The 57,379-nt window shown below is 49.3% G+C and carries 53 protein-coding genes and 1 pseudogene (2 of these 54 cut by a window edge); 40 read left to right on the top strand and 14 right to left on the bottom strand.

All coding sequences use genetic code 11. The features are described from left to right. The 7 genes from TDIS_RS03230 to TDIS_RS03200 all read left to right on the top strand — a co-directional run. Positions 1-459, top strand: the 3' portion of a protein-coding gene (locus TDIS_RS03230) for a cytochrome b/b6 domain-containing protein (RefSeq protein ID WP_068669241.1). It extends 216 nt beyond the left edge of the window; 459 of the gene's 675 nt are visible here — the last part of the coding sequence; its start codon lies beyond the left edge, outside the window; its stop codon occupies positions 457-459. 23 nt (positions 460-482) lie between these two features. Continuing rightward, a complete protein-coding gene (locus TDIS_RS03225; protein ID WP_068669239.1) occupies positions 483-2,054 on the top strand; it encodes a porin family protein in 1,572 nt (523 codons plus the stop codon). Positions 2,055-2,159: 105 nt separating this feature from the next. Next, a complete protein-coding gene (locus TDIS_RS03220; protein ID WP_068669237.1) occupies positions 2,160-2,531 on the top strand; it encodes a PilZ domain-containing protein in 372 nt (123 codons plus the stop codon). Next, positions 2,531-3,841: a DNA repair protein RadA gene (gene radA, locus TDIS_RS03215; RefSeq protein ID WP_068669235.1), complete on the top strand. Its 1,311-nt coding sequence runs from the start codon at positions 2,531-2,533 to the stop codon at positions 3,839-3,841. The genes TDIS_RS03220 and radA overlap by 1 nt, the downstream gene beginning before the upstream one ends. A 68-nt stretch (positions 3,842-3,909) precedes the next feature. Then, the gene (gene trxA / locus TDIS_RS03210; protein ID WP_068669370.1) at positions 3,910-4,236 is read left to right on the top strand and encodes a thioredoxin; all 327 of its coding nucleotides are present in this window, start codon (positions 3,910-3,912) and stop codon (positions 4,234-4,236) included. Next, on the top strand, positions 4,236-5,168 hold the full coding sequence (trxB, locus tag TDIS_RS03205) for a thioredoxin-disulfide reductase (RefSeq protein WP_068669233.1): 933 nt from the start codon (positions 4,236-4,238) through the stop codon (positions 5,166-5,168). Before trxA ends, trxB begins: the two co-directional genes overlap by 1 nt. Further along, positions 5,165-5,914, top strand: a complete 750-nt coding sequence (locus TDIS_RS03200; RefSeq protein ID WP_068669231.1) for an outer membrane protein assembly factor BamD — start codon at positions 5,165-5,167, stop codon at positions 5,912-5,914. The genes trxB and TDIS_RS03200 overlap by 4 nt, the downstream gene beginning before the upstream one ends. On the opposite strand, the gene TDIS_RS03195 is transcribed toward TDIS_RS03200, so the two are convergent. Then, positions 5,905-6,360 (bottom strand): zinc ribbon domain-containing protein, encoded by a 456-nt coding sequence (locus TDIS_RS03195; RefSeq protein WP_068669229.1) that lies wholly within the window; start codon positions 6,358-6,360, stop codon positions 5,905-5,907. The two genes, TDIS_RS03200 and TDIS_RS03195, sit on opposite strands and share 10 nt — an antisense overlap. Positions 6,361-6,505: 145 nt before the next feature. Between TDIS_RS03195 and TDIS_RS03190 the strand changes: the two genes are divergently transcribed. Genes TDIS_RS03190 through TDIS_RS03180 form a run of 3 tightly spaced genes read left to right on the top strand, consistent with a single transcriptional unit; the run spans position 6,506 to position 7,873 of the window. Continuing rightward, complete coding sequence (locus TDIS_RS03190; protein WP_068669227.1) at positions 6,506-6,751, top strand: hypothetical protein; 246 nt, start codon at positions 6,506-6,508, stop codon at positions 6,749-6,751. A 50-nt stretch (positions 6,752-6,801) separates the two neighbouring features. Then, on the top strand, positions 6,802-7,416 hold the full coding sequence (locus tag TDIS_RS03185; RefSeq protein ID WP_425263978.1) for a protein-L-isoaspartate(D-aspartate) O-methyltransferase: 615 nt from the start codon (positions 6,802-6,804) through the stop codon (positions 7,414-7,416). Further along, positions 7,400-7,873 carry a TIGR00725 family protein gene (locus TDIS_RS03180; protein WP_068669223.1) on the top strand — a complete coding sequence of 158 codons (474 nt, stop codon included), beginning with the start codon at positions 7,400-7,402 and terminating at the stop codon, positions 7,871-7,873. The genes TDIS_RS03185 and TDIS_RS03180 overlap by 17 nt, the downstream gene beginning before the upstream one ends. Here TDIS_RS03180 and TDIS_RS03175 read toward each other — a convergent pair. The 5 genes from TDIS_RS03175 to TDIS_RS03155 are packed head-to-tail and all read right to left on the bottom strand — an operon-like array spanning position 7,870 to position 14,228. Beyond that, positions 7,870-8,655 (bottom strand): biotin--[acetyl-CoA-carboxylase] ligase, encoded by a 786-nt coding sequence (locus TDIS_RS03175; protein WP_068669221.1) that lies wholly within the window; start codon positions 8,653-8,655, stop codon positions 7,870-7,872. The genes TDIS_RS03180 and TDIS_RS03175 overlap by 4 nt on opposite strands. After that, positions 8,640-9,299, bottom strand: a complete 660-nt coding sequence (locus tag TDIS_RS03170) for a biotin/lipoyl attachment domain-containing protein (RefSeq protein WP_068669219.1) — start codon at positions 9,297-9,299, stop codon at positions 8,640-8,642. Before TDIS_RS03170 ends, TDIS_RS03175 begins: the two co-directional genes overlap by 16 nt. A 5-nt stretch (positions 9,300-9,304) precedes the next feature. Continuing rightward, a complete protein-coding gene (locus TDIS_RS03165) occupies positions 9,305-11,539 on the bottom strand; it encodes an acetyl-CoA carboxylase carboxyl transferase subunit alpha/beta (RefSeq protein WP_068669217.1) in 2,235 nt (744 codons plus the stop codon). Next, positions 11,536-12,927 (bottom strand): biotin carboxylase N-terminal domain-containing protein, encoded by a 1,392-nt coding sequence (locus TDIS_RS03160; protein WP_068669215.1) that lies wholly within the window; start codon positions 12,925-12,927, stop codon positions 11,536-11,538. The genes TDIS_RS03165 and TDIS_RS03160 overlap by 4 nt, the downstream gene beginning before the upstream one ends. Before the next feature lie 5 nt (positions 12,928-12,932). Next, positions 12,933-14,228, bottom strand: a complete 1,296-nt coding sequence (locus TDIS_RS03155; protein WP_068669213.1) for an adenylosuccinate synthase — start codon at positions 14,226-14,228, stop codon at positions 12,933-12,935. Between the two features lie 113 nt (positions 14,229-14,341). Between TDIS_RS03155 and TDIS_RS03150 the strand changes: the two genes are divergently transcribed. The 12 genes from TDIS_RS03150 (at position 14,342) to selB (ending at position 30,305) form a co-directional block, all read left to right on the top strand. After that, positions 14,342-16,108, top strand: coding sequence for a hypothetical protein (locus tag TDIS_RS03150; protein WP_068669211.1), 1,767 nt, complete (start codon positions 14,342-14,344; stop codon positions 16,106-16,108). Further along, positions 16,105-17,220 carry a cysteine desulfurase family protein gene (locus TDIS_RS03145; protein WP_068669209.1) on the top strand — a complete coding sequence of 372 codons (1,116 nt, stop codon included), beginning with the start codon at positions 16,105-16,107 and terminating at the stop codon, positions 17,218-17,220. The genes TDIS_RS03150 and TDIS_RS03145 overlap by 4 nt, the downstream gene beginning before the upstream one ends. A gap of 2 nt (positions 17,221-17,222) precedes the next feature. After that, positions 17,223-18,077, top strand: coding sequence for a molybdate ABC transporter substrate-binding protein (locus TDIS_RS03140; protein ID WP_068669207.1), 855 nt, complete (start codon positions 17,223-17,225; stop codon positions 18,075-18,077). After that, complete coding sequence (locus tag TDIS_RS03135; RefSeq protein WP_068669205.1) at positions 18,074-19,051, top strand: glycoside hydrolase family 3 N-terminal domain-containing protein; 978 nt, start codon at positions 18,074-18,076, stop codon at positions 19,049-19,051. The genes TDIS_RS03140 and TDIS_RS03135 overlap by 4 nt, the downstream gene beginning before the upstream one ends. A gap of 29 nt (positions 19,052-19,080) precedes the next feature. Then, entirely contained in the window at positions 19,081-20,952 is a 1,872-nt protein-coding gene (locus TDIS_RS03130) for a SurA N-terminal domain-containing protein (protein WP_068669203.1), read from the top strand. Positions 20,953-20,955: 3 nt separating this feature from the next. After that, positions 20,956-24,222 carry a carbamoyl-phosphate synthase large subunit gene (gene carB, locus TDIS_RS03125; RefSeq protein WP_068669202.1) on the top strand — a complete coding sequence of 1,089 codons (3,267 nt, stop codon included), beginning with the start codon at positions 20,956-20,958 and terminating at the stop codon, positions 24,220-24,222. 9 nt (positions 24,223-24,231) lie between these two features. Then, complete coding sequence (cbiB, locus tag TDIS_RS03120; RefSeq protein ID WP_084270938.1) at positions 24,232-25,194, top strand: adenosylcobinamide-phosphate synthase CbiB; 963 nt, start codon at positions 24,232-24,234, stop codon at positions 25,192-25,194. After that, positions 25,134-26,180: a nicotinate-nucleotide--dimethylbenzimidazole phosphoribosyltransferase gene (cobT, locus tag TDIS_RS03115; RefSeq protein WP_068669198.1), complete on the top strand. Its 1,047-nt coding sequence runs from the start codon at positions 25,134-25,136 to the stop codon at positions 26,178-26,180. The genes cbiB and cobT overlap by 61 nt, the downstream gene beginning before the upstream one ends. A gap of 109 nt (positions 26,181-26,289) precedes the next feature. Further along, positions 26,290-27,009: an adenosylcobinamide-GDP ribazoletransferase gene (locus TDIS_RS03110; RefSeq protein WP_068669196.1), complete on the top strand. Its 720-nt coding sequence runs from the start codon at positions 26,290-26,292 to the stop codon at positions 27,007-27,009. A gap of 31 nt (positions 27,010-27,040) precedes the next feature. Continuing rightward, the gene (locus TDIS_RS03105) at positions 27,041-27,595 is read left to right on the top strand and encodes a hypothetical protein (protein ID WP_068669194.1); all 555 of its coding nucleotides are present in this window, start codon (positions 27,041-27,043) and stop codon (positions 27,593-27,595) included. Then, complete coding sequence (gene murI / locus TDIS_RS03100; protein ID WP_068669192.1) at positions 27,592-28,389, top strand: glutamate racemase; 798 nt, start codon at positions 27,592-27,594, stop codon at positions 28,387-28,389. Before TDIS_RS03105 ends, murI begins: the two co-directional genes overlap by 4 nt. Next, entirely contained in the window at positions 28,386-30,305 is a 1,920-nt protein-coding gene (selB, locus tag TDIS_RS03095) for a selenocysteine-specific translation elongation factor (RefSeq protein WP_068669190.1), read from the top strand. Before murI ends, selB begins: the two co-directional genes overlap by 4 nt. On the opposite strand, the gene TDIS_RS03090 is transcribed toward selB, so the two are convergent. Beyond that, positions 30,302-30,880 (bottom strand): DUF4398 domain-containing protein, encoded by a 579-nt coding sequence (locus TDIS_RS03090; RefSeq protein WP_068669188.1) that lies wholly within the window; start codon positions 30,878-30,880, stop codon positions 30,302-30,304. The genes selB and TDIS_RS03090 overlap by 4 nt on opposite strands. A gap of 52 nt (positions 30,881-30,932) precedes the next feature. Between TDIS_RS03090 and TDIS_RS03085 the strand changes: the two genes are divergently transcribed. Then, positions 30,933-32,279: a M23 family metallopeptidase gene (locus TDIS_RS03085; RefSeq protein ID WP_068669186.1), complete on the top strand. Its 1,347-nt coding sequence runs from the start codon at positions 30,933-30,935 to the stop codon at positions 32,277-32,279. On the opposite strand, the gene TDIS_RS03080 is transcribed toward TDIS_RS03085, so the two are convergent. Genes TDIS_RS03080 through TDIS_RS03070 form a run of 3 tightly spaced genes read right to left on the bottom strand, consistent with a single transcriptional unit; the run spans position 32,280 to position 35,009 of the window. After that, positions 32,280-33,503 (bottom strand): phenylacetate--CoA ligase family protein, encoded by a 1,224-nt coding sequence (locus tag TDIS_RS03080; protein ID WP_068669184.1) that lies wholly within the window; start codon positions 33,501-33,503, stop codon positions 32,280-32,282. Between the two features lie 11 nt (positions 33,504-33,514). Then, a complete protein-coding gene (locus tag TDIS_RS03075) occupies positions 33,515-34,249 on the bottom strand; it encodes an ABC transporter ATP-binding protein (protein WP_068669182.1) in 735 nt (244 codons plus the stop codon). Beyond that, positions 34,242-35,009: an ABC transporter ATP-binding protein gene (locus TDIS_RS03070; RefSeq protein ID WP_068669181.1), complete on the bottom strand. Its 768-nt coding sequence runs from the start codon at positions 35,007-35,009 to the stop codon at positions 34,242-34,244. Before TDIS_RS03070 ends, TDIS_RS03075 begins: the two co-directional genes overlap by 8 nt. 251 nt (positions 35,010-35,260) lie before the next feature. Here TDIS_RS03070 and TDIS_RS03065 point away from each other — a divergent pair, with 251 nt between their 5' ends. The 17 genes and pseudogenes from TDIS_RS03065 to TDIS_RS02990 all read left to right on the top strand — a co-directional run bounded on the left by TDIS_RS03065 (position 35,261) and on the right by TDIS_RS02990 (position 53,219). Then, on the top strand, positions 35,261-35,818 hold the full coding sequence (locus tag TDIS_RS03065; RefSeq protein ID WP_084270927.1) for a TorD/DmsD family molecular chaperone: 558 nt from the start codon (positions 35,261-35,263) through the stop codon (positions 35,816-35,818). After that, a complete protein-coding gene (locus TDIS_RS03060) occupies positions 35,796-38,102 on the top strand; it encodes a molybdopterin-containing oxidoreductase family protein (protein WP_068669177.1) in 2,307 nt (768 codons plus the stop codon). Before TDIS_RS03065 ends, TDIS_RS03060 begins: the two co-directional genes overlap by 23 nt. A gap of 12 nt (positions 38,103-38,114) precedes the next feature. Continuing rightward, positions 38,115-38,939 (top strand): 4Fe-4S dicluster domain-containing protein, encoded by an 825-nt coding sequence (locus tag TDIS_RS03055; protein ID WP_068669175.1) that lies wholly within the window; start codon positions 38,115-38,117, stop codon positions 38,937-38,939. A 185-nt stretch (positions 38,940-39,124) separates the two neighbouring features. Beyond that, positions 39,125-41,260 carry a ribonucleoside triphosphate reductase gene (locus TDIS_RS03050; RefSeq protein ID WP_084270926.1) on the top strand — a complete coding sequence of 712 codons (2,136 nt, stop codon included), beginning with the start codon at positions 39,125-39,127 and terminating at the stop codon, positions 41,258-41,260. A gap of 28 nt (positions 41,261-41,288) precedes the next feature. Beyond that, positions 41,289-41,429: pseudogene (gene nrdD / locus TDIS_RS10990) on the top strand (anaerobic ribonucleoside-triphosphate reductase); the annotation flags it as partial. Continuing rightward, positions 41,430-42,125, top strand: coding sequence for an anaerobic ribonucleoside-triphosphate reductase activating protein (locus TDIS_RS03045; protein WP_068669173.1), 696 nt, complete (start codon positions 41,430-41,432; stop codon positions 42,123-42,125). Positions 42,126-42,228: 103 nt separating this feature from the next. After that, positions 42,229-42,810: a hypothetical protein gene (locus TDIS_RS03040; RefSeq protein ID WP_068669171.1), complete on the top strand. Its 582-nt coding sequence runs from the start codon at positions 42,229-42,231 to the stop codon at positions 42,808-42,810. Next, on the top strand, positions 42,803-43,570 hold the full coding sequence (locus TDIS_RS03035) for a 4Fe-4S dicluster domain-containing protein (protein ID WP_068669169.1): 768 nt from the start codon (positions 42,803-42,805) through the stop codon (positions 43,568-43,570). Before TDIS_RS03040 ends, TDIS_RS03035 begins: the two co-directional genes overlap by 8 nt. Continuing rightward, positions 43,570-44,745 carry an NrfD/PsrC family molybdoenzyme membrane anchor subunit gene (gene nrfD / locus TDIS_RS03030; RefSeq protein ID WP_068669167.1) on the top strand — a complete coding sequence of 392 codons (1,176 nt, stop codon included), beginning with the start codon at positions 43,570-43,572 and terminating at the stop codon, positions 44,743-44,745. Before TDIS_RS03035 ends, nrfD begins: the two co-directional genes overlap by 1 nt. A gap of 15 nt (positions 44,746-44,760) precedes the next feature. Beyond that, positions 44,761-46,395, top strand: coding sequence for a multiheme c-type cytochrome (locus TDIS_RS03025; RefSeq protein ID WP_068669165.1), 1,635 nt, complete (start codon positions 44,761-44,763; stop codon positions 46,393-46,395). A gap of 52 nt (positions 46,396-46,447) precedes the next feature. Then, positions 46,448-47,020: a hypothetical protein gene (locus TDIS_RS03020; RefSeq protein ID WP_153303739.1), complete on the top strand. Its 573-nt coding sequence runs from the start codon at positions 46,448-46,450 to the stop codon at positions 47,018-47,020. A 31-nt stretch (positions 47,021-47,051) separates the two neighbouring features. Then, positions 47,052-48,536: an alginate export family protein gene (locus tag TDIS_RS03015; protein ID WP_084270925.1), complete on the top strand. Its 1,485-nt coding sequence runs from the start codon at positions 47,052-47,054 to the stop codon at positions 48,534-48,536. 63 nt (positions 48,537-48,599) lie between these two features. After that, positions 48,600-48,974 (top strand): cytochrome c3 family protein, encoded by a 375-nt coding sequence (locus TDIS_RS03010; RefSeq protein ID WP_068669159.1) that lies wholly within the window; start codon positions 48,600-48,602, stop codon positions 48,972-48,974. Positions 48,975-48,995: 21 nt separating this feature from the next. Then, the gene (locus TDIS_RS03005) at positions 48,996-51,398 is read left to right on the top strand and encodes a molybdopterin-dependent oxidoreductase (protein ID WP_068669156.1); all 2,403 of its coding nucleotides are present in this window, start codon (positions 48,996-48,998) and stop codon (positions 51,396-51,398) included. A gap of 82 nt (positions 51,399-51,480) precedes the next feature. Further along, positions 51,481-51,768 (top strand): chaperone NapD, encoded by a 288-nt coding sequence (locus TDIS_RS03000; RefSeq protein ID WP_153303738.1) that lies wholly within the window; start codon positions 51,481-51,483, stop codon positions 51,766-51,768. After that, a complete protein-coding gene (locus tag TDIS_RS02995) occupies positions 51,769-52,332 on the top strand; it encodes a 4Fe-4S dicluster domain-containing protein (RefSeq protein WP_068669151.1) in 564 nt (187 codons plus the stop codon). Further along, the gene (locus TDIS_RS02990; RefSeq protein WP_068669149.1) at positions 52,332-53,219 is read left to right on the top strand and encodes a 4Fe-4S binding protein; all 888 of its coding nucleotides are present in this window, start codon (positions 52,332-52,334) and stop codon (positions 53,217-53,219) included. Before TDIS_RS02995 ends, TDIS_RS02990 begins: the two co-directional genes overlap by 1 nt. Here TDIS_RS02990 and TDIS_RS02985 read toward each other — a convergent pair. From TDIS_RS02985 to cooS, 4 genes are all read right to left on the bottom strand, one after another. Further along, a complete protein-coding gene (locus TDIS_RS02985) occupies positions 53,182-53,868 on the bottom strand; it encodes a response regulator transcription factor (RefSeq protein WP_068669148.1) in 687 nt (228 codons plus the stop codon). The genes TDIS_RS02990 and TDIS_RS02985 overlap by 38 nt on opposite strands. Continuing rightward, on the bottom strand, positions 53,861-55,255 hold the full coding sequence (locus tag TDIS_RS02980; RefSeq protein ID WP_244147468.1) for an ATP-binding protein: 1,395 nt from the start codon (positions 55,253-55,255) through the stop codon (positions 53,861-53,863). The genes TDIS_RS02985 and TDIS_RS02980 overlap by 8 nt, the downstream gene beginning before the upstream one ends. A 227-nt stretch (positions 55,256-55,482) precedes the next feature. Next, the gene (locus TDIS_RS02975; protein WP_161939464.1) at positions 55,483-56,166 is read right to left on the bottom strand and encodes a LytR/AlgR family response regulator transcription factor; all 684 of its coding nucleotides are present in this window, start codon (positions 56,164-56,166) and stop codon (positions 55,483-55,485) included. Between the two features lie 93 nt (positions 56,167-56,259). Next, positions 56,260-57,379, bottom strand: the 3' portion of a protein-coding gene (cooS, locus tag TDIS_RS02965) for an anaerobic carbon-monoxide dehydrogenase catalytic subunit (RefSeq protein WP_068669139.1). Its footprint extends 788 nt past the window's final position; the window shows 1,120 of its 1,908 coding nt (coding positions 789-1,908); its start codon lies beyond the right edge, outside the window — the gene reads right to left on this strand; it ends in the stop codon at positions 56,260-56,262.

Raw genomic sequence — 57,379 nt, 5'->3', positions numbered from 1 at the left:
GCCGGTTTAGGTCTTATAGTTTATGCCATTCCTTTTGCTTTGCGAGAGATAAAGAATATGGCTAGTTGGCAGATATGGCCAGAAGGAGGAATGGCAGAGGGGATACGAGAGCTTTTGAAACACTACATAGGTTTCAAACCTGCTAACTTCGGAAAATATAATATAGGACAAAAATTTTTAGCCTGGACCACCATTGTGACTACGGCTATTATGATTGTTACGGGTTGTATTCTTATGTTTAAAGATGCTTTTGAGCCTAATACCTGGCGGTGGGCTAGATTTTTCCATGATGTAGGGTTCTTTATCTTCTTAGTAATCCTTCCTATTCATATTTACATGGCCCTTCATCCTCTAAATCGTAAAGGCTATCGGGCCATGTTTGAGACCGGAACCTTCCCGGAAGAATATGTAAAAACTCACCATCCTAAATGGTGGGGAAAACTTCAAAGAAAACTTTAAACTATTTGTGGGAGGTGCGGGACATGAAATTATTTAAATGGCTAGTGGGTTTTTTGGTAGGGTTGTTGTTTTGGACCTGGCAACCAGTCTCTCTTAAGGCCATGACCGAACAGGAGGAGATCGAGGCTTTGAAGGCCCAGGTGCAGATGCTTCTCAAGCGGATAGAGGAGCTAGAGAGGAGGCAGGCCCGGGAGGAAAAAGCGGCGGAGAGCAAGGCCCCGGCGAACTGGAAGGCCTACTGGAAGAATGGTTTTCGGATTGAGTACAAGGATCCGGAGAAGGACCGGGAGTATAAGTTTCGTTTTCGGACGGGGATACAGCTTCGCTACACTTACATGAGCCGTGACGAGGACTTTTCTGGTGGTGATGAGAACTACAGCAGCTTTAACATGAGGCGTCTTAGGTTTTTCGTGGACGGCACGGCCCCGAACCGCGACTGGAAATATTATGTTCATGTCCAGCTTGAACCTAAAAGCAGTGTGAATGTACACGATGCTTTTGTGATCTGGCAGAGATATGCGCCCTTTTTCAAGGTTCAGTTTGGGCGGATGAAGATCCCGGCGATGAGCATGGAGTATTGGCAGAGCGGATTTATGCAGAACGGCACGGACCGGACGATATTTACGGACGACAGTGAGGGCTACTGGCCTTATGCTGGGACGCCGAAGCTCAAGGTGGGGGGTCACTTACTAAGCAACGGTTTTCCCATCGGGGGGATGCTCCTCTACCGCTCGCAGGGGATCAACGTGAACGGGGCGCTCGATCTCTTCGGCAAAAAGCAGTTTTTGGCCTATTGGTTTGGGTGGTACAACGGGCGGGACACCCAGGGTAACAGGAATACCGCCAGCGACGATCATCTTTATTCCTGGCGCGTGGCCTTCAATATCCTTCCCGGATCCGACCCGCGTGGCCCTCTCGGCCCGGGCACCTTCAACAACTACTTCATGCAGGGGGATTACGGCTACAACACCAAGCCGGCCCTGGCCCTGGTTCTTTCGGGATTCTGGACTAAGAATAGGGTTGGGACATACTACACCAATACAGATACGGATGCGGAGTTGGAAAGCATATCTAGAAACCACGACGTAGAGAATTATGGTTTTGATGCGGCTTTGCTTTTTCGCTACAAAGGGTTTTCGGCGGATGTGGAGTGGGCCTGGGAGGAATTCATCCAGGATCCGGACAAGGGCAATGTTGGTGGGCATGATGAGGAGACTTGGGATCGGATGGGTTTTCGGGTAAACCTGGGGTATTTTTGGGTGCCGCGCAAATGGGAGATGACCTTCAAGTATGCGTATCTTGAACGTTTGACGGACGACAAACTTGAGGACGCCATCAAGAGTGGAGTTGGTCTTTTAAAGACCAAGGATGGTAAGTATGCGATTGAGGACTACATGCAACAGTTCATGGTAGGGGTGAACTACTATTTTCACGGTTTCAACCAGTACATAACCTTTGACGTTTCCTATCTCATGATCGAGACTGCTAAGCCTTCGGTTGCGGAGGTTGCGAAGATGGGCCTTAACGGTCTCTCTTGGGATGACGAGACCGAGGAAGACTGGCGCTTTCGGGTAATGTATCAGTACTTGTTCTAAAAGTATTGCTTATCTCTAACTACTATTATATATAGATTACTATTGGGCGGGGCACAGGACCCCGCTTTTTATTTTTATTCAAAAGGTTTATGAGTATAGAGGAATATGGAGCGTCGAAGATTTTCTCGGGTAGTTTTTCCTACTGAGGCCGTGGTTGAAACCGAAGAAGGAAGATTTACAGCCCGCTTGAAAGACCTGGCTTACGGAGGGGCCTATCTCTTCTCGGAAAAGAAGCCTCCTCTGGGGAAGGATATTTTTATCCGTTTTTTTCTTTCCGGTCTTGAGCCCCGAATCGAAATTCAGTTCGAGGCCGAAGTGGTGAGACAAGGTAAGGACGGTTTCGCGGTAAAACTCAAAAGTATAGATTTTTCTAGTCTTAGCCATCTCCGAAAAATCCTCTATTACAATCTTCCAGATCCAGACCTGGCCGAAAGGGAATTGAAGGCCCTTCTGGGAGAAAGCCTATTGGAGCTTTGATGGCCTTTTACTGTCAGAAGTGCGGATATCGATCTCCCAAATGGCTCGGGAAATGCCCCTCCTGCGGGAGTTGGGACGCTTTGGTGGAAGAGCCCGAAAAGAAGCGTCTTTCCAAAACTAAGGAAAAGGTCCAGGTATTCAAGCTGTCCGAGATTCCCAAAGAAAGGGTCTTCAGATTCGTTTCTGGGATTTCGGAGTTTGATCGGGTGCTTGGGGGCGGGCTGGTTCCGGCTTCACTTATCCTCATCGGAGGCGATCCCGGAATTGGAAAGTCCACCCTCCTACTTCAGGCGGCTCAGGCCTATCTGCGTCAGGGGCTCACCGTGGTTTATCTTTCTGGGGAGGAATCTCCGGCACAGATCCGTTTGCGGGCCGAAAGATTGGGTCTAACCGAAGATCTTTACCTTGTGGCCGAGACCGATCTTTCGGCGGCCCTTTCGGCAGTTCGGGCCTTCCGTCCCCAAATCCTCATCGTGGACTCTATTCAGACGGTCTATCTCCCGGAAATATCTTCAGCGCCCGGATCGGTCTCGCAGGTGCGAGAGGCGGCTTCGGCTCTTTTACGTTACGCCAAGGAAGAGGGAGTGGCAGTCTTTATTGTGGGACACGTGACAAAGGAGGGAGTCCTTGCTGGCCCCCGTGTGCTGGAACATCTGGTAGATGCTGTTCTTTACTTTGAGGGCGAACGCACCGGGCCTTACCGGATTTTACGGGCGATAAAGAATCGTTTTGGGGCACTGGATGAAATCGGAGTCTTCGAGATGACCGAACAGGGGCTTAAACCGGTGGAAAATCCATCGTCTTTCTTTTTATCCGAGGGTACGGGAGCGATCTTTCCTTCCATGGAAGGCACTCGCCCCCTATTAGTGGAGATCCAGGCCTTGGTGGTAAAGAGCCATCTTGCGGCCCCTAGGCGTACGGCCGTGGGATTTGATCCCTATAGGCTTTCTATGTTGCTGGCCATTTTGGAGAAGACTACCGGGATTTCATTTTTCGATCGAGATGTCTTTCTGAACGTGGCTGGAGGCTTAAAGATAAAAGAACCGGCTGGAGACCTTGCGGTCTGTGCGGCCCTTCTTGCAAGCCGTCTCGATAAAAGATTGCCTAATAAGAGCGTTTTCATCGGGGAGGTAGGCCTTTCAGGAGAGGTTAGGCCGGTGATGTTCCTTGAGAGCCGGTTCAAGGAGGCTCAACGGCTTGGATTTAAACGAGCCTTCTGCCCACCTTTAGAAAGCCGTTCTTTTGAGACCTCTGGAATGCAAATCGTTTCGGTGTCTTTTGTAACGGAATTTCTTGGGTGCTTGTCTTGAAGTCGGGCTTTGATTATCTTTTAAGGAAATCTTTTGAAGAAAATTTAGAAACCAAAAAGGAGGTTGGGATGGCGGTCTGTCAAGTAACGGATCAAAACTTTGAAAGCGAAGTACTCCAAAGTGAGATTCCGGTGTTGGTAGATTTTTGGGCGGCCTGGTGTGGTCCCTGTCGGGCGATTGCCCCCGTGATCGAGGAATTGGCTGAAGAGTATCAGGGCAAACTCAAGGTCTGCAAACTCAATGTGGACGAAAATCCGGTAACCCCTGGTAAATACGGCATAAGGGCCATTCCTACGCTTATCTTTTTCAAGAATGGTCAGCCGGTGGAAAGTATCACCGGGGCCGTGGCCAAAAGCACTATTGAGGCTGTAATTGCCAAGGTCCTTGAGGCGTAATGTCTAGAGATCTTGATCTTATTATTGTTGGAGGGGGGCCGGCCGGTCTTACGGCTTATATCTATGCTGCTCGGGCTCGGTTAAAGACCCTCCTTATCGAAAAGTTTTCTCCGGGAGGTCAGGTTCTGGTTACGGATTTCGTGGAAAATTATCCGGGCTTCCCGGAAGGCATTTCCGGGGCCGAGCTCATGGAGCGTTTTACTGCCCATGCCAGGGCCTTAGGCCTTGAGCCTCTCAATGAAGAGGTTGTAAGTCTTACGGTGGAAGATGAGCTGCGCTTGATTCATCTGGCCGATGGTAAGGTGCTTGCGGCCCCGGCGGTGATAATTGCCACCGGGGCCACCCATAGAAAACTGGGTGTGCCTGGGGAAGAGGAGCTTACCGGGAAAGGAGTCTCTTATTGTGCTACCTGTGATGGTCCCTTTTTCCGAGACGAGGTTATCGCAGTGGTAGGCGGAGGGAATACCGCTGTGCAGGAGGCCCTTTTTCTTACCCGTTTTGTCAAAAAGATCTATCTTATCCATAGACGGGATCAGTTGCGGGCCACGCAAATTCTTCAAGAACGGGCCTTTGCCAATTCTAAGATTGAATTCGTTTGGGACTCGGTGGTGGAAGAGATCCTGGGGAAGGAAAAGGTAGAGGGAGTGCGGATCAAAAATTGTAAGACCGGAGAGAAAAGTATCTTAGAAGTAGGTGGAGTTTTTATTTTTATCGGGATCAAGCCCCAGACCGAGTGGCTAACGGGGGTGGTGGCCTTAGACGAAAGGGGATTTATCATTACGGATTCAGAGATGCGAACCTCTGTGCCTGGTGTATTTGCGGCTGGGGACGTACGGGCGAAGGCTTGCCGTCAAATTGTAACTGCCGCCGGCGACGGAGCCACCGCAGCCTACAGTGCTGAGACTTATCTTTCCGAGAGGAATCGATCGTGAAAAGGTATGTTTCTTTAGGGCTGGTTTTATTTTTGCTCTTGGCAATTTCTGCCTGTGGTGGGCGAGAGGGAAAGCGGGGTGGGCTTCTTTCTTGGTTTACGAAAGAAGCCAAACCTCCAGAGGCCCAACTCTGGGAACTGGTGAAGCGGGCCCGTCAGCATTTTGAAAAGGGATACTATGAACTTGCAGAAAAGGATTTCGAGGAGATTCGGGATCGGTATCCGGATTCTCCTTATGCCCTGTGGGCCGAACTTAAACTTGCGGATTGCAAGTTTTTTGCCGGTAAGTATCTTGAAGCCGCGGTGCTCTACGAGGAATTTGAAAAGTTGCATCCTACCAATGAGGCCATCCCCTACGTGATCTTTCAGATCGGAACTAGTTACTACCACATGATGCTTTCTCCAGATCGCGATCAAACTAACACCAAAAAGGCTATTGAGGCCTATGAAAGATTGATCCAAAACTATCCCGATTCTCCCTACGTATATGAGGCCCGAAAAAGGATCGCCAAGGCTCGCGAGAGATTGGCGGCCCACGAACTTTATGTAGCTCGTTTCTATTTTCGCACCGGGAGATACCGCGGAGCCTACTATCGGCTACTCTATCTTCTTGAAAATTATCCAGAAACCAAGGCGGCTACTGAGGGACGGCTGCTTACCTCCCAATATTATAAGAAGGCTCTTGAAGAGACCAAAGCTCTTGCCGAAGGCAAACTTAAAGACTATTGGGGAAAGCCCTATCCCTGAGAGTCTTCTTCCAGCACTTCCTCCAATTCTTTGAGAAGATCTTCTTTTTCTTTTTTCTTAGGGGTTTCTAGTACAAGCTCGAGTTTAGGCTCTTCTAGTGGTTGGGTAGGAGAGATTTCCTCTTCCGTGGTGGCAGAAGGCGTAGAAAGACTTTCTAGCTCAAGAGGTATTTGTTCAGAGGAAGGTTCTATCCCGGGTAATTCGAGTTCGAGCGAAGGGGGGCCGGCAGCCGATTCCATATCCGAAGCCTCGGTAGGGGGTTCTAGAGACATAGGTTCCGATATGAAAGGTGGGGCTGTAATGAGGGTATCCTTTAAAATAACTTCCTTTTCGTTGGCCTTATAAAAAGGGCCAAAGGATTCTGCTAAAGAGCTAAGGTCTTCCCCACACCGGGGACAAACTTTGTTGGTTTCCGAGGTAATAAATCTACACTTTGGGCAACGCATGAAGCCTCCTCGTCAAAAAGATTATTTGAATTTATAATAAAGAAAAAACGGGGAGTAAAGTTTTATGCGCTGGTTATGGCTAATTTTGTTTTTTTTGTCTGCCTGTACCTCGAAACCAGGAGTTAATCTGGCCTCTAAGGCTTGTATGGTGCACAAGGGGTTTTCCACCAAAGCCGAAGTTAAAGAATATCTTGGTGTTCCCCAAAAGATCGAAAGGCTTCCTGACGGTCGAGAAGTCTGGATCTATTATGATTTAAGAAAAGACGCTTTGGCCTCAATTCCTGGACTAGGGGAAAAGCTGGGTAAGAAGGAAATCGAGATTCTTAGGGTTACTTTTTATGGAGATAAGGTGGTTGACTGTATTTATTATGTAACCAAACCGCAACCATGAGAGGTGAGCTTGTGAGAGAACCAGATATTTATCGTCGAGCCCGGGAGCGCATGGTTCAAACGCAGATTGCGGCCCGGGGGATTAGGGACGAACGCGTACTTTCCGCTATGCGAAAGGTGCCCCGCCATTTTTTTGTGGAAGAAGCCCTTAGGGATCAGGCTTATGCCGACCACCCTCTCCCTATTGGAGAGGGACAGACCATTTCCCAGCCCTATATCGTGGCTTTCATGACCGAGGCCCTGGAACTTAAAGGACACGAAAAAGTTCTGGAAGTAGGTACGGGATCAGGATATCAGACCGCTATTTTGGCCGAGCTAGCTCGTTGGGTCTATTCCATTGAAAGGTATCCACGTCTTCTTGAGAGAGCCCGGAAGATATTGGAGGAACTGGGGTATACCAATGTAATCCTGAGACTCGGAGACGGTACTCGGGGTTGGCCCGAGGCCGCCCCCTTTGAGGCTATTATCGTGACTGCGGCTGGTCCTAAGATTCCAGAACCCCTCCTGGATCAGCTTGCCGAAGGAGGGCGGTTGGTAATGCCGGTAGGGGATGAATGGTCTCAATATCTGGTGAAGGTGGTCAAGAAAGGCGGACAGATTTATCGACAAACCCTTGAACCTGTAAGATTTGTGAAACTAGTAGGGGACTATGGATTTAAGGACTAGACGGAAGATCGGAGTCATTGGCACCGGCATCGCAGACCAAAAGGTCTATGCTCGGGCCTATGAGGTGGGAAGACTTCTTGCGGAGCGCGGAGCAGTGGTCTTTTGCGGAGGCCTAGGAGGGGTAATGGAGGCCGCGGCTAAGGGAGCCGTAGAGGCCGGAGCGGTCACGGTGGGTATCCTTCCGGGAAATAAGGCTGAGGAGGCCAATCCCTACATCCAAATCCCTATTGTTACGGATATGGGACACGCTCGTAATGTCATCCTCGTACGATCGGTGGAAGGGGTGATCGCGGTCTCTGGAGGCTATGGCACCCTCTCGGAGATTGCCCTGGCCTTGAAGATGTGGAAACCCGTGGTGGGCCTTGAGACCTGGCCCGATATAGAAGGTGTGGTCTATACGGAGACTCCGGAAGAAGCTGTGGATAGTCTTTTTCAGCTTCTCGAAGGAAATGATTAAATGTAAATGATTTCTCCGAAATTAACCGGGAAAGAACCTTCTTCGGTTTCAAGCAGAAGAGATCCGTTCGGAAGAATGTCTCTGGTATGTGCTATTAATGGTTCCTCCCGATCCAGATTCCCAGCCCAGGCCACACATCGGCCGAGGGTATCTGAATATTTCCTGAAATCCTTGATCAACTCGTTTTCGGGCACCTCTTCATAAGGGGAGAGTTCGGCCTCCAGGTGTCTGAAGAGTGCATAATAGTAACGGAGATGGTGGATTACCAGATGGAAGATTTCATCCAGGGAAATATACTTTCCAGCGAGACGGCTCAGGGTTTCCGCGGGAATGCCGGGAGGTGGAGGGTTATTAACATTGATGCCCAGCCCTACAATGAGCCACTCAGCGTGCTTTTCGATTAGAACTCCTGCGAGTTTTCGGCCACGGAAATGAAGGTCGTTTATCCAACGTATACGTGCTGGTAGCCCCAAATCTAGGGCCATTCTTGCCATAGCCAAGCCGAATATAAGGGGGAACAGTCCGTAAGTTTGTGGCAGATGATCGTCATAAAAGCTTAAAGCCATCCATAGGCCTCCGGACTCGGCTATCCAGGTCCTCCCATGTCGCCCTCTGGCCTGGGAAAGCCTTTCGGCTTTTAGAATTCGTCCATGGGCTGTACGGGGTTCCGAAAGGGCCAATTCGTAAGCCAGACTCATGAGACGCGGGACTTCTTCGAAGCTCCGGATGTCCCGACCGATCTCTTCGGCTAGCCGGAAGACCTCTTTTACTTTTCCGGCCATTCTTCGCAGATGCGGCTGATCACCCGCTCAAGATACGGAACTTCCTCCTGGAGGCAGAGTCCCAAAAGAGGTTCACCCGCGGTCACTACCTCCTGAGGAGTGAAAAAGATCCTGAAGATCACCATGGTCTCTCCAGTATGGACGATGGGGGTCTCCCTCTTCATGAAACTCATGATGAGGATTTCTTCATTTGGCTTTACGAAGACCTTCCCCAGACCTTCCTTGCGAATACGTTTTTCGATTTCCGGCGCGAGAAGATAACGAGCCGTCTCCGGAGCGGTGATCAGGATGAGGGTCTCCCGCAGAAATTCCGAGATGACCTCTTCTTGAGATAGGGGATGGCGGATCTCAAGCACCACTTCTTCGGCTTCTACAAACCGGCCTTCTAGTTCGGTTCGGAGATTATGTATCGTACCGCTTACTCTGGCTTTGATGGTTTTAAGATTTTTCTCTCGCTCCAGGGTAAAGAGAGGAGTTCCTGGAATTTCTCGCCACTTTCCACGTGGACCTTTCACTTCCGTGCCTTCTTTTACCAGAAATTCTCTCAGGTATCCGGTGTGAGGAGTCTTCACCTCATAGATCCGGTAAGGCCGACTCCTCAATCGCTGAAGCAGTTGGTTTATTTTGAGGTGATCAATGGCCATACTTCCTACCTATAATACAGATTTCTTCCTCCCATGGTGAGAAGGGCCTCATAAAGTTTGAGACGGAGTTCCCGTCGATCCCAGACCCCTTGGATGTGCCCTCGACGAAGGGCATTTTCGGCGCTGTGATAGTCCGGAGGGACTTCCTCCCCGGTAGTTTCGCGGATCACTCTAGGTCCAGCAAAGCCTAGCCGGGTGGAACGCAAGGCAAACTGATAAGGGGCACAGCCCAGGAAACTAGCCACCGGTCCGGCATAAGAGTTGTTGTCGTAAAGCACAATATAGAGCCCACCGGAATCTACATATTCCCGAACCGCAACGGTGCATCTAGGCATCTGGATAACTCCCAGAGTACCCTCGTGAATGCGTATGCCTCCGGTGGTATGAATTAAGGCTAGAAGTGGCCTGCGGGTAATTCTGGCCCGATCGCAAGCCCGGATAAACTTCTCCCCTTCAGCTACCCCTACAGTACCTTGTCTGAAGTCTGCGATTAGCATGGCCACAATCAAGGAGATGCCGCCGATTTTGGCTTCGAAAGTAAGCATGGCTGAGTTCTTTCCAGTAGACTTGCGGGCCTTGGCCAGTTTTTCCGCATAGCCTTCAAAATTTAAAGGATTTCCGGAGGAAAGCCCTTCGTTGAACTCTCGCACGCTTCCCCGGTCGAAAAGATTGTTGAGGTACCACTGATATTCCAGTGGAAAGTGATAGCCGCAGTTGGGACAGACCCCGCAGAATTCTCCATATAAATCCGGCACCCAGAGATCCGGACACCCGTGGGTTTCAGCATTGGGGCAGGTGACCGTGCGATCCTCCAAGGCCAAGGGACTAACATATAGTTCTTCCGGTCCTTCCGGTCTTTCGATCCAGGAAACTACTTTTGGTATTCGCCGCTTTTTTCCAGAAAGGAGGTTATAGACCGTTTTGACCGGATCGCTTACCGGCTTGAGCAAGGCCGAGCTTTCCTGGGTGAGTTCTTCGAACATACGTCTCAAGGCCCGATGACTCTGCTTGAAAACCCCATAGCGCAGACCGTGGAAGACTTTGAGGCCCAGGTCATGGCTCTTTTCCAGATAATGTTTGAACGTAGACTCCTTTCCGCAGACCGCCCATCGGCCCATTTCCCGATATTTTCGAGAACGGTTCTCTAGCAATATCTCCTTTTCGTCCTCGGTGAGCTCCCAGTTTACGTAAATACCAAAATCTTCGGGTACTTCCTCAGTCCCGTTTTTTCGCGAAAGGACATATTTCCGAAAGGTGCGAAGACTCTTGGTTTGAAGGACCACTTCGTCCGTGGCTCGGATCATTTCGTAACGCAAACGTTTGAAAAAGCCGTAGTCCTGGCGTCGGGCCCCTAGAGGGGGTTCCGGAACGATGCGGTCAATGGTACCTAAGCGAAGATTGTCTTCAGCGGTAAGTCTGAGGTTGCGAGCACATTTTTCAACTAGTTCTCGGGGGGGGCGTCCGCTTTTGAGTTTGGCCTCGATAGCTGCAGCCCCCTCAGGGCTTATTACCGAATAATAGCCTCTGGAGGCCATAAGCCTGAGGTCCGCAAGTCCGATGGCCTCAGCCCCTCCCGAGCCTCCCTCGGAGATGAACGAGATCATGGGTACCTTGAGCTTGGCCATGGTATAAAGGTTCCTGGCAATCTGCTGGGCGGCTCCGGGAGGATCCTCGATGGGATAGGCTCCGGGGGTGAAAATATAAAAATGGATGGGGATACCCTCGGTTTCGGCTATCTTCATGTAATGTAAGGCTTTTTCGTTGCCCCAGGGTTTGGCGCTTCCGCCTCGTCTAAATTCCTCGCCGTGGCCCTTCTCGTGTCCGATGACCATGACCTGATGCATATAAATCTTGTCTCCCACCCGCCTGGAGATCATGGCCCTAGCGACTACCACCGCAGGATCAAGGTTGATCTCTCCCTCTCCACCGAGTTCGGTATAGTTGTCGTAAACGTTTTCTAAGATGTCCTGAAGGGTGAATCGCTGAGGGTGACGTGTGATCTTGACGATCTCGTAAGGGGATAGTGTTTCGGCTGCTAGGGTCTCTAGGGCTACAAGTTTCTCCTTGAGCAAGGAGAAGCGTTTCCGGAGCTCTTCTCCAGGCAATTCATAGACTTTCTCTCGGAGCTCCTGAAGAAAGCCTACCACGGCCGAGATTTCCTGCCAGTCCTCCCCCTTGATATCTCTTACATAAAGAGCTCGTTCGAGAAGTTCGGTTAACTCCCGATAAAGTTCGCTCATTCCGGAAACCTTAAAATTTCAGTTAATTTGTTTTTCAAAAAAGAAACGTTGGTAACCAAGGGTTCTCCTTGGCTTCGTTTGCCTTCAATGATCACTTCTTCTAAGAAGACCAGAGCCCTTTGTTGAGCCTCCTTGGTATCCTTTCCCCAGACAATGGCTAAGGCTAGATTAGGATCGTACTCCGTGGGGATAGTATATGGTTTGTCCTGGGGAACATGGGTCCTGACCGTAAGCCAGGGATGCTTTTCCCAAGAAAAGCGTGTAATCGTTCCGGATAGGGGTTTGAAGTTTCTTTGCGTATCTTCGGCCACGAGACGAAGTTCGATGGCTGTTCCGGAGAAATGGATATCCTTTTGTTGATACCGGAGTTTGTCGCCCAAGGCGATGCGGATTTGCTCTTTGATGAGATTTACGGTTTGGCTTTTAACTTGGGATATTTTGGCCGAGATCTCGTTTTCCACCTGGATTCGGGTGTTGACCTCCATGAGGTAGGCCCGACCCTCGGGAGTAATTAGCCATTCCCAGGTGCCCACGCTGTCGTAGGAAACCGCTTCCGCGAGTTTCAGGGAATGGTTAATGATTTCGGCCAAGAGGGCGTCGGCGTCGAAACTATAGTTTACAAATTGGGGGTCAAGACCGGGAGCAATCTCAATGCGTTTCTGGCGCCCGGGACTCTGGATGGTGCAGTTTCGGGTGCCGAAATGGACCAATTCTCCGTGAGGAGTACCGAGGAGCTGGACCTCTAGATGCTGGAAACGCGAGATCTTGGCCTCTATGATTACGCCTTCGTCTCCGAAAAGCCTTTTGGCGTACGCCCTCACCCGGCGGAAGACCGGACGCACCTCTTCGAGCTCCCGAACCTCCTCTATACCCATGCCACCGCCACCCGCCGAGGCCTTGATGAGAAGACGTGGATCTTCCTCTCCAGATTCCCTTAGCCATTCAAAGAGTTCTTCGGCCCTGGCTTCGGCCTCAATTTCATTGTAAAGGGGTTCGGTGGTTCCGGGAATAACGGGAATATCCAGTTCCTTGGCTAGGCGCTTGACATTGAGTTTACTTCCGAGGTCACGGATGACCTCCCACCGAGGACCAATGAAGGTAAGCGGTCGCGAACGCTTGACCACCCTTCGAGCAAACCGGAAGTCCTCGGCAAGGAAACCGTAGCCGGGATGGATGGCCGTGCACTTGGCCTCGTCAGCCACCGAAAGCAATTCGTTTGGGTCCCGATAATCTGCTATTCGGTATTTGCGTTTGGCCTTTCGCACATGGAGGCTTTCTTCATCTGGACGAGTATAGACCACTACATAGTCCAGGCCTAGCTCCTCGCAGGCCTCCATGATCCTTAAGGCAATTTCCCCTCGATTGGCTATAAGGACGCGATCCTTCATGGGTTTTAGAGGCTAAAAGGATCTCGAATCAGGATATGTTGTTCTCTGGCCGGACCGGTCGAGATCATCACCACCGGTACTTGGGAGAATTCTTCGATGAAAGCCAGGTATTCTCGGGCCTCTGGAGGAAGATCCTCAAGGGTTCGACAGGCGGAAAGTTCTTTGTGCCAGCCTCGAAAGCTGCGGTATCGGGGCTTGAGACGACTGATCTCCGAAATCCGAGAAGGCAAGCGCGAGAGGGTCTTTCCGTCCAATTCGTAAGATTCGCAGAACTGGATCTCAGTAAGACCTGTAAGGACGTCCAGTTTAGTAATCGCCAGGCCTGAAAGGCCATTCAGGCGCACGGCTTCCTTAAGAATGACGCCATCCAGCCAGCCACAGCGCCGCGGTCTACCGGTGGTGGAACCGTACTCGCCGCCGCATTCTCGCAGATGTTGCCCTATCTCGTTTTCCAGTTCCGTGGGAAAGGGCCCTTCGCCTACTCGGGTGGTGTAGGCCTTGCAGATGCCGAGGACGTAGTCGATGGTGGTGGGCCCCACTCCGGCACCGGCGCAGGCCCCTCCGGCCACGGTATTCGAGGAGGTAACGAAGGGGTAGGTCCCGTGATCGATGTCAAGCTGGGTGCCCTGCGCGCCTTCAAAGAGAATGTTCTTGCCCTCGGCTCGAGCCACGGCCAACTTTTCGGAGACGTTGGTGAGATAGGGCGCCAGGCGTTCTCCGTATTCGAGATAAGTTCGGTAGATTTCTTCATAGGAAAGCGGGGCCTGGCCTAGATATTTTTCGAGATAGAAGTTCTTTTCTTCTAAGGTTTCCCGTAATTTCTGGGCGAAGAGTTCGGGATCCAGAAGGTCGCCGGCCTTGATGCCCCGTCGGGCGATCTTGTCCTCATAGCAGGGACCGATGCCTCGTCCGGTGGTGCCTATACGGGTCTTTCCTTTGCGGGCTTCGCGTCCTAGATCGATAGCCTTGTGATAGGGCATGATGAGATGGGCGTTCTCGCTGACATAGAGCTTGCCCGGAGGCACCGGCACTCCGGATTTTTCTAGCCCTTCGATTTCTTTGAGAAGCACGCTGGGATCCACCACAACCCCGTTTCCGATGAGACAAACCTTGTCATCGTGGAAGATCCCAGAGGGTATGAGGTGAAGGATATGCTTTTGGCCGTTTATGACCAAGGTGTGTCCGGCATTGTTGCCGCCCTGAAATCGCACGATGTAGTCCGCCCGCTCGGCCAGTAAATCTACCACTTTTCCTTTACCCTCGTCTCCCCACTGAGTTCCGACTACCACTACCGAAGGCATACTCCCGCCTCCTTACCAAAGTTTCCAGAGCCAAAATACTTAAATTGGCCTCCAAAGTCAAACCCCATTTTGAGTTGCGGAATTAGGGAGAAGCGCATTAAAATAAGCATACTATGCAAGCTCCCTATTTCGTATCCCAACGAAAGATTTTTATCAATTCCGGCAAGCTTTATTGTGATACTCCCGAAAAGTTGCTGAAAAGTCCCCTCTTCGAGGAGATCTTGAGGCGTTACCTGCGACACCTCCGCAAGAAAAACACCCTTAGATACGAGGAAATCGTTGCTAATCTAGGTACAAGAGACGAGGAGAGGTTACGGGCCAAAATTCTCCTCTTTTTTAAGCTACTCATGCTTCATCGGGCAGAGGAGCTTCCGGAACTCAATCCCGAATGGCAGCCGGTGATCGAGGCCCGCTGTCTCTGGCGGGAATTCGTGGAAGGCTTTTACAACTTCTGGCGCTCCTTTGAACGTTACCTTATCCTTCCGGCCGTGGCTGAAGGGGTGGCCGGGAAGTCCAGCCTCTATAAAGCCAGCTTCGTGAACCTGAACGAGGAACTCAAGGGGCTCATCCTTCGGGTTTACCGTACCATAAGCACTAACCTTACCGGAGAAGCCATCCGTGTGTACCGCCAGCTTCCGGCTGGAGCCAACCTGGGGGCCCTCACCGAGCCCATATCCTGGGAAATCCCCTCTCAGGAATACAGTGTTCTGGCGGAGATCCCCTTTATTCGTTATGCCCTTCTTGAACCGCCTATCATTTTCTATCCTCGCCAGATTCGCCGGCAGGGGGCTTTCGTCGAGCTTTCCTACAATCCCCTTGCTAAACTCAGGCTCGATCCCGAGGAGTGGTTCTGCTATCCGGCCAAGGTGGGGCCGCTTTTGATCTTCATCTATTTTTGGCGCGAATTCGCCTCCCTGGGTTTTTCTTTGGCCAATTTATTTGAACTAGCGGACAAGATCGAGATCCAAGGGGCCCGTCCGGATGCCATTTTGATCTTCGGAGGTCCGAGACTTCCCGAGGAGGGCATCTCTTTCTTCTATGAGGATCGAGAGAACGACCTGGTGGTGGGCTATGTCATCGGCGAGGAGATTGCAGACTATTTCGGTTATCTCAAGAAGACTACCCTTACCCTGCACAACATCATCATGATCCGTCAGGGGCGTTTACCACTCCACGGGGCCGGGGTGCACATCGTCCTCAAGGATGGCTCCCGGGCCACGCTAGTAATTGTGGGGGATTCCGGGGCCGGAAAGAGCGAGACCCTGGAGGCCTTTCGGCTCCTTTCCGAGGATTACCTGAGCGACATGATCGTCATCTTCGACGACATGGGCTCTATCAGTGAGGATGCGGAGGGCCTCAAATGTTACGGGACCGAGATCGGGGCCTTCGTGAGGCTTGACGATCTTTCCCCGGGTTACGCCTTTTCCGAGATCGATCGCAGTATTTTCATGAATCCCCATCTTACTAACGCCCGGGTGGTGATCCCGGTGGCGTATTACCACCGGATTGTACAGGGCTTCAAGGTGGATCTTTTTCTTTACGCCAACAACTACGAGGAGGTGAGCAAGGCCCGACCGGCGGTGGAGTTTTTTGAGGATCCGGAGACGGCCCTTTCAGTCTTCCGTGCCGGGGCCAGGATGGCCAAGGGCACCACGGATGAAAAGGGTCTGGTGCACACCTATTTTGCCAATCCCTTCGGGGCCCCTCAGAGGAGGGAGGCGCACGAGAAACTTGCCCGTAGATACTTCGAGGCCATGTTCGCCCGAGGGGTGAGGGTGGGGCAGATCCGGACCCGGTTGGCTCTCGAGGGCTACGAACAAGAAGGTCCCAAAGAGGCCGCCCGGGCTCTTTTTGATCTGATCCGGGAGATACGGAAATGAACCGGCCCGTTTATCTAGACTACAACGCCACCACGCCAGTCCTCCCGGAGGTGGCCGAGACCGTGAGGTTTTGTCTCACGGAAGAATTCGGGAATCCGAGTTCTGGACACGCTTATGGTCTGCGAGCCAAAGAGATCCTAGAAGAGGCCCGAAGGGCGCTTGCCCGGCTGATAGCTGCGGACTCCGAAGAAATTCTCTTTGTTTCCGGAGGCACGGAGGCCAATAACCTGGCCCTTTTCGGTACGGTTCTCCGGAGGGAAAGAGGACACGTCCTGATTTCGAAGATCGAGCACCCCTCGGTATTAGAGCCAGCGTTAAGGCTCCTTGAGATGGGCTACGCCGTAGACTTCCTCCCGGTTGACGGGAAGGGGTATGTGGACCCGGAGGAGGTGAGGCGCAGACTTCGGCCTGAGACCGTGCTGGTTTCGGTAATGCTGGCCAATAACGAGACCGGGGCCATCCAGCCGGTGGCAGAGATTGCGAAAGTTTGCCGGGAAGCCGAGGTTCTTTTTCACACCGACGCCGCCCAGGCCGTGGGCAAGATTCCAGTCTCGGTCAAAGAGATCGGTTGCGATCTTTTGACCATCGCCGGTCACAAGATGTACGCCCCCAAGGGCATTGGGGCCCTCTATATACGGAAGGGGGTTGAGCTTTCGAGGATCCTTTTTGGGGCAGGACAGGAAAGAGGCCTTCGGCCCGGTACCGAGCCGATGGCCCTTATCGCGGGTCTGGGAAAGGCCGCGGAAGTGGCAGCCTCGGATCTTCGGGAAGAGGCCGAAAGAGAGAAGTACTTGCGGGAAAGGCTATGGGAGGGCCTTAACGAGATCTATCCCAAGACCATAAGACATGGAGATCCAGAGCTAACCCTTCCGAACACCCTGAGTGTATCTTTTCCAGGACTCAGCGCGGCGGAGGTGCTCTCCCGGGCTCGAGGAATATGCGCTTCCACCGGTTCGGCCTGCCACGACCGGGCGGAGGCCATCTCCCATGTCCTTTCGGCCATGGGGGTCCCGCCGGAGGTGGCTAGGGGAACCATAAGGTTCTCCCTGGGGAGATTTACCACTCTGGAAGATATTGATCGGGCCTTAGAGATCTTGAGGGAGGGCATTTAAAAATGGCAGTTTTGTACTTGCCCTGGCCCCTTGATACCGGAAGAGGAGTCCGAGAGAACATCTTCCTCCCGGGCTCCAATGTGGTCTATGACTTTCACGGGGATCCCTGTCAAGCCGAGCTCGTCATCACCATGGAGGGCAATCAGTTTATGGTCATTCCGGCCTTGCTTGAGGCCTTTTACGATTATCTCGGCCGGAGGGTTTCGGTCTTCTATATAACCCTTCCTCCGCCCCGTTTACGGCCACTGGTTGAAGGAAGGCCACTTGCGATCGGCAATCTCGTAGTTTCCGTAAAGCCACAGGTAGTGATGGGGCCACCGGAATTCATGAAGGGTCTTTATAAGGAAGGGCTTATTGAGAAACCACGGACTTTTATGCGTAATCGGGGCGTGGTTCTGGTGGTGAAAAGGGGCAATCCCAGAGAGATTTCCGGGCCGGAGGACCTCCTGCGGCCTGACATCCGAGTGGCCATCTCCAACCCTGAGACCGAAGTCAATTCCTATCGTACCTACCTTTCTGCCCTCGAACATCTGCCCGGACTTCGCGAGAAGATCGAAAGAGAGGCCTTGAAAAGCCGCGTTATTCATCACCGGGAAATCCCGGCCATGATCCACCAGGACCTCGCAGACGTGGCCCCCCTCTACTACCACTTTGCTCTCTATTACCGAAATCCAGAGTTCTTTGAGGAGCCGCTTTTCGACTATTTGGAGTTTGAGGAAGGCCGGCGAATCCGCAGTGAATACCAGGTGGCCCTCATGCAGGGAGGCGCTTGCCATGAGGTGGCGGCGGCCTTTCGGGACTTCCTCTTCACTGAAACTGCCCGTCGGATCTATGAACGGTACGGGTTTGAATTATGATCCGGAAGCTGGTAGCTCTCCTCATGTCCACCCTTTCAGGTCCCGAGCTCACGGACGAAGAACGTGAGGCCATTCGGGACCTCGGATTCCGGCACTTCATTTTTTTTAAACGCCATTTTCAGGAAAGGGATCAGATCTCGGCCTTGATGGCGGAGATAAAAACCCTTTCTGAAAGGTTAGCCCAGGGCCAAAATCTTTTGGCCGTAGATCAGGAAGGCGGCCGGGTGCAACGTATCGGGCCCCCCCTAGCCCCTGAATTCCCGGAGCCCTTTGAGGTGGCCCGTAGGGGGGCTTCTGAGGTTGAGAAATTTTCGCGTGAGATCGCCCGTTCGGTTAGATTCCTGGGACTCAACCTCAACTTGGCCCCAGTACTTGATCTAGCGGGGGAAGAGGCCCCGGATTTTCTCCGCGGTCGTACCTTCGGTGAAGATCCGAAAGAGGTCGCCCGATTCGGGGAAGTTTTTATCCGGGCCCATCTTGAGGAAGGAGTTTTCCCTTGTGCCAAGCACTTTCCGGGGCTTGGTGGCATCGAGAAAGATCCTCATGAAGAGCTTCCTGAAATCCAGAAAGTTCGCCCGGAAGACCTCTGGCCTTTCAAAAATGCGGTCGCGGTCGGGGTACCTTTTATGATGACCACTCATTTGGTGGTAAAGAGTTGGGACGACAAACCGTTAACCTTTTCTGAAAGGGCTGTGGATATCCTTCGCAGGGAACTTTCCTTTTGCGGGCCGGTGGTCACAGACGATCTCGCCATGAAGGGCTTGTCCGCCTGGGAGTGGCCTGAGAGATTGATTTACGCCCTGGCCGCTGGTCATGATCTTCTTCTTTTTTGCCGTCCTTTACCCGAGCTTCTTCCGGTGCTCTTCGAGGTTGCCAAAGAAATATCCACTAGCCGAGTACTACGGGAAAGGCTTCTCGAAGGGATTACGAAGCTTTCAAAGGTTTCTTTACCGTCCCAACAAAAAAAATTATAATAGGCCGACCCTCATTAAAGGAGGCCTGAATGCTTGATTTCCTGAGAAAAGGGGCCCAATCCACGGCCGTAAAACTCCTCTTTGCCGTGATCATCATCGTCTTCGTTTTCTGGGGCGTGGGAACCTTTCGAGCGCAACGGGTGGACGTGCTGGCCAAGGTCAACGGTGAGGCCATTACCGTTAATGAATATCGGGCCCTCTATCAGTTTCGTTATCAACAGCTTCGCCAGATGTTTGGTGACAAGTTGAATGAGGAATTTTTGAAAGCCATCCATTTTAGGGAACAAGTCCTTGAGGAATTGATAAAACGTCGTCTTTTCGAAGAAGCCGCCCGGAGACTAAAGCTCACGGTAACCGAAGACGAGCTAAGATTTGCCATTAGTCAGCTTCCGGCCTTTCAAGAGGGGGGACATTTCAGTTTTCGCCGCTATCGGGCTGTTCTTCGGGATATGGGCCTTCTTCCCAAAGATTTCGAGGAAAGCGTACGGGCAGACCTCCTCTCGGCTCGTCTCAAACACTTCCTTACGGCCACTATCTTTGCTCCGGAAACCGAAGTTCGAGAACGTTACTCCTATGAAAATGAGCGACTCAAATTGGCCTATGTCGAAAGACCTTATACCGCCTGTGAAAAAAAAGTGAAGATCGACCCCGAAGAGCTTAATGCTTATTATGAGAAGCACCGTGAGCGTTATCGGAGTGATGAGCGGGTCAAAGTGGTTTATTATTTCTTTCCTTACGAGCGATACCAAAAAAGGATCAGTATCACCGAAGAGGAACTCCAAAGTTATTACGAGGCCCAGAAGGATAGGTTTTTTGAACCGGAGAAGCGCAAAGTGCGTATGATTTTCATCAAGGCCAAGCCCGGAAAGAAAAGGGAGGCCCTTTCTCGGGCGGAAGCTCTGAAGGAGAAGATTAAAGGACTCAAGGACTTCGTGAAACTGGCTCGGAAATTTTCAGACGACAAGACCACCGCTCCTTTGGGAGGAGACCTGGGATACGTCAAGGCTGGAGAGCTCTTTCCGACGGCTGATACCCTGGTCTTTGCAGCCAAAGAAGGCGAAGTTGTGGGGCCTATAGAGCACGAGAATGGCTATTATCTTTTCTTCATAGAAAAGATTAGACCTGCGGGCACTAAACCTTTAGCCGAGGTCAAGGAGACCTTGAAAGAGGAGCTTATTAAAAAACGGGCTCGGGAGGAAGCCTTTTCGGCCGCGGATACCCTTTATGAGAAGGCCGTGCTTGCGGGAGGGCTCCGAGAAGCCGCTCAAAAGGAGAAGCTGAAACTTTCCGAGACCGGATTCTTTTCACGTCAGAAACCGGCAAAGCCTTTTACTCGTCCGGGAATCCTAGAGACCGTCTTTTCCCTTGAAGAGGGAGAACTGTCCTCCCCCATTGATACCGGAAAGGGAGTTATCCTTTTCCAGGTTGAAAAAAAGGAACCCTCTAGGATCCTTTCTTTAGAGGAAGCTAAGGATAGAGTCAAAGCCGATTGGGTTAAGGAAAAGGCTCGGGAGCTTTGCCGTCAGGAAGCCGAGGCCCTTATCAAAGAGGTCCAAAAAGTAAAGGATCCGAAGAGCTTTTTTGAAAAGAGAGGACTTCAGATTTTCCGGAAGGAGAGCCGGCGCAAGGAATTGCTTACTTCTCATCTTCCGGAGGTCATTGCTAGGGCTGTGGCCGGAAGAGCCGCTCCCGGGATAGTTCCGGAGCCGGCCTGCGGAAGTCAGGCCTGTTACATCGTTTGGCTTGAAGGGCTTAAGCCAGCTGACTTTTCAGATTGGGAGAAGGAAAAGGAGATCCTTTCCCATATTCTTACTCAGGAAAAACGAGAGGCCTACTTTCAGGCTTGGTATCGAAATTTGAGAGAAAAAGCCGAAATAAAACTTTACAAGGAGTTGCCGTAGCCTATGCCTAAGAGAACGGATATCAAAAAGATCCTTATTATCGGTTCCGGTCCCATCGTGATAGGGCAGGCCTGTGAGTTTGACTATTCGGGAACTCAGGCCGTTAAGGCCCTGAAGGAGGAAGGCTACGAGGTCATCCTAGTGAACTCCAACCCCGCCACCATCATGACCGACCCCGAAATGGCTCACCGGACCTATATCGAACCTCTAACGCCGGAGATACTTACCGAGATAATCAAGGAAGAGCGTCCGGATGCCTTGCTTCCCACCCTTGGAGGGCAAACAGGTCTGAATCTGGCCTTCGAACTTGCCCGCCGGGGAGTGCTTGAGCGCTATGGGGTGGAGTTGCTCGGGGCCAAGGCCGAGGTCATCGCCAAGGCGGAGGATCGGGAACTTTTCCGCGAGGCCATGCGGAATATCGGCCTCAGGGTTCCAAACAGCGAAATCGTAAGGAACCTTTCCGAGGCCGAGGCCGCGGCTAGGCGCATCGGTTTCCCCATCATCGTACGTCCCAGTTTTACCCTAGGTGGGACCGGCGGAGGAGTGGCTTACAACATAGAGGAACTTCGCGAGATCGTGGAACAGGGTCTTGAGCTATCCCTCATCCACCAGGTGATGCTTGAGGAGTCGGTCCTGGGCTGGAAGGAGTTTGAGCTTGAGGTCATGCGGGACGCCAAGGATAGCGTAGTTATCATTTGTTCTATCGAGAACTTCGATCCTATGGGTGTCCATACCGGGGATTCCATTACCGTGGCCCCGGCCCAGACCCTTACCGACCGGGAATACCAGCGGATGCGAGATGCAGCCATCGCTGTCATACGTGAGATCGGGGTGGAGACCGGGGGCTCAAACATCCAGTTCGCTATCCACCCCGAAACCGGAGAGATGGTGGTCATAGAGATGAATCCCCGGGTATCTCGCTCTTCGGCTTTGGCTTCCAAGGCCACCGGGTTTCCCATTGCCAAGATGGCGGCCAAGTTGGCTGTAGGTTATACCTTGGATGAGCTTCCGAACGATATCACCAGGGAGACCAAGGCCGCCTTCGAGCCTACCATTGACTACGTGGTGGTGAAATGTCCGCGTTTTACCTTTGAAAAGTTTCCGGAGACCAAGGACGAGATCACCACTTCCATGCGCTCGGTGGGCGAGACCATGGCGATCGGACGCACCTTCAAGGAGGCCTTGCAGAAGGCCCTGCGAGGCCTTGAAATTGGACGCTTCGGCTTCGGGGCCGATGGCAAAAGCCCTTCGGACCGGGGGGAGGTGCTTCCCAGGGAACTCATCGTGGAGAAACTGGCCCGGCCGAACAGTCAGCGGATCTTTTTCCTGCGGGAGGCTCTGCGGGCTGGATTTTCCGTGGACGAGGTCTATGAGCTTACCAAAATCGACCGCTGGTTTCTCTATCAGCTGGCGGATCTGCTTAAGATTGAAGACGGAGTTCGGGGGCGAAGGCTCGAGGAACTTTCTAAAGAGGACTTGCTGGAGCTCAAACAGGCGGGTTTTTCTGACCGCCAGATCGCCTTTCTCACCGGTTCCTCAGAAGAAGATGTCCGCCGGCGTCGTAAGGAACTCGGCCTCCGGGCGGTCTACAAGTTGGTCGATACCTGTGCCGCCGAATTCGAGGCCTATACTCCCTATTACTATTCCACTTACGAAGTAGAGGACGAAGCTCGGGTCTCACGCAACCGCAAGGTTATGATTCTCGGAGGTGGCCCGAACCGTATCGGTCAGGGCATAGAGTTTGACTACTGTTGCGTACACGCCTCCTTTGCCCTGCGCGAACGGGGTATAGAGTCCATTATGGTGAACTCCAACCCCGAGACCGTCTCCACGGACTACGACACCTCGGATCGTCTTTACTTCGAGCCCCTGACTTTGGAAGACGTGCTGAACATTTACGAGGAAGAGGCTCCTGAAGGTGTGATCGTCCAGTTTGGGGGGCAGACCCCGCTCAATCTTGCGGTGCCGTTGGCCAAGGCTGGTGTGAGGATCCTCGGTACCTCTCCCGAGAGTATCGACCGGGCTGAGGATCGAGAAAGGTTTGTGGAGCTCCTAGACAAGCTCGGGCTCAAGAAACCTCCTGCAGGGACGGCCTTTACCGTGGAGGAGGCCCTGGAGGTGGCTTCCGAGATAGGCTATCCGGTTCTAGTACGGCCCTCTTACGTGCTCGGTGGACGGGCCATGCAGATCGTTTACTCCGAAGAGGAATTGGTGCGGTTTATGGCCACGGCCGCCCAGATCAATCCCGAGCATCCCGTCCTTATTGATAAGTTCTTGGAAGATGCTACGGAAGTGGATGTGGACGCCATTTCGGACGGTGAAATAACGGTCATCGGTGGAGTGATGGAACATATTGAAGAAGCGGGTGTCCATTCCGGAGATTCGGCCTGTGTGCTACCGGCGGTGAGCATTCCTCGGCCCTTGGTAGAAGAAATCAAGGAGGCCACCCGGGCCCTGGCTCGTGAGCTCAATGTTATAGGGCTCATGAACGTGCAGTACGCTATCAAGGATGGAGAACTTTATGTGCTTGAGGTCAACCCCCGGGCCTCACGAACCGTGCCTTTCGTCTCCAAGGCCATTGGCGTGCCGCTTGCGAGACTGGCCACCTGGGTGATGCTCGGGGAAAGCCTGAAGAGTTTGGGATTTACCAAGGAGATTGAACCGAAACATATATCGGTTAAGGAAGCGGTGTTTCCCTTTAGGCGCTTTCCGGGGGTGGACGTGATGCTGGGCCCGGAAATGAAGTCCACTGGCGAGGTTATGGGTATAGATCAGGATTTGCCCTTGGCCTATGCCAAGGCTCAGTTTGCGGCCGGGATGCGACTTCCTACCTCGGGACGGGTCTTTATTTCCGTGCGAGACAGAGACAAGGACAAGGTGGTGCCAGTGGCGAAGACGCTCTTGGAGTGCGGTTTCGAGATTTTGGCCACTCGGGGTACGGCCGAGTACCTCAAAAACTGTGGTCTTTCGGCTAGGGTGGTTCCCAAAATATCGGAGGGATTAAGACCTAACGCCGTGGACCTTCTCAAAAATGGGGAAATTCACCTGGTCATAAACACCGCCGAAGGTAAGGTCAGTCGGGAGGACGCCTATCTCATTCGGCGTTTTGCTATGGAACTCGACATCCCGTACGCCACTACTATCTCCGGGGCCAGGGCCATGGCCTGCGCCATAAGCCGTCTTCATGAGGCCGATTTCCGGGTAAGGCCCCTTCAGGACTACTATCGGGAGATCCCAGAGAGCTATTATCTCAAGCGGGGTCTTTTGTGAGTGAAGGTTTTGCCTCCCCCTTTGGTGCTTCTGGCGGCCCTGGGGCTCGATGCCCTGATAGGCGATCCCGCTTTTGGACATCCGGTAAGGCTCATAGGGAAACTCGGTGAATGGTGCTACGGCCTATTCGGCCGTTTCGGCCTAACCGGAGGTTTTTTAACCCTAGCCCTCACGGCGGTCCTTTTCGAGACCCTGGTTATCGGCTCAACTTGGTTGTTTCCTGTCCTTGAGGTGGTCTGGCTCTTTTACTTTGTGGCCCTGAGGAGCCTTCTTCGAGAAGTGCTTGCGGTTTACAAACCCTTGAGAGAAGGGGATCTCCGTTCGGCTAGGAAACGGCTTTCCTATCTGGTTTCAAGGGATACGGAAAGGCTTGACGAGAAAGGTCTAGTCCGCGGTCTCCTCGAGACCCTTTCCGAGAACTTTAACGATGCCTTCTGCGGACCGCTTTTCTGGTACGTGGTGGCCGGCCTTCCGGGAGTGGCTTTTTACAAGGTGGCCGAGACCCTGGATTCCATGTTCGGATACCGCCACGAGCCCTTTCGGCGTTTTGGATTCTTTCCAGCCCGAACCGACGATCTTTTGAATTTCCTTCCGGCAAGGCTTGCGGCTTTTTTTATCGCTTTGGCCGCTCCCTTTTGCAGACTTTCTGGAAGACGGGCTTTAAAAACCGCTTTGACCGAGGCCCACAAACACGCCTCTCCAAACGCCGGCTGGCCGGAGGCCGCGCTGGCTGGAGCCTTGGGAGTGGCTCTGGGAGGCCCAACCCCTTATCATGGTAGGATTGAATCCCGCCCCTATCTAGGAACCCCCTTGCGTGAGATCGAAAAAGGGGACATAAAGTTAGCCACGAAGTTAATTAAGCTTTCGGCCGTTATTGCGCTTTTAATCTTTTTGGTTGCGGAGGTCTGGTTATGGAAATCCGGTTGCCGGAGCTTGATTGGAGCCATTATGAAAGGGCGTCTCGGCATCTAGACAATCTTACCAAACCCAAGGGAAGCTTGGGGTATCTTGAAGAAATCGCAAGACGCTACGTCCTTATTACCGAGGATCACGAGCCCGATTTGCCCTTGAAAAAGAGGGTTTACGTCTTTGCCGGTGACCATGGTGTAGTGGAAGAGGGCGTGAGTACCTATCCCCAGGAAGTTACCCGACAGATGATCTATAATTTCCTTTCCGGAGGGGCCGGTATCAATGTTATTGCTCGGCAGGCCGGGGCCGAGGTCTTCGTGGTGGATGTGGGCGTGGCTGGTGAGGTGGAGGCGGAAGGTCTTATTCGACGTAAGATCTGTTATGGGACCAGGAATTTGGCTAAAGAACCCGCTATGAGCCGTGAGGAAGCCGAAAAGGCCATCCGGGTGGGGATGGAGCTGGCCGAGGAAGCTGCCAAAGAAGGGGTAAAACTTCTTATTCCTGGGGATATGGGGATCGGAAACACTACGCCTTCGGCCTGTCTCATCTGTCATTTCCTGAGGGAGGCCCCGGAAAAGATCGTCGGACGGGGTACTGGGGTGGATGACGAGGGTCTGGCACACAAGATCGAGGTGGTGAGGCAGGCTCTTACTCTTCACCAGCCCAAGGACCCTGTGGAAGCCTTGGCGGCCTTTGGAGGGGCTGAGATCGGAGCCATTACAGGGCTCTTCCTCGGGGGAGCTAGGCATAGGGTTCCGGTAGTCGTGGACGGTTTCATTTCCCTGGCCGGTTTTCTTACGGCTAGGGCTCTAGCTCCGGGGCTTGAAAACTATATCTTTTGCGGCCACGTCTCGGCGGAAAATGGGGCCCGCGTGATCCTCGAAAAGCTCAAGCTTCGACCCATTGTAGATCTTGAAATGCGTCTTGGAGAGGGCACCGGAGCGGCTCTGGCTAGTATGATTATTGAAACGGCCTTGAGGATCTATCGGGAAATGGCCACCTTCGATGGAGCGGGGGTGGCTCGCGGTAAGGAATTTGAGCAGAGTTGAACGAGACAAAATCTGTTCAACTCTGGCGTTGGAGCCGAAAGAGTAGCCGGCGGCAGGGAGAGGAAGTAGAAGTGAAGAAACTGCTGAAGGTTTGGGGGCGAAGCCCCCAATGAAATTGAAAGAAGAATTTGCGGCCTTAAAGACAGCGTTCGCTTTTTTTACCCGATTTCCGGTAAAGGAAGGAGTTTTTCGTCCAGAAGCCTCCCTCACTTATCTTCCCCTGGTGGGGGCCTTCCTTGGGGGTATTCTCTATATTTTGGAAAACTGGACTAGGCCTCATCTTTCGCCGGAAATGAGGGCCCTAGTTCTCCTCTTTGCTCAGTATTTTCTGGCCAATTATTTTCATTTCGATGGCCTGATGGATACCTTAGACGCGCTCTCTGCCGGAGCTGACCGTAAAAGACGTCTTGAAATCTTGAAAACCCCGGAAATTGGGGCCCTAGGTTTTCTTTTTGGATTCTTCTTCCTTTTGGGGGAATACCTTTTGTTGAAGAAGATCATTGCCTATGGTATGTCCGAGGTGCTCTTTTTTAAACCCCTTTTCGGGCGATTGGGGCTTCTGGCTGGAATGGTTTTCGGAAGACCGGCTAAATCCGAAGGCCTGGGTCAGATCTTCCTTTCACACCAGGCCAAAAACAGAGCTATGCCGGCTTTTGTAGTTCTCTTTTTCTTCCTTTTTTGGTTTTATGCCCTGAAGGTAGTATTGGTTTCGGCGGGACTTTTAATGATGGTCTCTTATTTCAGACACAAGTTCGGAGGGCTTACCGGTGATCTCCTGGGGGCTTTGTGTGAGGTTTCAGAACTTCTTTTCCTCATCCTTCTGGTATAATATTTGAGAATTGGTTTTGGAGAGAAATTTCATGCGTCGTATTCTGGTGGTACCCATAGGACGGGTTTTTGGGCCTTGGCTTGAGAGGTTTCTTCAAGAACTTTCCGATTTCTGGAAGGCCCAGGTAGAACTTACTAATCCCGTGCCTCCTCCTCCGGCGGCTTTCCATCCTCGACTTAAAAAATTTTTCGGGCCCTATCTAGCTGAGTTTTTGCGATCGCTGTCTAGAGAAGTGGATTTTGTGCTTGGAGTCTGCGGGGAGGAACTTTATTCTCCGAGAAGAATCCAAGTCTTTTCCGAGATCAATCTTTCTTCTCGTACGGCCTTGCTTTCAGCCCAAAGTATGCGGGAATTCCTTTTCGGTCCTGATCCCGAAACTTTGTTCACGGAAAGACTGAGAAAGGAAGCCATTCGGGCCTTGGGACATCTCTTGGGGCTTCCCCCCTGTAAAAATGTCCATTGTGTGATGTATCAGCCCTCGTCTCTTATGGAGATAGATGTGAAGAGTTCTCATTTGTGCCCGGAATGTCAAATGAGGTTGCGGCTCCTTCAACTTACCCGCGGTGAGGTAAGGGTTTCCCTTTGATTGGGGTCTTCGATTCCGGCATAGGTGGACTTACGGTTTTAAGGGAGCTAGTAAGGCGGCTTCCTGGCTATCGTATGGTCTACTTCGGAGATACGGCCCGTACTCCTTATGGCACTAAAAGTCCGGAAACCATCATTCGCTATGCCATTGAGGACACCGAATATCTCTTGAAACGAGGGGCTCGAGTTATCGTAGTGGCTTGCCATTCGGCTTCCTCTGTGGCTACCGAGGCCTTAAAGGAGCGGTTTCCTGATATCCCTATCTTCGAAGTGGTCACCCCTTCGGTAAGCAAGGCCCTTAGGGTTACCCGTAAAAAGGTCATCGGCGTGATCGGGACCCGGGCCACTATCGGAAGCGGAATATACCAAAGGCTCATTAAAGATAGGGATCCAGAAGTTAAGGTTTACGGAAATGCCTGTCCCCTTTTGGTTCCCCTGGTTGAAGAGGGTTGGTTAAAGAAGCCGGAAACTCGCATGATTGTAAAGAAATGTCTTTTGCCCTTGAAGATGCGGGGCATGGATACCCTGATCTTGGGATGCACCCATTATCCGGTCCTAAAGAAGGTTATCCAAGCTAAGGCCGGGAAGCGGGTAACCCTAGTGGATCCTGCCGAGGAGTTGGCCGAAGAAGTAAAGGTTTATCTTGATAACTATCCCGAACTTTCCCGAGAGCTTGAAAAAGACGGCGAACCTCTTATTTTGGTATCCGATCTAACTCCGGCTTTCAGCCGTATAGCCCGTATATTTCTTGGCCGGAAGGTGAATTTAGTCAAAGCCGAGGATGCCCCATCATGAAGCGAGTTATTCTGGGAACTGCTGGACACATTGATCACGGAAAAACTACGTTAGTCAAAGCCCTAACGGGCATAGATACCGATCGCCTAAAGGAGGAAAAGGAACGCGGTATCACCATTGAGCTCGGTTTTGCTCATCTTGATCTTCCTTCTGGCAACCGGGTTGGCATTGTAGATGTGCCTGGACACGAAAGGTTCGTGAGGAACATGGTAGCCGGAGCCGCAGGGGTAGATTTAGTAGCCCTGGTAATTGCCGCCGACGAGGGGGTTATGCCCCAGACCCGTGAACATCTCGAGATCTGCGAACTCTTGGGCGTGAAAACTGGTCTGGTGGTTCTAACCAAAAGGGATCTGGTGGACGAGGAGTGGTTGGAGCTGGTTAAAGAGGACGTGCGGGAAGCCTTACGTGGAACTTTTCTTGAAGATGCTCCCTTAGTAGCGGTCTCGGCGGTAAGTGGGGAGGGCCTTTCAGAGCTTCTTAAGACTTTGGACGAGCTGGTCTCTAAGATTCCGGACCGGTCGACCGAAGGTCCTTTTAGATTGCCTGTGGATAGGGTGTTCATTGTTAAAGGCTTTGGAACCGTAGTCACCGGAACCACCCTTTCTGGCAAGGTCAAGGTTGGGGATGAAGTCCTGGTTTATCCCCAGGGGCTTTCCACCCGAGTAAGGCGCATTCAGGTTCACGGGGAAGATCGGGAGGAAGCCCTGGCAGGTATGCGTACTGCCCTAAATCTTCAGGGACTTGAAAGGGAAGCCCTCTCCCGCGGAGATGTAGTGGCCGAACAGGGAGTTTTGAAACCTTCCCGGATTCTTGATCTAGAACTCATTTATCTCAAAAGTGCTCCCCGTGCGCTCAAGAATCTTGAAAAGGTACACTTCCATATCGGAACTTCGGAGGTCATTGGAGAGATCGTCCTCTTCGGAAAAGACCGGTTAGAAGTCGGCGAGAAAGATATTGCTCAGATAAGGCTTTCTGAGCCTGTGGTCTGCTTGAGGGGAGATCGCTTTGTGATCCGAGGAGGGAGTCCCTTGGTCACCCTTGGTGGCGGCCGGGTTCTAAATCCCGTAGCCCACCGGCGAAAACGCACCAAACCTTGGGAACGAGAGGAACTGCTTCGTCTTCTTGAAGAAGACCCTAAAGAAATCTTACGGTATCACTTAGAGAAGGCCGGAGAGGCCGGGCTCAAGGCCTCGGATTTGAAACTGCGAGTATCACTTTTCGGTAAAGCCTGGGAAGAACTCCTTAAAGAGATGTCCGATGAGGTGGTTCGGATACCGGAAGAAGATGAGGAGCTTATTCTCTCCAGAGCAGTCTTTGAGGATTTTAAGGCCGAGATTCAAGAAGCTCTGCGTAAGTTTCATGAGAAGTTTCCCCTGAAGCCCGGATTGGCCAAGGAAGAACTTAGGGCGAGGGTCTCGACCCGGGCTCACCAAAGGACTTTTGAGCGGGCCTTAGAAGCATTGATTTCCGAGGGGAAACTAGTTGCGGAAAGGGAATATTTAAGACTGGCTAGCCATCAACCGGTCCTTCCGGAAGAGGCGGAGGCCTTAAAAGGCGATATTGAGAGGATATTTCTCAAGGCTCGCTTCACCCCTCCTGATCCGGATGAAGCCCTTTCACGTTTCCGGGCCAAGCCGAAACTGGCCTTGGATATGTTCGAACTCCTGGTCCAGGAAGGAGTCTTGGTAAGGCTTGCCGAAAAGCTTTATTTCCACCGCCGCGTTCTCGAAGAAGCCAAAAAGCTGGTGATAGATTTTCTTGAGCGCCATCAAGAACTTTCCGTGGGAGATTTCCGGAAGCTCACTGGTGGAGCTTCCCGTAAATATCTTATACCTCTTCTAGAGTACCTTGATAGGGAAAAGGTTACTATCCGCATAGGAGACAAACGGGTGTTGAGAAAAGGCGTGCGTCGTTAAAGATGGTAGTTTTTTTGGGCTTCCTGGGCTTCGGTCGCGAACAGATCGAATTCTTCGAGTTCGATCAGGGTCTCAAGACGCCAGAGAACGAGTTCTATCTTCAGCCTCTTCTCAAAGGGTAGCTTTTTCTTGTGGCTTTCATAGGAAGACCGCATTTTTTTAAGGACTGCCAGGGCGGCTTTTTTCTTTTTTTCACGGATGGTTCGAGCCTTGCTTAAGGCTTCCTGAGAGAGTTTGCGGATTTTATCAAAATAGATCTCGGCCCAGTCGTAATGTCCAGTGTGGTAATATTCCTCGGCCCTTTTCCATTTTTTTTGGATCTGACTGTAAAGCTCAGGGGCGTAACGATCGGCTCGGGCTCGACTAAGCTCTTCCATCAGTTGTTTGGTTTCAAGGTATTCCTTTTCCGGTGGAGGGGGAGGTTCTACAAAACGCCCAATGAGAGGAAGTTTTGAAAGTCGGTATTTGACATAAGGGGGCATCTCCGGGGCTTTGAAATCTGGAAACTTGAAGGCTAAACTGGAAAGTCCTATCAAAATTAGAAGGAGATAGAATGTGCGACTTTCCTTTTTCATGTTTATTGTTATAGTTTAAAAATCCTAAAATGGGTAGGCGGAAGGCAACCATATGAGAATCGTGTTTAAAGCTTTGATTCTTCTGACGGTCTTAATGCTTGTAGCCGGGGGTTCTTTCCTCTTTCTGGTCAAGTTTGAAGCTCACTCTCCTGAGGTCCAAGTTTCCGGGCTCCCTGAAACGGCGGGCCGGAAGTTGTCTTTTACGGTTTATGCCAAAGACGTTCGTTCGGGTCTCAGGGAGATCGAGGTAGCTTTGATCCAGGGAGAAAGTCAGGTTCTCCTGAAAAAGGAAAGTTTTTCGGTGACTTTCCTCAAGGGTTCCAAAGTCAAAGAGAAGAGCTGGCCCTTTGAGGTTGAGCCCCTCAAACTCGGTCTCAGGGAAGGGGAGGCCTATCTCCTGGTGAAGGTTAGAGACGCCTCTTGGCGTGAAGGTTTAAAGGGTAACCTTACGGAAAAGAGGCTCAAGATAAAACTCGATCTCACCCCTCCCAGGATCACGTTGCTTAGTGGGACGATCTATATTGCCCGCGGAGGCTCGGCTCTTGTACTTTACAAATTAAATGAACAACCTAGCAAAAGCGGCATTTTTGTGAACGACCACTTTTTCATGGGATATCCCTTAAAGAATGGCGTTTATGCCGGTTTGGTGGCTTTGCCCGTTGAAGATAAAAATGTCCGCCGTTTTGTTATTTATGCGGAAGATAAGGCTGGCAACGCCTTGGAGATACCGGTCAATTATTATCTCCAAAAGAGACGTTACACTTCCTTCAAGATGCGGATAAGCGATGGTTTTCTCTCTCGTAAGATGCCGGAATTTATTTCCAGATATCCTGAAGCTCAGAAAGCTTCTCTTATAGAGACCTTTATCTGGGTAAACCAGACCCTCCGGTCGGAAAACAATCAAATGATCGCCAAGATTACTTCCCGGGCTTCTGAAAATACTTTCACCCTTAAAGGGGCCATGCTTCCTCTTCCCCATTCGGCCAAGAGGTCCGATTTTGGGGAGTTTCGTACCTACTACTATAAAGGCCGCAAAGTCTCTTCGGCCTGGCATCTGGGGTTAGATCTGGCCTCGGTGGCTAGAAGTCCGGTTCCGGCGGCTGCCGATGGGCGAGTTGTTTTCGCCGACTATCTTGGAATTTACGGGAACACCGTCATCATTGATCATGGTCTAGGGCTTTATACGCTTTATGCTCATTTAGCCGGGCTAGAGATTTCTCCGGGAGCGGATGTGAAACGCGGTCAGATTATTGGTCACACCGACACTACCGGCCTCGCCGGAGGGGATCATTTGCATTTTTCAGTCATCGTTCAGGGAGTTTTCGTGAATCCTATTGAGTGGCTCGATCCCCACTGGGTAAAGGTTAGGATTCTTGAGCCTTTAAAACCCTATCTTTGATTAACTTTCCACCCATTTTACCCGACAAGGAATGCCAAAGAATTCAAAGAAGGCCCTTTCAAAACGATGGGCTTCTTCATGGAGCTCGACTATGCTGGGCAAAAAGAGTTTTTCTTCCATTACGATCTCGAGCCTGAGTTCGGTGGCTGGGTCCTTACCGGTAAGTTTCAGGCGATACTGCGGTTTTAAGCCGAACACTTTGAGCATTAGGCCCTCAAGTACCCGAAGATGGATTTTTACTCCCCGATAGGATAGTCGATCCTGCCCCTGAGCTTCTATGGCGAGTAGTCGCGGAGTCGTTCTACGACAGCTACAGGGCTCCCAGGTTAGGCGCACTTTGTCTCCGGTCCGAAATCTCAGGAGGGGATTAGCTCTGACCTTAAGGGTAGTTAATAACAATTCACCTTCTTCTGCCGGTTCTCCGGTTTCGGGATCAAGGACTTCAGGATAAAGGTAATCCGTAGCCAGGTGAAGACCGTTTTGGGCCTCGCATTCGTAGGCCATGCCAGGTCCAAAGACTTCCGCAATGCCATAGCCCAGACGAGTTTCGGCCCCAAAGAACTCTTCAATTCGGGCCCTATCCGAGGTCTTGAGGCCTTCGCCTACCAAAATGATCAATCGCAAGCTTTCTGGGGGAAGGAGGCCCTTTTCTTCAGCCACTTTCATGAAATGCAATACCAAAGAAGGCGTGCTAACCCATACCGTGGCCCGAAAATCTTTAAGAATCCTCAGGCTTAACTCCGGACTTCTGGGCTCGGGAGGAATAACAGTGGCTCCAATAATTTCGGCGGCCTCTTTTATTTCTTCTATCCAGACCCCCATCCCGGGTTCTAGAGTAATGAAAAGGATATCCTCCGGGGTAAGTCCACAAGTCGATAGGAAACGGATGTTTAACTTTTTCAAGTTTTCTACATCCTGTAAGGTGAAGCCTTTGACGATAGGGTTGGGAAGCCAGGGCAAGGAATGGAGTCTCACGATATCTCGTAAAGGAACTGCAAAGAGGTCATAAGGATAATGGGCCGAGAGGTCTTCTCGGGTGGTTAAGGGAAAACGAGCCAGGTCTTTCGGGCTTTTGAGATCCTCGGGGAGAATCCCTAAGGCTTCAAACTTTTCCCGATAAAATGGGACTCGGTGATAAAGACGATTTAAAGTGCTCTGTAAGAGCTCCGTATGCCATTGTTGCCATTCTTCTTTGGAAAGATATTCCACCTTTTCCGTGGACATTCAGCCCTCCTTTAATCCGTAAACTCTCGATAATCCTTTCCGAGATAGGCCCTCTTAACCTCTTCGTCGTTTAGTAGTTCCTCGGCCGATCCTTGGAGGGTTATATGCCCAGTTTCAAGCACGTAAGCTCGATGAGCTATGGAGAGGGCCTTGCGGGCATTCTGCTCCACCAGCAAGACCGTAAGGCCTTCCTGGTTCAACCTCACGATGGTTTGCATAATGAGATCTACGATTTTGGGGGCTAACCCTAGAGAAGGCTCATCCAGGAGAAGGAGTCGCGGCCTAGCCATAAAAGCCCTTCCTAAGGCCAGCATCTGTTGTTCTCCCCCGGAGAGGGTCCCGGCCTTCTGTTTACGTCGTTCTTTTAGCCGAGGGAAAAGTTCGTAAACCCTTTCAAGATCGGCATAGATGGCCTTTTTGCTTTCTTTTCTGAAACGGTGATAGGCCCCAAGTTCGAGGTTTTCTTCCACAGTTAAAGGGTAAAAGATTTGCCGTCCTTCAGGCACCAGACTTAGACCCTTACAAATTATCTTTTGAGGAGAGACTCCGGTGATGTCTTCGCCCTCAAAAATGATTTTTCCCTCTTGAGGTTTGTTGATACCAATCAAGGTTAAAAGGAGACTGCTTTTTCCGGCTCCGTTGCTTCCTAGAAGACAGACAATTTCTCCTCTTTTTACATGGAAAGAGATACCCGAAAGGACTTTCAGTTTCCCGTAGCTCAGGTGTAAGTTCTGAACTTCAAGCATGTTCCTCTCCTAAATATACCTGAATAACTCGGGGATTTCTTTGAATCTCCCTCGGCGGCCCCTCGGCAATTTTTTCCCCTTGGTCGAGCACGATGACTTCCTCGGCTACTTCCATAAGGAGATTGAGATCATGTTCCACCCAAAAAAGGGTGATCCCTTCTTGTGGTAGAGAAGTTAGGGCCTCGGCCAGATCGATCTTTTCGCGGGGATCAAGCCCCGAGGCCGCCTCATCCAGGAGAAGAAGTTTAGGTTTTAAGGCCAGGGCCCGGGCCAGCTCCAGATGGCGGAGTTTGCCTAGAGGAAGGCCCTCCGCCGGTCGATGGGCTTCATCGGCCAAGAAAAATCTTTCCAGATAAACAAAGGCTTCTTCTTGCGCCTCTTTTTCCTTTTTGAAGAAGTTAGGGAGACGCAAAAGGGAACTGAGAAGCCCCGGACGTTTCCTTTGATATACAGAAAGAAGGACGTTTTCGAGCACCGTAAGGTGTGTGAAGATCTGAGGGGTTTGGAAGGTGCGAGCAATTCCGAGACGTGCGATTTCTTCCGCCGGAAGACCTTCTAGGTGATGCCCTTCGAATAAGATAGTACCGCTGTCGGGTTTGAGATGGCCGGTGATGAGGTTAAAGGTGGTGGATTTTCCTGAACCATTAGGCCCAATAAGGGCTGAAATGGTTCCTTGTCGAACTCGGAAAGAAAGTCCATTTACGGCCTTAAGAGCTCCGAACCTTTTGGTTAAGTTTTTTACCTCTAGTATAAAACTCATGTCCGTATAAAAAGCAGAAAAAGAGTCCTTTTACAAGGCCTAAGAACTACACTTTATTGCATGGAAATTATAATTTCCAATTTTTTATTAATTTTGATTTCCTTTCAGTTAAAAACTTTTTAAAAGAAAGAAAAAAATAATTTTTGGGATAAAAATAAAGATTTAAAACCTAAAAATTTGAGTGGAAAGTTTCTATAAATGTTATTTGAATTTGCTTTTGGCACTAATCTGTGTTTAAATGGGAACCCGCTATGTTTGGGCCTGAAGATCTGAGAATGTTGGCGGAAGCCTTCCTCTATCCAGAAGAAGAGGGCTTTTTGAGCCTAATCTCCTATCTTCAGGCCCTTTCCCGAAAAGCTGGTTTAGATCTTAACGGAGATTTTCGGGTGGAAGATTTAGAGGAACTCAAAGTCGAATATACCCGACTTTTCATTACTTCTCCTTACCGTACTCCAGCTCCTCCATATGCCTCGGTTTATCTTTCTTCTGACAGGCGTCTCAAGGGTGAAGGTTATGATCAGGCCCTAGCCTTTTATCGCGAGGCCGGCTATGAGCCGGTGGAGGATGGTGACTTTGCTGATCATGTGGCCTATGAACTGGCTTTTATGGCCTTGCTTCTGGAAGAAAATCGTAAAGACTTGCTTCGGGGTTTCCTTGAAGACCACTTTTTGAAATGGTATCCCCGGTTTTTGTTGGCCTTGAAACAAGCTGAGCCCAAGCCCTTTTACAGGGCTTTAGGGGAACTGGTTTCGGTAATTACAAATAGACTGCGGGAGGAGGTTGTCCATGAAGAGAAGAGATTTTCTTAAGCTTTCGGCAGGGGCCTCTTTGGCTCTGGCCACTATGGATCTCAGATCCGGAAGCTTTTTTAAGAAGGCTTATGCCCATTGCGATACGGGTGGGGAGCTTCCGGGAAGTCTAGGGGCCAAGGAGGTAACTTCGGTCTGCGAGATGTGCTTCTGGCGCTGTCCTATTGTGGCCAAGGTCAAGAACGGCAAGGTGGTCAAGATTGAGGGTAACCCTAAGAGTCCCACCAATGGTCGGGGCGACAAGGCCCGGGTTTGTGCCCGTGGTAACTCGGGTGTGAAGTTGCTCTATGATCCTGACCGTGTGCTCCATCCTTTGAAGAGAAAGGGAGCTAGAGGGGAAGGTAAGTTTGTGAAGATCTCTTGGGACGAAGCCTTGGACGAGGTGGCCTATAACCTCAAGAAAGTCAAAGATAAATACGGACCGCATGCTATTGCTTATTTTGATCATGGGGCTTCGGCGGAACCTCTGCGGGAGATCTTCAAGGCCATTGGTACGGAAAATTACTCCAATGAGCCCGCGTTTTTCCAGTGTGTGGGGCCGGTGGCCATAGCCTACATTTCCACCATGGGATATCTCACCTCTGGGACTATGCAGTACACCGACATGGCCAATGCTAAGGCCATGTTGCTGGTGGCCTCCCACATTGGTGAGAACGTTCATGTATCTCATGTAATGGATTTCGTTGGTGGACTTTCTAAGGGAGCCAAACTGGTGGTGGTTGATCCTCGGTTTTCAGTGGCTGCCGGTAAGGCCGATATCTGGCTCCCTATCCGTCCAGGAACGGATACCGCGTTGCTTTTAGCCTGGATCAATTATGTGATTAAGCACGAGCTCTACGATAAGGAGTTTGTGAACAAATATTGTGAAGGCTTTTCCGAGCTTAAGGAAGCCGTTAAGGACTATACCCTGGATTGGGCGGCCAAGATATGTGACCTCAAGAAGGAAGACATTGAGGCGGCCATCAAGATGCTTGCGGAGGCTAAGCCCCATGTCTGCATCCATCCGGGGCGGCACTCCACCTGGTATGGTAAGGGAGACGTATATAGGCATCAGGCCTTGGCCATCTTGGCGGCCCTTTTTGGTGGTATCGGAACTCCAGGAGGGCTCTACTTCCCCACGCCTATCTCTTTGGGACACGTACATTCTGTGAAGGAGATGGAGCCGAAGGAGTCTGACGAGCCCCTCAAGGAAAAATATCCCTTTGCGGGGCCTTTGCCTGGGAATCCCACCCATGAGATCATCCGGGCCACTATTACGGGGGAACCCTATCCCATTAAGGCCTGGGGTATCTGCGGGGTAAACATTCTTCAGACTATCCCCAATCCCTATCAGACGATGGAAGCCCTTAAAAAGCTGGACTTCGTGTTCTCCTTAGAGATGTTGCCTACGGAAACGGCCCTTTGGTCTGATATCGTTCTGCCGGATGCGGTTTATCTCGAACGTTACGATGATGTTTATACTTATGACGGTCTTCCAGAGTGTTTTGTGACTGTGCGTCAGCCGGCCGTGGAACCTCTGGGAGAGGCTAAACCGCCTTTCTGGGTAGCCAAGGAACTGGCCAAGCGTATGGGTTTTGATATCTTCCACGCGGAGTCGGAAGAAGAGATCATCAACGAAAAGCTCAAAGGCCTCAACCTTACTTTGGAAAAGCTCAGGGAGGAAGGGGGGCTGGTGGTCCTCCCGGCCAAGGGAGCCTATGATCGTGAGAATTTCAAGAATATCTTTGGTGAAAAGGGCTTCAAAGTTCATTTGACCATCGAAGACTTTGCAGATGAAGACTTTTCGCCGGTGCCTAAGTTCGAACCCACGCCGGCGCCTCCCAAGGGTTATGCCCGTCTCATTTACGGTCGTGTGCCAGTGCATACCTTTAGCCGGACTATGAACAACGAGTGGCTTCACCACGAATGGCCTGAAAACCACGCCTGGATAAACGATGAAGTGGCGGCCAAAATCGGCATCAAAGATGGTGACGAAATCATCCTTGAAAACCAGGACGGTAAGCGTTCCTTCCCGGTCAAGGCCAAGGTCACTCCGGGTATCCGGCCGGACTGCATCTATCTCCCTCACGGTTTTGGAAGCCTTTCTCCCAAGCTTTCCCGGGCTTACAAGAAGGGGGCTAGTGATCAATTTCTGATTACCTACTACGTACAGGATCCCTTTATGGGAGCCTCGAGCCACCGGACGAATTTTGTCCGGATCGTGAAAGACGGTAAGGTTTTGAATATTCCGGAGCTTCGCCCGGTACCTAATGAAATTCCTCGGTTTGAAATCAAGAAGGGTTAAAGGAGGTAGAAAATGAAGCACCAATGGGCTATGGTCATAGATCTAGATCGGTGTGTGGGGTGTCATGCCTGTGCCGTGGCCTGCCGGGCCGAATGGCAGGTTCCGGTAAATCCGAACTATGACGGTTATTCCTTTATTAAGGATTACAACGACTGGCTTCAGACGGTCTCGGCAGAAGGGGGCGATTATCGCCGTAATTGGGTTTTAAGACTGGGACCTGAACGGACCAGCAAGGGCTTGGCCTTCACCTTCTTTCCGGGTTTGTGTAACCACTGTGACCGGCCGGTATGTGTGGAGGTGTGTCCGGCGGATCCCGAGGAGCGGGAGTTCAAGTGCTATAAGACCGGAAAGACCGTTAAGATGGAGATCAAGGCCACCTATAAAGAACCTTTTACCGGGGCGGTTCTCATTGATAAGGAGCGCTGCCTCGGGTGCGGAAACTGTGTAGAGGCCTGTCCTTATAAGGCTCGGTATCTCAACGATACCTTGGATGAACCCAAGGCCGACAAGTGCACTTTCTGCTACGAGCGGATCATACACGGTGAGATACCGGCCTGTGTAAAAACCTGTATCGCTGATGCCCGTATCTTTGGAGATCTTGGAGATCCCAACTCCGAAGTCTCTAAGCTCGTGAAAAGCGGAAAAGCCCGACGTTTGGAATCTGATGTGGTCAAAATTGGCCCCAACGTCTACTTCATGGGTAAAGAAAAGAATCTGGAACTGCTTATCAAGCGTTTTGCTCCTCGTAAGCGCACTTGGGAAGAGGTGGAAGCCAAGGCTCCTAGCCGGCGCGATGTCCTGAAACTGGCCCTGAAGAAGATTCCGGTTCTAGGCTAATTCGCAATTACTATTGTATTTCAGGAAGGGGGGGCGGATGCCTCCCCTTTTTTATTTTTGGGTCTTTATGTAGGTCTCTTCCTAACATCTCAATATATTGTGTATAGTCTATGCTTGACACACTTTATGGTGTAGGTATAATCATCTAAGCAATCCGCAAGAATATCATTACAAGAGGGGGATTTATGGAGCCTTTGGTTAGAAAGCGAGATGGTAAGTTTCAGCCTTTTAATCGGCGCCGTATTATCCGGGCGGTACTTAAGGCCATGCGGGCCGTGGGGCAGGGGGATAAGGGCTCAGCGGAAAAAGTAGCGGATGCCGTGGCCGTAAAACTCTATCGCCAGTTTTTCAAGCATGGCGGTGTTCCGCATGTGGAGCAGATCCAGGATCTGGTGGAAAAGACTTTGATGGAGCTTGGTTTTGCGGATGTGGCCAAGGCCTACATCCTCTATCGTGAGAAACGCCGTCAGGCCCGGGAACTGGGTAAAGCTCTGGTGGACGGGGTCAACCTCATTGAGGAGTACCTTACCCGGGAGGACTGGCGGGTTCAGGAAAATTCCAACATGAATTACAGTCTCCAGGGGCTTAACTTCCATATTTCCTCCTCGGTGGTAGCTCGGTATTGGCTGAACAAACTCTATCCGACCAGGGTTGGCGAGGCCCATTTTGAGGGCGACTTTCATGTTCATGACCTAGGGATTCTTGGTCCGTACTGTGTGGGCTGGGATCTCTACGAACTTTTGAAACGCGGATTCGGCGGTGTCCCAGGGAAGGTTGAATCCGCACCTCCCAAACACTTCCGGAGTGCTTTGGGACAGGTGGTTAATTTTTTCTATACCCTACAGGGTGAAGCCGCAGGGGCTCAGGCTTTCTCTAATTTTGACACCCTGCTGGCCCCTTTTGTCCGCTATGATGGTCTCTCTTACGAAGAGGTTAAGCAGTGTCTCCAAGAATTTATCTTCAACGTCAACGTGCCCACGAGGGTAGGGTTCCAGACGCCTTTTACCAATTTGACTTTTGACCTTGAGTGCCCCGAGACTTTGAAGGACATTCCGGCGGTAGTGGGCGGCCGGGATATACCGGAGACCTACGCCGAGTTCAAGGAAGAGATGAACATGATCAACCGGGCCTTCTGCGAGCTCATGCTTGAAGGCGATGCCAAGGGTCGCATCTTTACTTTTCCCATTCCTACTTACAATATCACTCCTGACTTTGACTACGATAACCCCGAAATCGAACCTCTTTGGGAGATGACCCGCAAATACGGTATTCCTTACTTCGCCAACTTTGTGAATTCTGATATGCGTCCCGAGGATGCCCGTAGTATGTGTTGTCGCCTGAGGCTCGACAACCGTGAGCTTGAGAGACGGGGAGGTGGGCTTTTTGGAGCTTCGCCTCTTACGGGTTCCATTGGGGTGGTAACCATCAATATGCCTCGTATTGCCTATCTCTCGACCTGCGAGGAGGAATTCTTTGAGCGCCTTTCGGACCTCATGGAACTCGCTAAGACCTCTCTTGAGATCAAGCGCAAGGTTATTGAGGACTTTACCGAACGAGGGCTCTACCCTTACTCTCGAGTCTATCTCCAGGCGGTAAAAGAGTGTAGTGGCCGTTACTGGGGGAATCACTTTTCTACGATTGGTGTGATCGGTATGAATGAAGCCTGTCTCAACTTCTTGGGACTTCCTATCTACCATCCCGAGGCTAAGGAATGGGTAATCAAAGTGCTAAAGTTTATGCGGGATAAACTCTCCGAGTTCCAGGAGGAGACGGGCAATCTCTACAACCTCGAGGCCACTCCAGCCGAGGGAGCTAGCTATCGGCTGGCCCGCTTGGACAAAAAGAAGTTCCCGCGCATAAAGACCGCAGGCACTGAAAAAGTGCCTTATTATACCAATTCCGTACATCTTCCAGTGGGCTACACCGACGATATCTTTGAGATCCTCGTTCACCAAGATGACCTTCAGGCCCTCTTTACCGGAGGCACGGTGGTTCATCTTTTTGTAGGCGAGGAAATTCCGGATACCGGGATGGTGAAGGAATTGGTAAAGGCGGTGGTTAACAATTTCCGGCTTCCGTACTTCTCTATTACGCCCACTTTTTCAGTTTGTCCGGTCCACGGTTATCTTCCCGGGAAACACGAATTTTGTCCTTATCCCCACACAGAGGAGGATCTCGCTCGCTATGGTCGAGAGGTAGAGGTTTTTATCGAGGCCTTGAAGGTGCTCCCTGAGGAGGCCTATCGCATGGTTGAACCTCAAGAGGGGCCTGAAGGTCCTCTCTTTCAAGAAAACGTGAGAAAGGAGGTGAGCCATGATTAGAGAGAAAGTAAAGGTTAAAGTAGTACCCTGTGAGATCTACAGCCGGGTGGTGGGCTATTTCCGGCCGGTTCAGAACTGGAATTCCGGAAAACAGCAGGAATTTTCCGAAAGGAAGACCGTGAGAATCGATTCCTTTAAGGAATTCGCTCGTCGTACTTGTGGTTGCTAAATGATCAAGGGGTTTAGAGGAACCAGTGTAGTAGATTACCCGGGGAAGATCGCCTCGGTGGTCTTCCTCGGGGGCTGTAATTGGCGGTGTCCTTATTGTTATAATGTAGATCTGGTTCTTCCGGAGAGATTAAAAAATCTTCCCGATCTTCCAGAAGAAGGAATTCTCTTTGATCTTTTGCGACGCAAGGGGTTCATTAAAGGGGTAGTCATTACCGGAGGAGAACCCACTATCTGGGGAAGGCGTCTTAAGGCCTTTTTGGAAAGAATCAAGTATGAGACCGAGCTGGCTGTCAAACTGGATACTAATGGTTCTAACCCAGAGTTGGTGGCCTCTCTTCTGGCAGAAGGCCTTGTCGATTATTTGGCTATGGATTTCAAGACCGCCCCTTCCCGTTATTCAGAACTTTCGGCCGATTTTGATCCCGTGGAGAAAACTCTTGAACTTCTCAGAGATCTCAATGGATGTGCCGAAGTAAGAATTACTCTAGCTCCTGGGTTGGTTGCTAAGCAGGATTTAGAGGAGATGTTACCCTATTTGAAAAAGGTTAAGCGCGTGGCTTTACAAAAGTTTGTGCCCGAGGCCGAAACCCTTGCCCCTGACTTTCCCCGTCCTTCCCTCCCTCCTGATATCGTCTCTTCTCTGGCAGATTACTTGAGAAAACACCTTTCCGCAGAAATTCTTATCCGCTGTTAATTTTTTTAACATGAATTTAACAAATTTAAATTTTTATTGTCTTGTTTCTCTATTTTAGGCCTGCTATACGAGATTTAGCTATTTTGCGGGAAGGGAGTGCACGGTGTCTGAGAAGCCGAATCGCACCCATGCAAAAAGGATAGTTGTAGGGCTGGTGGTTTTGGTGGTTTTGGCGGCTACGGTACGAACTTTTCTGGTTCCCAAAGATTTGGGGAATCATGGCAGCCTCTTCTATAAGTTCTATCGGAAGGGGGCTATCGACGACGAGTTGGCTCGAATGCCGCGTCATCTCACGAATGCCTCCTGCGAGAGTTGTCATACCTGGGAATATGAACTCCAGGTCAATAGTAAACATCGAAGTCTTTCTTGCGAATTCTGTCATGGTCCTTGGGCTGATCATGTAAATAGCGAGGGGAAAGTGATTGGGTATCTTCCGAATCCCAAGGGAGGTGAAGCTATTCGGGCTTTGTGTTTGCGGTGTCACAATCGGGCTATTCATGCTCGTCCTAAAAATCCCGAGGTTATCAAGACCGTGTTTTATCCGGATCATTTGAAAAAGCAGAACGTGAAGGAGACGCATTCTTGTGATCAGTGTCACCTTGTGCACGCACCGCTTAAGTACATCAAGCAGGCCGATGAGTTCTTTGCAGGCTTAGAGAAGGAGAAGGAGGGGGCTCGTGAATAAAGGGCGCCGTAAGTTTTTGGGATATCTTCTCAAGGGTGCTGCGGGATCCCTTTACTGGGTCCTTCCTATGCCGGTGAAGGTACCTCTTCAGCTTCCGGGTATTTTGAGAGATGAAAAGTATGATCCCGAAGCCCATGAATACGTCTTTTTGGTCGATATCAATCGTTGTATCGGCTGTGGAAGCTGTTGTGTGGCGGATAAGAGAGAATATCAAGTTCCGGACGGCCAATACCGTACCTGGGTGGAGCGATACCTTATTGCGGAAGGTGGGGAAGTCTATGTGGATTCTCCAAAGGGAGCTCTTAAAGGTTATCCTGAGCCCCGGGAGATAGATAAGCCCATTCGAGATGCCTTTTTTGTTCCTAAGCTCTGCAATATGTGCGAAGAGCCTTCTTGCGTTCAGGTTTGTCCGGTGGGGGCTACTTTTAAGACTGACGATGGTTTTGTATTGATTGATTATAAACGATGTATTGGCTGTTCTTACTGTGTTCAAGCTTGTCCTTACGGGGTTCGCTTTATTCATAAGGAGAGGCGAACGGCAGATAAGTGTACTTGGTGTTATCACCGCGTGAGGCGAGGTTTGCTACCAGCTTGTGTGAATGCTTGTCCTACAGGGGCTCGCAAGTTTGGAGATCTTAGAGATGAAAATTCGGAGGTGGCCCAAATATTGAAAAGTAGTGAGCCTTTAGGAGTTCTTAAGCCCGATATGGGCACTAAACCAAGGCTTAAGTATCTCCATTTGAGGCAGGAGGTTATTTGATGAGTGGATTGGTTGAAGGTTTTGTTTTTCCTAATGAGCATCATATTCATTGGTCTTTGATGATCGTTACTTATCCCTATATTACCGGGATTATTGCCGGTGCTTTTATTGTTTCCTCTCTTTATCATGTCTTTCATGTGAAGGCCTTGAAGCCGGTTTCGCGGTTTGCTCTCGTCTTTGCTTTGGCTTTTGGTTTTTGTTGTACTTGGCCACTTTTAAATCATCTTGGGCGTCCCGAGCGCTGTTTTAATATTATGTTGACTCCTCACCCTACCTCGGCTATGGCGGGATTTGGTTTTATTTATAGTGCTTATATGGTGGTTCTGTTGTTGGAGATTTTGTTCCTCTATCGTGGCGTTTTTGCCAAGTTATTGCCTCAAACTACGGGTTTTAAAGCCACGCTTTATCGATTGCTTACTTTTGGTAATCAAGACCTATCTCCAGCTACTTTACAGTTTGATCATAAAGTAACTAGTTGGTTGGCTCTTATTGGTATTCCTATGGCCTGTATTCTTCATGGTTATGTAGGTTTTATTTTTGGGAGTGTTAAAGCTGTAGAATGGTGGTCAACGCCTCTGATGCCAATTATTTTCCTTCTTTCTGCTTGTGTCTCGGGTATTTCGGGTATCATTTTGGGATACTTGTTTGTTCACTGGGTTAAAGGTCGCGCTGTAGACGAAGAGTGTCTTTCTTCTTTGGTAAAATACTTGTGGGGATTTCTTATTATCGACGTAGTTTTTGAGCTTCTTGAAGTCGGAGTTCATGCCTATTTAAGGAAAGAAAGTTGGCATCATTTGCATGAACTGCTATTTGGTCCTCTTTATGTTAGTTTTTGGGTAATGCAAGTTTTTATTTTCTCGTTCATTCCTCTGGTAGTTCTTGGAGTATTATCTTTAGCAAATGTGAGAGGTAAGGCCTTGCAATATCTGTCTGCGATTTCTTCAATTATGCTCCTTATTCAGGTTTACTGCATGCGTTGGAATGTGGTAGTGGGTGGTCAAATGATGTCTAAGAGTGGTAGAGGCTTTGTGTTTTATCATCCCGAGTTCTTCGAGAAAGAAGGTATTTTGCCTACCATTATTATTCTTATTGCCCCTATAATTATATTGTTTGTTCTTTCCAAAATTTTTCCATTATGGCTTGGAACGGAAGAGGTTAAAACCTATAAAAAATAGTTGAGGAGGTGCTGTATGAGATGGAGGTTTTTGAGATTGTTAGGTGTAATGGTAGCAAGTGTTTTTTGGTTGGGAGGAGTTGGTTGGGCTACTACGGAGTTTTCTAAGGATGTCACTAATCCTAAAGTTAAAGAATTGAACAAGAAGTGTATGATGTGTCACCTTAAGGAGAACAAGTCTTTGGTGTTTCAGTGGCAGGAATCTCCCCATGCGGCAGCCAAAGAAGGCCCGGTGGGTTGTTACACCTGTCACGCGGCTGATGCCGGGGATCCCTTGGGTTATAACCACGAAGGGGCCTTTATTAAGACCCTAATTAGTCCCAAGGATTGCTCTTATTGTCATTCCCGAGAATTTAAAGAGTTTGAGAATTCCCATCATGCTACGGCCGGACAGATCATGGCATCCTTGGATAATATCCTTGGAGAGGTGATCTGTAGTGCTCCGGCGGAGTCGGTGAAGAAGTGGGGACTTCCGGCTTACGCGGCCAAGGCTGATGCTCAGAATGCTTGCTGGCAGTGTCACGGATCGGTGGTCAAGGTTCTGAAAGACGAGAAAGGAAACATTATTCGCAATAAAACTGGAGCGCCTCAGTTTGATCCTTCCACCTGGCCTAACAGTGGTATGGGGCGGATCAATCCTGACGGCACTAAGGGTTCATGTAATGCCTGTCACTCCAAGCACGCTTTTCGGGCGAGTGTGGCTCGTCAGCCCTTTGCTTGTGGTAAGTGTCACCTGGGTCCGGATCATCCCCAGAAGGAGGTTTATGAAGAATCCAAGCACGGAATTGCTTATCTTTCTGCGGTCAGAGAGCGGGGGCTTATGGGGATGAACATCCTTAAGACCGGTAGCTGGGTCTTGGGTAAGGATTATCACTTCGCTCCTACCTGCTCTACCTGTCATATGGGGGCTTATGTGAAATCCAACGGTTCTATCGCGCCAAACACCCACAATGTGGGAGACCGTATCTCTTGGAATCTACGTCCGCCGATCTCGGTGAAGCTGAACCGGGTGATCACTACGGACGGCAAGGTTTACGACATTCCCGGAGACATTCCGCCTCTTCCCGGGCAATTTGTGCAGGTCTACGACTACGTGCGCAAGGGTGACAAGCTAGTGAAGGTGAAGACTAAGAAACAGGTGAAGGAGGTGATCAGCTGGAAGGAGCGCCGGGCCGAGATGAAAGAGGTCTGTAAGAGCTGTCACAGCATGCAGCAAGTGGATAACTTCTATGAGCAGTTTGATGCCCTGGTGGTCACTTATAACGAGAAGTTTGCTAAGCCCGCCAAGCGCATCTTCTCCGAGCTGGTCAAGGACGGTCTGGTGCCCAAGTCCCCCTTCATGTCCAAGGTGGGTTGGATCTGGTTTGAGATCTGGCATCATGAAGGTCGTCGTGCCCGTCACGGAGCCGCTATGCTCGGTCCGGACTACACCCACTGGCATGGGCTCTATGAAGTTGCCAATCACTTCTACTACGAGTACATCCCCGAGGTCCTCGAGGTGGCTAAGGAGCACGGCAAACTTGAGAAGTACCAGAAGCTCATCAATGAGATCCTGAACACTCCTGAGCATAGCTGGCGAATAAAGGGTTTTGGAGCGCTCATGAAGCAGGTAGAGGAGGAATACAAAGAACGCTATGGAAAGGGTCAGTAAAGGTGAAGCGGGGGAGGGCATATCCTCCCCCGCTTTAATTCGGGGTAGAGGAATGAAAGTTCTTGAGGCGGTGGGACTTGTTCTGATCCTGTGCTTGTTTTTTGGAACGGTAGTGCTGGCTTCCGACTTAGAGAAGATTCAACAGTTGAATCTTGTTTATAAAGATTTTCGTCTTGGTGACAAGTTAGAGGGGGCGAAAGATCTTAGGCCTTTAAAAGGGGCTCTTCCGGGAACCCTCCGATTTAAAAATGGTTCTCTGGTAGTGGCGATAGAAGAGAAGAGTCGGCGAATTTTAGCACTTTATGATGAGTTCCCACGTATCGCTCCCCAAGAGTTGCAGAGGTTGGTGGGGGAACTTATGGGGCTTTTGGGGGAGCCCACTTTTGAGGCCCATGACAAGATACTCTTCTGGTATTTTTCTCCCAAGGGAAAAATTTCCTCAGAAACCTTCAACCGTATAGTTGAAAAGGGCGAAGAGCCCAAAATTTTGGCTATAGTAAAGCTGTATTGCGACCACAAAATAGTAGAGTTTGCTAATCAGAAAGATCCCAAGGCCCGAGCTAAGGTTTACGTCACTTTTTATTCTCCTTTGTTAATTCGCAAAATTATGCAGGCATGGCTTTAGAAAAAATTAAAAAAATAAGGAGGTTTAAGTCATGAAGAGATGGACATGGTTGGCATTGGTAGGATTTCTTGTTTGGGTCTCTGGGGCCCTGGCCTATACGGTCGAGGGCAAGATTAAAGCTAGGTTGGATTTTAAGGAAGAGATCAGGTATGAGTACTGGGAGACTTTCGATAGTGGTGCTGCGGGAAAAGATGAGGATTATTCCTTCGTTTCGAGCAAGATGCGTTTCGGTGCCGGTTTTACTTCTTCGGTAGTGGATGCTTACGCGCAGTTACATTGGACCCAATTCTTTAATCTTCCTGATGATGGGCAGTTCGGATTGGGGGCGCTTTATTATCAATTCAATGGTGCTTTTGGTACGGATCCGAATAAGGCTACGGATATTGGTTATGGGGCCATTTCTCAGGCCTGGGTCCGGGTTAAACCGCCAATGGTTCCGGGCCTAAGTGTCAAGCTCGGACGTTTCTTCTATCTATCTGGCTTAGAAGGTGGTCTTCCCAAAAATGGAACCCTCAAGTGGGTGAAAAAGGTTCGCGTTTCTCAGCGCATGATCGGTCCCTTTGATTGGTCGCGTGTGGGCCGGGCTTTTGACGGTGGTGTGCTCTCTTACGATTTTAATCCTTGGAATCTTACCATCTCTTACATGCATCCCACTCCGGGTGGTTTTTATCTCCGTCGGGATGATCCAGAAATGAACGGGGAGTCCACTCACGACATTGACATTATTACTGCGGTCCTGAGCCTTAAAGACACCAATCCTTATATTCCCAACCTGGATGCTCAGGTTTTCTATTACTACTACAACGATGAGAGGAAGCTTGCCGGTGGAGACGGCCTTGGTGATTGTGAAGTCAATATGATCGGAGGTCATCTTATCTATGCCTATGATATTGGGCCTGGCACTGCCGACTTCCTCCTCTGGGGAGGCTACCAGTGGGGAGTTTGGGGACGCAATCCTACTTTGGATCATGATGCTTATGCCATAGCCATTGAGGCCGGTTACAAGTTTAAGAATCTCCCCTGGCAGCCCTGGTTCCGTGTGGGTTATTTCTATGGTACTGGCGACGATGATCCTAATGATGGCGATCATGAGACCTTCTTCATGATGATTCCCACTTTGAGGATATACTCCCTTACCCCCTCTTACACCTTTATGAACACCAATTACTGGATGGCTCAGGTTATTCTCAAACCCCATAAGAAGGTGGTGGTGCGTTCGGATGTCCACTTTGTGGATCTTACCGAAAAGGAAGACTACTGGTACCTCGGCTCCGGTATGATGCGTCCCGATGTGCTGAGTTACGCCACCAAGGGAGCTCACCTTGGAAAGAGCGACGATCTTCTTACCATGTGGGATCTCTCGGTATTTATTAAGGACATTTATCAATACAATGGTGTTAAGGTCGGGCTTGATTTCTATCTCAGCCATATCTGGGGGGATGATGTTGTCGAGGATAATTACGCCAAAGACGAGGATCTAACTTTCTTCTACGCCGAACTGCGTTTCACTTTCTAAGCTAATTGACAGGGGGGAGGTATTTTGCCTCCCCCTAAATCTTCTTTTTTAAGGAGGGTAGTGATGAAGACAAGGTTGGGGATACTTTTGTTAGGTTTAACGGCTCTTGTTTTTGCCTGTGCTCCTCAGAAAGCGCCGGCACCTTCTGCGGAAAAGCCAGCGGTTGCTCATCCTGAGCTCTCGGAGGATGAAAAGTTGATCGCCTGTAGTGAATGCCACAAGGAGGCTACCCCTGAGGTTTATGAAGAATGGTTTAAGTCTCGTCATGGTCTTGCTATGGTCAAATGTTTCCAGTGTCATGGAACCTTTGAGACCTTTCATGAGCCTACTCGGGAGACTTGTCGTACCTGTCATTCCAATGCCTACGACAATTGTCCTAAGGATAAAGCTTGTTGGGAGTGCCATAGTCCCCATTTTTTCAAAAAGCATGCTGAATAATTCATCGTAAGGAGGTGTTTTATGAAGCTTAGTAGAAGACAATTTATTAAAAGGACGGCCGCATTAACAGCGGCTTCCCTGGTTGGTATAGAGCTTCCTAAAAGCATGAAAGACGCAGCCCAGGCTGCGGATGTAGATAGTTGGAAACCCGGTGTGTGCCGTTTTTGCGGAGTAGGGTGCCGGGTTTACTTAGGTCTCAAGGGAGGAAAACCTGTAGCTATTAAAGGTATCCCCGAGTCTGCAACCAATAAAGGTTATGTTTGCATGAAAGGTATGCTTTTTTATAAAATAATTCACCATCCTGAAAGACTCAAGAAACCTCTCTATCGTGAGCGCAAGGATCAACCCTTTCGTGAAATCTCTTGGGAAGAGGCCTTAGATATTGCTGCTAAAAAGTTTGCCGAAGCCGTCAAAAACCACGGTCCCAATTCGGTAGCTTATTACGGTTCCGGTCAGGCCCTCACGGAGGAAACCTATATCTTTCAAAAGGTGATGCGTGCCGGTCTAAGGACTAACAACGTAGAGGGTAATCCCCGGCTTTGCATGGCCAGTGCCGTTGGAGGTTACCTAACTTCTTTCGGGGCCGATGAACCTATCGGATCTTACGCCGACATCGAGAAGGCCTATTGTTTCTTCATCATTGGAAGCAACATGGCGGAGTGTCATCCTGTTCTCTTCCGGCGGGTGATGAACCGCAAGTTATCCAAGCCCGACGAGGTCAAGGTCATCAACGCCGATCCACGGGTTTCGCCTACTTCCCGAATTGCGGACCTCCATCTCCAGTTCCGTCCGGGGACGGATTTGGCTCTTCTAAATGCTATGGCCTACGTGATTGTTGAGGAAGGGCTTTACGATGAAACCTTTATTAAAAAGTATTGCAAATTTAAATTAGGTAAACCTCCCAAAGATGTATCCTTTGAGGAATACAAGGAATTTCTGAAACAGTACACCCCGGAAAGGGCGGCTGAGATTTGTGGTGGAAACATTACTCCGGAAAAGATTCGCACTGCGGCCCGCTGGTTTGCCAAGTCCAAGGCTACTATGTCTCTTTGGACCATGGGGATCAATCAGCGTGTCCGAGGAGTATGGGCCAACAATCTGATTCACAACCTCCATCTTTTAACCGGGCAGTTGTGTAAACCTGGAGCGGACAGTTTCTCTCTTACTGGGCAGCCCAATGCCTGTGGAGGTGTGCGTGAAGGGGGCGGACTTTGTCATATCCTTCCAGCTCACCGACCGGTTAAGATCGATAAACTTCGTCACGAGGTAGAGGATCTCTGGGGTGTACCCCGTGGTCGTATTCCGGCCAAGCCTGGATATCATACCATTGCCATGTTCCGGGCGGTGAATGAGGGCAAAATCAAGGCTATGTGGATCAACTGTACTAGTCCGGCCCAGAGTCTTCCTAATTGTGATTTCTATCGTAAAGGTCTTCGGCGCGATGATGTTTTTATAGTGGTTACAGACATCTTCCCTACCAAGACCACGGAAGTTGCCAATTTGGTTCTCCCTACAGCGTTTCATTTTGAAAAGACCGGTGTTTACGGATGCACCGAGCGTCGTTCACAGCTTACGGTCAAAGTGATAGATCCTCCCGGAGAGGCCAAGCCCGAGGTCTGGATCGTAAGGGAGTGGGCTCTTCGGCTGGCCAAGGAACTTAACGACCCTGTGATTAAGAAGTGTGTAGAACCCTTTATAGGCCTTGAGGAGGGGTATGAACTTCCGAAGGCCATTTGGGAAGAATACAGTCAGAAACTAACTAAAGGTCGGGACAATGACCTTTCCGCAGTCACCTATGAGGTGCTTAAACAGCGTCCGGACGGGGTGCAATGGCCGGCGCCTACTAAGGAACACGCCCTCAAGGGAGGAACCTATAAAAAGTTCGTCAGGGGTATCGATCCTCTGGCAGACAAGCATGCTAAGGGCGATGATCCTTATGTCTTTTATGGTCCGGCCCACAAGGATCACAAACTCTATATCTGGCTTAGGCCTTACAAGGGTGCGGCTGAGGAGCCGGATGCTGAATATCCGTTCTTCCTGTCCACCGGACGGGTTATTGATCACTGGCACACCAGCAGTATGACTGGCCGTATTCCGGAACTCTTACGGGCCAACCCTTATGCTTACGTAGAGATCAATCCCAAGGACGCCAGAAGGCTGGGTATTAATCCCAACGACATGGTCGAAATTGAAACCCGCCGTGGCAAGATCGTGCTTCCGGCAAAGGTTTATGAGGGGCCGATTGAGGGCATGGTGTTCATTTACTGGCATGATATGCATGAAGAGCGTATGGCCAATCGGGTTACCAAAGACGCCTTCGATCCTGGCTCGAAAGAACCGGAATTCAAGATCTGTGCCTGCCGAATTCGGAAGGTATCCGGCCCCAAACCGCTCAGACCCTATGTGGTAGGTCATAAAATGTAGGCCAAGGGCGGGGGATGTCCCCCGCCCTTTTGGATGCGTGGCCGGGCTTTATGCCCGGCTTTTTTTGAGAGGTGAGGTGAAAATGCCTGTTGCCGGTTTGGTGATCTGTTTCATTCCTGAGAAATTGGAAGAAGTAAAATCTTCCCTTTCTAAAGTTTCCGGATTGGAGATACACGGCTGGAACGATAAGGGAGAAATGGTAGTGGTTTATGAAGGGGATACTTTTGAGGAAATGGAAAAAGAAGTAAAGGAATGGCCTAAAAAGATAGAAGGGGTGCTTTCGGTTAATGTAGCTTATTTCAATGTGGAAGACGAGGTTGAACGAATAGAGAAAGGAGAATACGTCCCAGAGAGGCCTTGGAAGGAGTAAATGGATCGGAGATTGTTTTTAAAATTTTTGGCCACGGGAATTTTAGTAGGATGTGCTCCGGGAGAATTTACATCTTCTCCGATTAAAACTAACGTGTTAAGGCCTCCAGGAGCCATCCCCGAGGATTTTTTTGCTTCTCGTTGTATTCGATGTGGGCGCTGTGCCGAGAGTTGTCCTTATAGGAGCATAAAGATTTTGGATATCAAGCATGGATTTTATGCCGGTACTCCCGTAATCTATGCCGAAAAGATCCCCTGTTATTTGTGCATGCGATGTGTAAAGGTGTGTCCCACAGGAACTTTACAAAAGGTCTCTCAGAAAGAAGTCCGTATGGGACTTGCTCGAGTGAACAGACGCTTATGTGTAACCTGGAACGGAACGGGTATATGTCGATCTTGTTATAACGCTTGTCCTTTTAAAGAACAGGCTATTAAGTTGGACCGTTTGCGTCCGATAGTTGTTCCAGAGGCCTGTGTGGGCTGTGGTCTTTGTACCTATTCTTGTCCTGTAAAACCAAAGGCTATAGTTATAGAGCCAATTTATGCCTTTAAGGCTTCAAAATAATGCCTAGAAAACGGACAAAATATCGTAAATGGCGTTACCTTTCTTTAAGTGCAGCTTTTTTGTTGATCTTATTGACTCCTATTCTTAACTTGTATTTTCACTTCACTTTCGTTCAAGGATGGTATCAATCTCTTGGGATAGGCAGGTTATGGATTGTTTCTCCTCTCGAAGGTTTGGAGAGTTTGTTGATTTCTAAGTATGTTTATTTGCCCTCCCTTATTGGAATATCTATACCTATTATAGTAGCTTTCTATTTAGGGCGTGTCTTTTGTTCTTGGATTTGTCCAATTAGTTTTCTGCATGAAACTATTGATTTAATAAGAAAAAAATTTTTTAATTTTAATCCTCTTACGTGGAAGGATAAGATTGTTCTTGCCTTGAAAATTATTTGGTTTGCTTTGATTGGAGAGTTTGTTCTTTCTATGATATTGGGTTTCCCTATTTTTGTTTTTATTTCTCCTCCTGGTCTTGTCGGTCGAGAACTCATGTTGGGTATTATTTTTCATTCTTTAGCTCTGGAAGGTCTCATAGTACTGCTCATCCTTTTTTTACATCTTTTTACCCGTCGTTTTTATTGCCGATATTTTTGTCCCTTAGGAGGGTTGCTATCCTTCATTGGACATAAAAGAAAGTTGAAAGTTAGACTGAGAAGTAAGAAATGTACCCAATGTGGAATATGCGAAAAGGTGTGCCCTATGGGATTACCCGTCAATCGAGGAGGTTCTTATAGTCCTTATTGCTGGAATTGTGGGGAATGTGTGGATTACTGTCCTACTGGAGCTTTGAGTTTCTACTGGAAAAGAAATTATTATTTAAAACCCTTAAATGAAAAATCTAAAACTGGAAATTCTAAGGTTCAAAACGATAACCCACTCCAGGGTGAGTAATGATATATCTAGGATTTTCGGGGTCGGGTTCGATCTTTTCTCGTAGTCTTTTGATATGGACATCTAAAGTGCGGCTCCAGGGATAAATCTCTTTATTGGGCCAGATTTCCTGCTTGATAAAGTCGCGACTTAAGACCTCGCCAGGATGGGAGATGAATAGTTCTAATAGATCATACTCTTTCCTGGTAAGGTGAACCTTTTGGTCCTTTACCCATACCTCCCGTTTAGCGGGGATGACCTTAAAGTGCCCGAAGTCAAGTTCTTCTTTTTGGGGACTTATGAGCCTCGCCCGGCGCAGGCAGGCACGGACCCTGGCCTCCAGTTCAAGATATTCGAAGGGCTTGGTGAGGTAGTCGTCGGCCCCCATTTCAAACCCTTTTAGTTTGTCCGAAAGGTTATCCCTTACCGTAAGGATGATAATAGGGGCCTTGGTGATAGAGCGCAAACTTTTACAGAGTTTGAGACCATCGGTGTCGGGAAGGTTGAGATCCAGAATAATAAGTTCGGGTTGAAAGTCTTTTATTTTTTCAAGGGCTTCTTTGCCACTGCCAGCTACTTCTACCGTATAATTATCGAGTTCAAATTGGGAACTCAGTATTTTCTGCAAGTCCGGATCGTCTTCTATGAGAAGGATGCGTTCTTTAGGCATTTTTTAGGGGTAAAGTTATAACAAAAATACTTCCTTTGTGGCCTTCCGGGTCCTTTACCCAAATATCTCCTCCGTGGGCCTTTATAATACCATAACTTATGGCTAATCCCAAACCCAATCCTCCCGAACGTTTATGATAAAATTTTTCAAAGATACGATTTTTTTCTTCCGAGTTTATTCCAGGACCGTAATCTTCCACCTCTAAAAGAACACGGTTATCGTTTTCCTTGAAAGCTCTAACTATGACTTCAGTATTGGGGGGAGAAAATCGGACGGCATTATCGATAAGGTTTGAAATTACACCGTACATCCTTTCAGGATCAATCTCAACCCACAAAGGATGAGGAGGTATTTCCCAGGAGATTTTGATGTCTTTTTCCCAGGCCAAAGGCTGATGGGCTACGCAGGCCTCCTCAACAAGTTCCCGCAAATCGAAAAGCTCCTTATTTAATTCCAGTTGTCCGTGCTCTAATCTTGTAATGTCTAGGATGGTGTTAATCATTTGGAGTAGTTTGTGAACATTCTTTTGAGCAATCAATAAATGCTGATCATGGGGATTTTTTCGGAGGAGAAAGTCAATAGTGCCTTTGATGGCACTTAAAGGAGTTTTTAGGTCATGGGAAATGTTTGAAAAAAATTCACTCTTAAATTGATCGGTTTTCTTTAGCTCTTCGTACGCAGTCCTCAACTTTTCTGTAGCTTCTCTGATCTTTGCTTCTAATTCTTCTTGATGGTTCCTAATTTTATTGATCATATCGTTGAACGTTTCTGCTAGTTCATGCCATTCGTCTTCTGTTTTTATTTCTACCTGTATATATTTTCTTTCTTTTATTTTTTGAGTTGCGACTTTGAATTTATTTAGAGGATTTAAAACCCACTTTCTAATAAGTAATGACAGGCTAATTATCATTGAAGCAAACGTTAAAATAAAGAAAGTATTTATTATGCGCCGTCTTTCAATTAAATGTTGCTTGATTTTATCTGTAGATAATAAAATGCTTATGCAGCCTGCAATAGTCTTTTCTTTGGACCATCGGTGACAACTTAAACATTCGGTTTTAAACGTAAGGGGAGCTGCATATCTATAAAGATTTTTTTCTAGTTTCCAATATTCACGTCCTCTATTTTTGAAAATTTCTATAGCTTTTTTTTCAAACTCATCCGGTTCATGAGCTGGATTTTTGGGATTTTCTACGGCTATTTTTATAGTATAAGGTAGATTGTTTTTGGAAAACAAAGAAAGATCTCTTACAAAGTGCGAAGGAGTTAAAAGTTGAAAATTGTCATCATTTTTAATATAAATACCTCCATGCCATGATATCCATTGTCTAGTAACAGTTATCAACCTATAAATAGCCCTGGCTTGTGATCGAAGTTCATATTCCATCCATTTTTGGTCGTGATATCTCAGAAAGACGAAAAAGAAAATAAAAGGGATTAGAATTGCCAATCCACTTCCGCAAAGAATTTTACAAGCCAGTCCTTTGCAGGGGAGAGAAAGCCTAAAGGGCGCCATTTTTGTTTAAAATAGCTTTCTTTGTGAAGGAAGGCAAGGGTATTTCGAAATCATATAGCCTTCCAGTTTGTTAATCTAGCCTACGCCAAAGAGATATACTATTTCAAACCAAACATTTCTAGAAAAGTATCAGTTTTATTTCGGCTTAGAGGTAAGTTGTGATCGTTTTGTAATAAAACGCGATATTTGCCATCTGCTTTGATGAGTTTTTTCACTTTGTCAATGTTTACAATGAAGCTCCTATGAATTCTGATGAATTGACGAGGATCTAACTTTTTTTCTATTTTAGCCATAGAAAGAGGACTCAAATATATCTTGTTATCACAAAAAATCTCAGTATAATTCCCTGCAGCTTTCAAAAAATGTATATTTTCTACATTTAAAAGGAGAAGATCATTGCCTTCATAGGCAGGTAATTTTACGATAGTTTTGTGCCCTTCCATTACTAGATCTGTGACATCATAAAGCAAAGCGATAAATTGGTTTTGACATTGACTGTCAAGGAGAAAGACTTTTCCGAGTAAAATTGTATCTCGTTCTCCTTTTTTGGAAAAGATTTTTAAAACATAATTATCGCTTCTGCGATCATTTCTGGCTTCTTTTACCATTTGTTTTATTTTTTTGAAGGCTTCCTCTGAATGGATATCAAAAAGGTTTATCAAATTGTCATGACTAAAATGGAAGTCTACGATTTTTCCTATGGTTTCATTAGTACAAAGAATATTAAATTTTTCGTCGAAAATAACTATTCCTACATTAAAACTATGGCGCAAATAATTCAATATTACAGAAAACATTTTTTAAAAAGACAGGGCAGATATTTTTTAAATTATAGCATCTGCCCTGTCTAAATTCTATATGCAGATTAAGCCTTTTCATAAGGCTTTTCTTTTTTCCTGAATTATCGCTTCCATGATGTCCACAGTTTTGATCGGGTCCTCTTCTACAAAAAAGTAACCGCCTAAGAGATTTTTAATTTCTTGGGTCAAAAGGCTTACCACTTTGGGGCTACCCGAAATAGGAGGAGCAGGCCAAAGATGAACAGGGACTCCAGAAGCTACAAAATAGGTTCCAATAGAGACCGCCTTTTCGGTAGTCCATTCAGGTGCCGATCCAACCAATGGAAGGTCTGATATATCGGCCTCAAGATAATCTGCAATAGCACCTGCTAGGGTAAGCATTCGGGAACAATCTACGCACGAGCCCATGTGAATGACCGGCGGAATATTCAAAGCTTTGCAGACTTTTCTTAGCCTTTCTCCGGCCAGTTCTTGAGTTTCAATACGCATTAATCCGGCCTTTGCGGCTGCGATGGCCCAACATCCTGTTCCGATAACAAGGATATCTCGTTTAATTAATTCTTTGGTTAAAGTAACATGGTAATAGTCGTGTTTTACTTTAGGATTATTGCATCCTACGATACCCGCTATTCCTTTGATGTCTCCGGCCAGTATAGCATCGACAAGGGGTTTTAGACTGCCACCAAGAATTTTTAGGAGTTGTTCATTACTGAAACCCACTACGGCTTCAGATTTGAAAGATGGTATGTGTACTTTTCTTTTATCTCTTTTCGGAAAGGCTTCGATAGCGGTTTTAACGATCTTTTTGGCCACCTCGTTGGCGTGTTCTTCTTCAAACTGTATGTGAAGCGATCCCGGAAATTTGGCTCGATCGCTGGTCGAAATGAACTTCGTATGGAAACATTTGGCCAACTTGCCTAGAGCAGGATAGATACACTGGACATCTACTACTATAGCTTCTACGGCTCCGGTCAGGATGGCCAGTTCCTGATGGAGTTCATTTCCCGCTACTGGTACTCCCTGTCTCATTAGGATTTCATTTCCTGTGCAGCACATACCTACGACATTGATTCCTTTAGCTCCATATTCCTGGGCCAACTTCTGCATGTCGGGAGTATTTGCGATTTCAACTACTTTTTCAGATAGGATGGGCTCGTGTCCGTGGATCACGATGTTGATATGATCTGGAGAGATT

The sequence above is a fragment of the Thermosulfurimonas dismutans genome, assembly GCF_001652585.1.
GTDB lineage: Bacteria > Desulfobacterota > Thermodesulfobacteria > Thermodesulfobacteriales > Thermodesulfobacteriaceae > Thermosulfurimonas > Thermosulfurimonas dismutans.
This window is presented reverse-complemented; position numbering and strand designations above follow the sequence as displayed.

Bases quoted from the DNA above. Each gene is read 5' to 3' on its own strand.
- nrfD (WP_068669167.1), top strand. From the start codon at position 43,570: ATGAGTGGATTGGTTGAAGGTTTTGTTTTTCCTAATGAGCATCATATT.
- selB (WP_068669190.1), top strand. From the start codon at position 28,386: ATGAAGCGAGTTATTCTGGGAACTGCTGGACACATTGATCACGGAAAA.
- TDIS_RS03105 (WP_068669194.1), top strand. From the start codon at position 27,041: ATGCGTCGTATTCTGGTGGTACCCATAGGACGGGTTTTTGGGCCTTGG.
- TDIS_RS03060 (WP_068669177.1), top strand. From the start codon at position 35,796: ATGAAGAGAAGAGATTTTCTTAAGCTTTCGGCAGGGGCCTCTTTGGCT.
- TDIS_RS03090 (WP_068669188.1), bottom strand. From the start codon at position 30,880: ATGAAAAAGGAAAGTCGCACATTCTATCTCCTTCTAATTTTGATAGGA.
- TDIS_RS03010 (WP_068669159.1), top strand. From the start codon at position 48,600: ATGAAGACAAGGTTGGGGATACTTTTGTTAGGTTTAACGGCTCTTGTT.
- TDIS_RS03175 (WP_068669221.1), bottom strand. From the start codon at position 8,655: ATGGCCGGAAAAGTAAAAGAGGTCTTCCGGCTAGCCGAAGAGATCGGT.
- TDIS_RS03020 (WP_153303739.1), top strand. From the start codon at position 46,448: ATGAAAGTTCTTGAGGCGGTGGGACTTGTTCTGATCCTGTGCTTGTTT.
- TDIS_RS03190 (WP_068669227.1), top strand. From the start codon at position 6,506: ATGGTGCACAAGGGGTTTTCCACCAAAGCCGAAGTTAAAGAATATCTT.
- TDIS_RS03160 (WP_068669215.1), bottom strand. From the start codon at position 12,927: ATGAAGGATCGCGTCCTTATAGCCAATCGAGGGGAAATTGCCTTAAGG.
- TDIS_RS03015 (WP_084270925.1), top strand. From the start codon at position 47,052: ATGAAGAGATGGACATGGTTGGCATTGGTAGGATTTCTTGTTTGGGTC.
- TDIS_RS03185 (WP_425263978.1), top strand. From the start codon at position 6,802: ATGGTTCAAACGCAGATTGCGGCCCGGGGGATTAGGGACGAACGCGTA.
- TDIS_RS03195 (WP_068669229.1), bottom strand. From the start codon at position 6,360: ATGCGTTGCCCAAAGTGTAGATTTATTACCTCGGAAACCAACAAAGTT.
- cobT (WP_068669198.1), top strand. From the start codon at position 25,134: ATGGAAATCCGGTTGCCGGAGCTTGATTGGAGCCATTATGAAAGGGCG.
- TDIS_RS03085 (WP_068669186.1), top strand. From the start codon at position 30,933: ATGAGAATCGTGTTTAAAGCTTTGATTCTTCTGACGGTCTTAATGCTT.
- TDIS_RS03140 (WP_068669207.1), top strand. From the start codon at position 17,223: ATGGCAGTTTTGTACTTGCCCTGGCCCCTTGATACCGGAAGAGGAGTC.
- TDIS_RS03005 (WP_068669156.1), top strand. From the start codon at position 48,996: ATGAAGCTTAGTAGAAGACAATTTATTAAAAGGACGGCCGCATTAACA.
- TDIS_RS03145 (WP_068669209.1), top strand. From the start codon at position 16,105: ATGAACCGGCCCGTTTATCTAGACTACAACGCCACCACGCCAGTCCTC.
- TDIS_RS03070 (WP_068669181.1), bottom strand. From the start codon at position 35,009: ATGAGTTTTATACTAGAGGTAAAAAACTTAACCAAAAGGTTCGGAGCT.
- TDIS_RS03165 (WP_068669217.1), bottom strand. From the start codon at position 11,539: ATGAGCGAACTTTATCGGGAGTTAACCGAACTTCTCGAACGAGCTCTT.
- TDIS_RS03225 (WP_068669239.1), top strand. From the start codon at position 483: ATGAAATTATTTAAATGGCTAGTGGGTTTTTTGGTAGGGTTGTTGTTT.
- TDIS_RS02980 (WP_244147468.1), bottom strand. From the start codon at position 55,255: ATGGAATATGAACTTCGATCACAAGCCAGGGCTATTTATAGGTTGATA.
- TDIS_RS03065 (WP_084270927.1), top strand. From the start codon at position 35,261: ATGTTTGGGCCTGAAGATCTGAGAATGTTGGCGGAAGCCTTCCTCTAT.
- TDIS_RS03130 (WP_068669203.1), top strand. From the start codon at position 19,081: ATGCTTGATTTCCTGAGAAAAGGGGCCCAATCCACGGCCGTAAAACTC.
- TDIS_RS03170 (WP_068669219.1), bottom strand. From the start codon at position 9,299: ATGGCCATTGATCACCTCAAAATAAACCAACTGCTTCAGCGATTGAGG.
- TDIS_RS03000 (WP_153303738.1), top strand. From the start codon at position 51,481: ATGCCTGTTGCCGGTTTGGTGATCTGTTTCATTCCTGAGAAATTGGAA.
- radA (WP_068669235.1), top strand. From the start codon at position 2,531: ATGGCCTTTTACTGTCAGAAGTGCGGATATCGATCTCCCAAATGGCTC.
- TDIS_RS02995 (WP_068669151.1), top strand. From the start codon at position 51,769: ATGGATCGGAGATTGTTTTTAAAATTTTTGGCCACGGGAATTTTAGTA.
- TDIS_RS03180 (WP_068669223.1), top strand. From the start codon at position 7,400: ATGGATTTAAGGACTAGACGGAAGATCGGAGTCATTGGCACCGGCATC.
- TDIS_RS03075 (WP_068669182.1), bottom strand. From the start codon at position 34,249: ATGCTTGAAGTTCAGAACTTACACCTGAGCTACGGGAAACTGAAAGTC.
- TDIS_RS03155 (WP_068669213.1), bottom strand. From the start codon at position 14,228: ATGCCTTCGGTAGTGGTAGTCGGAACTCAGTGGGGAGACGAGGGTAAA.
- TDIS_RS03135 (WP_068669205.1), top strand. From the start codon at position 18,074: ATGATCCGGAAGCTGGTAGCTCTCCTCATGTCCACCCTTTCAGGTCCC.
- trxA (WP_068669370.1), top strand. From the start codon at position 3,910: ATGGCGGTCTGTCAAGTAACGGATCAAAACTTTGAAAGCGAAGTACTC.
- TDIS_RS03110 (WP_068669196.1), top strand. From the start codon at position 26,290: ATGAAATTGAAAGAAGAATTTGCGGCCTTAAAGACAGCGTTCGCTTTT.
- TDIS_RS02985 (WP_068669148.1), bottom strand. From the start codon at position 53,868: ATGCCTAAAGAACGCATCCTTCTCATAGAAGACGATCCGGACTTGCAG.
- TDIS_RS03080 (WP_068669184.1), bottom strand. From the start codon at position 33,503: ATGTCCACGGAAAAGGTGGAATATCTTTCCAAAGAAGAATGGCAACAA.
- TDIS_RS03025 (WP_068669165.1), top strand. From the start codon at position 44,761: ATGAGATGGAGGTTTTTGAGATTGTTAGGTGTAATGGTAGCAAGTGTT.
- TDIS_RS03150 (WP_068669211.1), top strand. From the start codon at position 14,342: ATGCAAGCTCCCTATTTCGTATCCCAACGAAAGATTTTTATCAATTCC.
- TDIS_RS03055 (WP_068669175.1), top strand. From the start codon at position 38,115: ATGAAGCACCAATGGGCTATGGTCATAGATCTAGATCGGTGTGTGGGG.
- carB (WP_068669202.1), top strand. From the start codon at position 20,956: ATGCCTAAGAGAACGGATATCAAAAAGATCCTTATTATCGGTTCCGGT.
- TDIS_RS03045 (WP_068669173.1), top strand. From the start codon at position 41,430: ATGATCAAGGGGTTTAGAGGAACCAGTGTAGTAGATTACCCGGGGAAG.
- TDIS_RS03050 (WP_084270926.1), top strand. From the start codon at position 39,125: ATGGAGCCTTTGGTTAGAAAGCGAGATGGTAAGTTTCAGCCTTTTAAT.
- TDIS_RS03220 (WP_068669237.1), top strand. From the start codon at position 2,160: ATGGAGCGTCGAAGATTTTCTCGGGTAGTTTTTCCTACTGAGGCCGTG.
- TDIS_RS02990 (WP_068669149.1), top strand. From the start codon at position 52,332: ATGCCTAGAAAACGGACAAAATATCGTAAATGGCGTTACCTTTCTTTA.
- trxB (WP_068669233.1), top strand. From the start codon at position 4,236: ATGTCTAGAGATCTTGATCTTATTATTGTTGGAGGGGGGCCGGCCGGT.